Raw genomic sequence first — 57,671 nt, forward strand, 5'->3', positions numbered from 1 at the left:
CGCGCCATCACCCGGGACCTGGAGTGGGGCGTGCCCGTGCCGCTCGACGTCTGGTCGGACAACCCGCTCAAGAAGATCTACGTCTGGTTCGACGCCGTCATCGGCTACCTGTCCGCCTCGGTGGAGTGGGCCCGCCGCGGCCCGGACCCGGACGCGTGGAAGCAGTGGTGGACCGACCCGGCCGCCGAGGCCTTCTACTTCATGGGCAAGGACAACATCACCTTCCACTCGGTGATGTGGCCGGCGATCCTGCTCGGGCAGAACGGCGCGGGTGACCGCGGCGGCGAGCCCGGCCCGTACGGGACGCTGGACCTGCCCAGCGAGGTCGTGTCCTCGGAGTACCTGACGATGAGCGGGTCGAAGTTCTCGACCAGCCGCGGCACCGTCATCTACGTCGGGGACTTCCTGCGCGAGTTCGGACCGGACGCGCTGCGGTACCACATCGCCGTCGCCGGGCCGGAGAACCAGGACGTCGACTTCACCTGGGACGAGTTCGTCCGCCGGGTCAACTTCGAGCTGGCCAACGAGTGGGGCAACCTGGTCAACCGGTCCATCTCGATGGCCCACAAGAACGTGGGGGCGATCCCGACGCCGACGGCGCCGCAGCAGGCCGACGCCGACCTGCTCGCGTACTCGAAGGCGGGGTTCGACACCGTCGGCGGGCTGCTCGCCCGGAACCGGTTCAAGCAGGCCGCGGGCGAGGCGATGCGGGTGGTCACCGCCGCGAACCGGTACCTGTCGGACCAGGAGCCGTGGAAGCGCAAGGACGACCCGGAGCGCCGGGACACGATCCTGCACACCGCGCTGCAGGTCGTGCAGGACGCGAACACCCTGCTCACCCCGTTCCTGCCGCACGCCGCGCAGAAGGTGCACGAGGCGCTCGGCGGCACCGGGGTGTGGGCCGCGCAGCCGGAGAAGACGACCGTGGACGACCTCGGCGACGGTCCCGCCTACCCGGTCCTCACCGGCGACTACGCCGCCGAGCAGGCCCACTGGGGCTCCACACCCATCGAGGTGGGGCGCCCGCTGGCCAAGCCGTCGCCGATCATCGCCAAGCTCGCACCCGAGCTGGGGGAGACCGGGCCGGAGTGGGCTCCGGTCCAGAAGTGAGCTCCGCGACGGGCGGGGACGCGGACCGGCCACCGGCAGGCCGGCGTCCCCGCCCCGAGCCGCCCGAACCGCTCGCCGCACCCACGATCGACAGCCACACCCACCTCGACGCCTGCGGCTGCGAGACCGACGCCGACGTCGTCGCCGCGATGGACCGGGCAGCGGCGGTCGGCGTCGTCGGCGCGGTCACCGTCGCCGACGACCTCGACGGCGCCCGGTCCGCGGTCCGGGCCGCACACGCCGACGACCGGGTGTGGGCGGCCGTCGCGCTGCACCCCACCCGGACGGCGCGGGTCACCGCCGGAGATCTCGCCGAGATCGAGCGGCTGGCCGCCGACGAGCGTGTCGTGTCGATCGGCGAGACCGGCCTGGACTACTACTGGGACCACAGTCGGCCCGCCGCGCAGCAGGACGCGTTCCGCTGGCACATCGGGCTGGCCAAGCGCACCGGCAAGCCGCTGATGATCCACGACCGGGACGCCCACGAGGACGTCCTGCGGATCCTGCGCGAGGAGGGCGCCCCGGAGACGGTGGTCTTCCACTGCTTCTCCGGCGACGCCGCGATGGCACGGGAGTGCGCCGACGCCGGGTACGTCCTGTCCTTCGCCGGCCCGGTCACCTTCAAGCGCAACGACGAGCTGCGTGCCGCGGCGGCCCTCGTCCCCACCGGTCAGTACCTCGTGGAGACCGACGCGCCGTTCCTCACCCCGCACCCGCACCGCGGCCGGGCCAACGAGCCCTACGTGCTGCCGTGGACGGTGCGCGGGGTCGCCGCGACCCGCGGGGAGCCCGAGGCCCTGGTCGCCGAGACGGCCCGCCGCAACGCCGAACGGATCTTCCGGCTGCGCACGACCGATTGACGCCGTCCGCCGTGATGAGCGGCGGGGTTGTCGTCACTCACCGTCGATCCCCGGCCGCTCGTCGCCACGCGCGCGTCGGACACGCTGCTCCGGGTCACGGTCCGCTAACGTCCGTCGTCGTACCCGCCGGGACGGGGTCGCTCCCCCGACCCGCGGGACGACGACCGGTCCGCTCCCCAGCGACGGTTCCGCTCCCCGGCACCGCGCCGGTCGTCGTTCCCGCAGGTCATGACTCCTTCCCGGACAGCCGAGACCCCGGGAAGTCATGTCTTCGCGTCACGCCGCACCGCTCGCCGACGACGAGCTCACGCGACCGCTCCCCGCCGTCGCGCCCGCCGGTCTCGCCGGCGACGAGGCCGGGTTCGTCACCTACGAGGGCCGTCACCGCACGGCCGCCGCCCGCTCCCGGGCCGGGGTCCGGACCGCCGCCGCGGCCGCGCTGTTCTCGGTCCCGACCGGTGGGCTCGCCGCCGCGGTGCTCTCCGCCCCCGCCGAGCAGCCCGCCCAGGAGCTCCACGCGGGGCTCGCCGAGAACGCCACCGATCTCGGCACGGCGTCGATGAACCTCGACCGGGCGTCCTCCCCGGCGTCGTTCGCCCCGGTCGCCGCTCCGACCACCGGCTCGGACATCGTGAACGCCCAGATCGTCGAGTCCCAGAAGCTCCCGGTGCCGGAGCAGGAGGTGCAGGACCCGTCGCTCGACGAGGGCACCCGCACCGTCGTCGACCCGGGCCGCGAGGGCGCCCGCAGCATCATCTGGCGGGTCACCTACGACCAGGGCCGCGAGGTCGCCCGCGAGCGCATCGGCGCCGGTCAGGACACCCCGGCCCTGCCGCGCGTGGTGAAGGTCGGCACCAAGAAGAAGGTCGAGGAGATCGTCGAGAAGGCCGGCGCGAAGGCGACGTCCTCGGCGCCCGCCGTCTCCAACGGCGCGACCTGGGACAAGCTCGCCAAGTGCGAGTCCGGCGGGAACTGGAGCATCAACACCGGCAACGGCTACCAGGGCGGGCTGCAGTTCAACAAGCAGACCTGGCAGGCCTACGGCGGCGGGCAGTACGCCCCGACCGCGGACAAGGCCTCCCGCGAGGAGCAGATCGCGGTCGCCGAGAAGGTTAAGGACGACCGGGGCGGGTACAGCGCCTGGCCGTCCTGCTCGTCCAAGCTCGGCCTGAGCTGATCCCGCACGCACCCCGCCCGGGGTGCCCCGCGAGAATGGTTCCGTGAGCGACCACGGGACCGACGGCGGCCGGAGCCGCAGCATCGACGCCGACGGCGACCGGAGCACCACCACCGCACGCCTGCTGGGCCCGGCCGACGTCCGGGTGCTGGCCGAGCGGCTCGGTCTGCGTCCCACCAAGAAGCTCGGTCAGAACTTCGTCCACGACGCCAACACGGTCCGCCGGATCGTGAAGTCCGCCGGCGTCGACGGTGACGACGTGGTCCTCGAGGTCGGCCCCGGGCTGGGGTCGCTCACCCTGGCGCTGCTGCCGGTCGCGGCCCGGGTGCACGTCGTCGAGATCGACCCGGTGCTGGCGGGGCTGCTGCCCGAGACCGTCGCCGAGCGTGCCCCCGGGCTGGCCGATCGCCTCACCGTGACCGGGGCCGACGCCATGCGGGTCGGCGCGGACCGGCTGGCGGCCGCCGCCGGGCCCGGGGCGTCGCCGCCCACCGCGATCGTCGCGAACCTGCCCTACAACGTCGCGGTGCCGGTGATCCTGCACCTGCTCGCCGAGCTGCCGTCGCTGCGGACCGGGCTGGTCATGGTGCAGGCCGAGGTCGCCGACCGGCTCGCGGCGGGACCCGGCTCGCGCGAGTACGGCGCCCCCAGCGCCAAGCTCGCCTGGTACGCGGCGGCCCGCCGCGCCGGGCCGGTGCCGCGCGCGGTGTTCTGGCCGGTCCCCGGCGTCGACTCCGGACTGCTGGCCTTCACCCGGCACGACCCGCCCGCCGACGCCGACCGGGCGGCGACCTTCGCGGTCGTCGACGCGGCGTTCGCCCAGCGTCGCAAGGTGCTGCGCGGGGCGCTGTCGGGCTGGGCGGGTTCGGCCGCGGCGGCCGAGCAGGCCCTGCGCGCCGCCGGCGTCGACCCCACCGCGCGCGCCGAGACCCTCGCGGTCCGACTTCGCCCGGATCGCCCGGAACCGCCCCGCAGGGGACCCTCCCGCCTGAACCGACCGGCCCCGGGGCAGCGCATGATGGCGTGGTGACACGGTCGAGGGAACAGGTGGTCAGCGCCGACGGGACGAGCCCGTGGCCCGCGTTGTGGGCCCTGGTGATCGGGTTCTTCATGATCCTGGTCGACGCCACGATCGTCACCGTCGCGACGCCCGCGCTGCTGACGTCGCTGGACGCCGACGTCAACTCCGTGGTCTGGGTGACCAGCGCCTACCTGCTCGCCTATGTCGTCCCGCTGCTGGTCACCGGCCGGCTGGGGGACCGGTTCGGGCCCAAGCGCGTCTACCTGTGCGGGCTCGCGGTCTTCACCCTGGCCTCGCTGTGGTGCGGGCTCACGTCGACCGTCGGCGCCCTGATCGTCGCGCGGATCGCCCAGGGGCTCGGCGCCGCGATGATGACGCCGCAGACCATGGCCGTCATCACCCGGACCTTCCCGGCGGCCCAGCGCGGACGCGCGATGAGCCTGTGGGGCGCCGTCGCCGGCGTCGCGACCCTCACCGGGCCGATCGTCGGCGGGCTCCTCGTCGGCGGCCTCGGCTGGGAGTGGATCTTCTTCGTGAACGTGCCGGTCGGGGTGATCGCCTTCGTCGCCGCGTGGCGGCTGGTCCCCTCGCTCGAGACCTCGCGCCGCCGGTTCGACGTGGTCGGCGTGGTGTTGTCCGCCGTGGGCATGTTCCTGCTGGTCTTCGGCATCCAGGAGGGGCAGAAGTTCGGCTGGAGCGTCGGCATCTGGGCGCTGATCGGCAGCGGGGTCGTCGTGCTGGTCGCGTTCGTGTGGTGGCAGCGGGTCACCACCAGCGAGCCGCTGGTCACGCTGCGCCTGTTCCGGGACCGGAACTTCTCGCTGGCCAACATCGCGATCTGCACCGTCGGCTTCGCGATCACCGCGCAGGGCTTCCCGCTGATGATCTACGCGCAGAGCGTGCGCGGCTTCACCCCCACCGAGGCGGCGCTGCTGCTCGCACCGCTGGCGATCTTCTCCGGCGCACTCGCCCCGTACACCGGGCGGTTGACCGACCGCGTCCACCCGCGGCTGATCGGCGGATTCGGGATGTCGACGTTCGTCATCGCGCTGGTCTGGCTGGCGGGGGTGATGGGCCCGGACACCCCGGTCTGGCAGCTGCTGCTGCCGCTCACCCTGCTCGGGATCTCCAACTCCTGCGTCTGGGCGCCGATCTCCACCAGCGCCACCCGCAACCTGCCGATGGACCAGGCCGGATCCGGGTCGGGCGTCTACAACACGACCCGTCAGGTCGGCGCGGTGCTCGGCAGCGCGGGCATCGCCGTGCTCATGGAGTCGCGGATCGCCGCGCTCGTCCCGGGCACGTCGACGACCGGCGGTTCCCCGGAGGTCGCCGCGGCCGGCGGGCCGCTGCCCGAGGCGCTGCGCGATCCCTTCGCGACGGCGATGGCCCAGTCGATGCTGTTGCCCGCGGCCGTGCTGGTCATCGGTGTCGTGGCCGTCGCCTGCTTCGCGACGCCGCGCCACCTGTCCGAGCGCCGTGCCGCCGCCGCGGAGCGTGCTGTCTCGGAGGACTCCCTCACCCGGTAGGCGCAGGCAGCACCGTCGTGCCACTCGCCGGGAACGGGCGTCGGCGTGGGCCGGGCGTCGGTCCTACCGGGTGCCGGTCGTACGGATTCGCTTACCCGGTAAGCGAGTTCGCAGGAGAGACGGTGTCGGTGTCGGGGGCGTCAGGTGGGGCGGTGGCCGGCCTCCCGGTCGTCGCGGGTGCCGGTCCTCCGAGTTCGCTTACCGGGTAAGCGAGTTCGCGGGAAAGGGGGTGCTCGTGGCGGGCCGGCCCGCCCCTGCCGCCTGGTCGGGGGCGCGTCGCCCGGAACCGGTGAGCCCGGCCACCCCGAGCGCCGGGCGGCGGCGGTCCGTCCCGTGCTGCCCGTAGGGTTGAGCAGTGCTGTCCGCCGTGCCGCGACCGGTCACCGTCCGGGTTCCCGCGAAGATCAACCTGCACCTCGCCGTGGGCGGGGTGCGGCCGGACGGCTTCCACGACCTGGTGACGGTCTTCCACGCCGTCAGCCTGTTCGACGAGATCTCGGTCGAGCCGGCGCAGGAGCCCGCGTTGGAGGTGCACGGCGACGGGGTGGCCGAGGTGCCGCTGGACGCCACCAACCTGGCCTGGCGGGCGGTCGAGCTGCTCGCGGAGCGGGCCGGGCGGGCCCCGGACGTGCGGGTGACCCTGCGCAAGGGCATCCCGGTCGCGGGTGGGATGGCGGGCGGCTCCGCCGACGCTGCGGGCACGCTCGTCGCGCTGTCGTCGCTGTGGCGGTTGGAGCTGGGCCGCGACGATCTGTCCGAGCTGGCCGCCGAGCTCGGATCGGACGTCACGTTCGGTCTGCACGGCGGCACCGCGCTCGGCACCGGCCGTGGCGAGAAGATCATCCCGGTGCTCGCCCGGCACCGGCTGCACTGGGTGATCGCGCTGGCCCGCGGTGGGCTGTCCACCCCGCGGTGTTCGCCGAGCTGGACCGGCTGCGTGGCGACGGCCCGATCACCGAGCGGCCGGTCGAGCCCGTCCTGGAGGCACTGTCCTCGGGCGACCCGCGCCGGCTCGCGCTGAACCTGGGCAACGACCTGCAGGTCGCCGCCGTCTCGACGGCCCCGGATCTGCGCCGCACCCTGCGCGCCGGGGTCAACGCCGGAGCGCTCGCCGGTCTGGTGTCCGGCTCCGGGCCGACGTGCGCGTTCCTGTGCGCCGACGCCGACTCCGCCGTCGAGGTGGCGACCGAGCTCGCCGGCATGGGGGTGTGCCGCACGGTGCGGGTCGCCCACGGCCCGGCCGGCGGCGCCCGCATCGTCGACACCTCGGAGACGGGCGGCGACCACCCCCCCGACCGCGGCGGCCCTCGAGCTCCGGCTCATGGCCCCCGGTCCGTGCCTGACCTTCCCAACGGTGGAGACGTAGTTGCCCGAGAACCTGCTCAACCTGGAGAACGTCACCGCGCACGTGCCCGGTGACGCCTCCCGCGTCCTGCTCGACGGCGTCTCGCTCGGCGTCGAGCGCGGCGACCGGATCGGCGTCGTCGGCCTCAACGGCGGCGGGAAGTCGACCCTGCTCGACGTGATCACCGGCGACCGCCCGGTCGAGGGCGGCCGGGTCAGCCGCCTCGGTGGCCTGCGGATGGCGCACCTGGTGCAGCACGACCGCTTCCCGGCCGGGTCGACGGTGCGTGACATCGTCCTCGCCGAGTACGGCGCCGACCACGAGTGGGCCGCCGACGCCCGGGTCCGCGACGTCCTCGACGGGCTCGCCATCTCCGACATCGAGCGGCCCACCGACGGCCTGTCCGGTGGCGAGAAGCGCCGGGTCGCGCTCGCCGCGGCGCTGATCGGGGAGCTCGACCTCGTCGTCCTCGACGAGCCCACCACCACCTCGACGTCGAGGGCATCGGCTGGCTCGCGACGCACCTGACGTCGCGGCGGATCGCACTCGTCGTCGTCACCCACGACCGCTGGTTCCTCGACACCGTCTGCACCCGCACCTGGGAGGTCGCGAACGGCCGGGTCGAGTCCTACACCGGTGGCTACGCGGACTGGGTCTATGCCCGGGCCGATCGCGGCAGGCAGGCCGACGCCGCCGAGCAGCGCCGCCGCAACCTGGCCCGCAAGGAGCTGGCCTGGCTGCGCCGTGGCCCGCCCGCCCGGACGTCGAAGCCCCGGTACCGGATCGAGGCCGCCGAGGCCCTGATCGCCGACGTGCCCGCGCCGCGCGACACCGTCGAGTTGATGGCGTTCGCGACCAACCGGCTCGGCCGCACCGTGCTGGAGCTGGAGGACGCGACCGTCTCCGTCGCCGGGCGCACCCTGCTCGCCGGCGTGACCTGGCGGCTCGGCCCGGGCGACCGGGTCGGCATCGTCGGGATCAACGGCTCCGGCAAGACGACGCTGCTGCGCGCCCTGTCCGGGGAACGCGCGCTCGACTCGGGCAGGCGCATCCAGGGCAGCACCGTGAAGATGGCGCAGCTGTCCCAGGAGCTCGTCGATCTGCCCGCCGAGATGCGCGTGCTGGAGGCCACCGAGGCCGTCGCCAAGTACGTGCGGTTCGGCAAGCAGGAGATGACCGCGTCGCAGGTGCTGGAGCGGCTCGGCTTCCCCGCGGCCCGCCAGTGGACCCCGGTCGGACGCCTGTCCGTGTGGCGAGCGACGGCGGCTGCAGCTGACCCGGCTGCTGATGGACGAGCCCAACGTCCTGCTGCTCGACGAGCCCACCAACGACCTCGACGTCGACACCCTCGCCGGGCTGGAGGACCTCCTCGACGGCTGGCCGGGCACGCTGGTGGTCGTCAGCCACGACCGGTATCTCACCGAGCGTGTCTGCGACCAGGTCGTCGCCCTGTTCGCGACGGCCGGCTCACCCCTGCCCGGCGGGATCGGTGAGTACCTGACCCGCCGCGCCGCCATGGGGCGCGTGGGCCGGCGGGGCGCACCGACCGCGCCGGTGCCGGCGGGAGCGCCCGTCGCGCAGGCGGCAGGGCCGAAGGCGAGCGCCGCGGAGCAGCGGGCCGCCCGCAAGGACGCCCAGCGCCTGGAGCGGCGGATGGGGCAGCTCACCGCGCAGGAGGAGAAGCTGCACGCCAAGCTCGCCGAGGCCGCGACCGAGCCCGGCCGGCTGATGGAGCTGGACCGGGAGCTGAAGGCCGTCGTCGCCGAGCGCGAGAGCGTCGAGCTGGAGTGGCTCGAGGCCGCCGAGCGCGCCGAGGGGTGAGGGGTCTCTCCTACCCTGGTAGGAGAGACCCCGGGTAAGAGATCGGTAGTTCGACCGATCCGCGGCCCCTGGCGTGCCGATACCGTCGTACTCGCGTCACGGCGGGCTGGGGAGCCTCGCCGGAGGCGCGGGGGGATGGACGGGCCGGTTCCGTCGCCACGGTCGGGGGGTGGCGACGGGACCGGGCCCGTGCCGACACCACCCGCAGCCCAGGGTCCGCGGCCGTCGCCGCGATGCCACGGTTCTCTGCCGTCGCCTCTCTGCCGCCGCCGCGGTGCCAGCGCCGTGCCAGCGCCGTGCCAGGGCCGTGTCAGCGCCCGGGCGCACGCTCGGCGGCATGAACACCCCCGCAATCGAGGTCGACGGCCTGGTCCGGACCTTCGGTGAGGTCCGCGCCGTCGACGGGATCTCCTTCTCCGCCGGGCGCGGACAGGTCCTGGGCCTGCTCGGCCCCAACGGCTCCGGCAAGACGACGACCGTCCGCATGCTGGCCACGCTGCTCCCGCCGTCGGCCGGCCGGGCCGCGGTGCTCGGCCGCGACGTCGTCGGCGACGCCGCCGGGGTCCGCTCCCTGATCGGCCTCACCGGCCAGTACGCCGCCGTCGACGAGGCCCTGACCGGCCGCGACAACCTCTACCTGATCGGCAGGCTGCTCGACCTGCCGCGGTCGGCCGCCCGGGCCCGCGCCGCCGAGCTGATCGACCGCTTCGGGCTCACCGACGCCGCCGGGCGCCGCGCCGGCACCTACTCCGGCGGCATGCGCCGCCGGCTCGACCTGGCAGCGAGCCTCGTCGGACGCCCCGAGGTGCTGTTCCTCGACGAGCCCACCACCGGGCTGGACCCGCTGCACCGCAACGAGGTGTGGGACGCCGTGCGGCGACTCGCCGAGGACGGTGTCACCGTCCTGCTCACCACCCAGTACCTGGAGGAGGCCGACCAGCTCGCGCACGACCTCGTCGTCCTGGACCACGGGCGGGTCATCGCCTCCGGCACGGCCGCCCAGCTGAAGTCCCGGGCGGCGGCCGACGCCTGCACGTCCGTGCCGAGCTGCCGCGCGAGGTGCCGCTGGTCGCCGCCGTCGTCGCCCAGGAGACCGGCGCCGAGCCGACGGTCGAGCCGTCCGGGGAGGTCACCGCGGCCGTCGCCGACCACGGCGCGCTGCGCGCGCACCGAGGACCGGCTGGTCGCCGAGGGCGTCGCCGTCGCCGAGATCGGCCTGCGGCTCCCCAGCCTCGACGACGTCTTCCTCTCCCTCACCGGCCACGCGGCCGAGACCACCTCCGGAGGCCCCCGATGACCGCCACCCTCGACACCCCGCCCACCACCCCAGCTCTCCGGCCGGGCGTCCACCTCGGCCCCGCTGCTGCCCTCGACGCTGCGGCACGGGCTGTCGCTGGCCCGCCGGGATCGTGAAGACGATCCACTCGCCGGAGGCACTGATCGACGTCACCCTGCAGCCGGTGATCTTCCTGCTGCTGTTCGTCTACGTCTTCGGCGGCGCGATCGCCGGCAACAGCACGGAGTACCTGCACTACGCCCTGCCCGGTGTGCTGCTCCAGACGGTGGTGTTCGCCTCCGCGGGCACCGGCGTGGGATTGGCCGAGGACCTCAAGACCGGGATCTTCGACCGCTTCCGCAGCCTGCCGATCTCCCGCGCCGCCCCACTGGTCGGTGCGATCGGCGCGGACCTCGTCCGCTACCTGACCTCCGGGGTGATCATGCTGGCGTTCGGGTTCGCGCTCGGCTACCGCACCCCGGCGGGTCCGCTCGGGATCCTGGCCGCGTTCGGGCTGGTCGTCGCGTTCGCGTTCGGCCTCTGCTGGGTGTTCACCGCACTCGCGATGGTCGTGAAGCAGCCCCGCTCGGTGCAGGGCCTGTCCGCGCTGATCATGCTGCCGCTGACCTTCGCCAGCTCGGTGTTCGTCCCGACGCAGACGATGCCCGGCTGGCTGCAGGGCTTCGTCGCGGTCAACCCGGTCTCGCGGACCGCGGACGCCGTGCGCGCCCTGCTCGACGGCGCGCCGGCGGGAGGCGCGGCGACGGTGTCGCTGCTGACCTCCGCGGGCCTGGTCGTGGTCTTCGCGCCGCTGGCCGTGGCGCTCTACCGGCGCCGCACCTGAGCGCTCACGGCACCGGGGGTGCGTCCCGGCTCCAGGCCCGGCCACGGTCGAGCGCAGCGTCGGCCGCGGCCGGGCCCAGCCGCGCGCGGACGCCCTCCAGCGTCGCCACGACCTCGGGCAGCCCCAGGTGCAGCGCCCCACGGCGGGCCAGGGCGACGCCGAGCAGCTCACCGGCCCGCTCCGCGTCCCCCGCGTCCAGGGCCCACCGGGCGGAGGTCTCGGCGACCACACCGAGGACCGGCCCGTCGTCGGCGGCGACGGCGGCCTTCCCGGCCTGCTCCAGCCGCTCGCGGGCCTCGTCCGGGCGGCCGAGGGCCATCAGTGCCGACGCGATGAGCGTGTGGGTCGCGGCCTCCGCTGGAACCGTCCGGGGCCGGGCAGGACCGGCACGTCGCACTCACGGAGCAGCTCCAGGGCCTCGTCCGGGTTCCCGAGCCGCAGCTCGACCTCGGCCCGTCCCCACCGCAGGCCGAAGCTCGCGCGGATGTCGTCGGGGATGTCCTGGGCGAAGGCCAGGCGCAGGTGCTCGCGGGCCACGATCTCGTCGCCGCGGCGGGCGGCGAGCCGGGCCAGCTGCAGGTGGAACTGCGGGACGTCGTCGGCGTTGCCGAGCTCCGCGGACAGCGCCACCGCCTCGGACCAGGCCCGGCGGGCGGCATCGGTGTCCCCGGCGTAGTCCTCCAGCTCGCCGAGTGCGAACGTCGTCATCCCGAGCCCGAAGCGGTCCCCGGCCCGGGCGAACAGGTCGCGTGCGGCCCGCAGCCGGACTCGCTGCACCCCGAGGTCGCCGGCGTTCTCGGCGTGCGCGGCGATGATCTGTGACGCCGCCGCCCGCAGCCAGGTGTCGCCGTCGCCGTCGGCGATGGCCGCGAGCGCGGAGCGGTCCCCCTCGCCGAACAGCAGCCCGGTGGGCGGGCGAGCTCGACCACCGGGTGCCGTGGTTCGGGCAGCTCCGGCCACAGCGCGACGACGGCGTCCAGCTCCGCCTGGGCGGCACCCTGATCGTCGCCGAACCCGATGTGGACCATCGCCCGGATCGTGCGGGTGAGCGCGACCGCGGCGGCCGGCGCGGCCGCCGGGAGCGTCGCGATCCGGTCGGACCAGGGTTTCAGCGAGCCGAGGTCGCCGCGGACCATCCAGCTCCAGGCCAGGGCCGCGAACAACCGGTGCGCCCGGGGGCCGTCGCCGGCGTCGACGGCGCGGTCCAGCGCGCGGACGGCCTCGCCCTCCACCCGCCGCACGACGGCGAGCTGGTCGAGCTGGTCACCGCCGCGCAGCCGCGGCTCCCCGGGCTCCAGCACCGCGAGCAGGTGGTCGGCGTGCGCCGCGGTCACGGCGTCGTGGTCCGGCGCGTCGGCCAGCCGCGCGGCCGCGTACTCGCGGATCGTCTCCAGCATCCGGTAGCGGGTCGCACCGTCCTCCGCCCCGTCCACCGGGACGACCAGCGACTTCTCCACCAGCGCCGGGAGCAGGTCGAACGCGTCGTCGCCGCAGACGGCCTCGACGGTGCCGGCGTCGACCGGGCCGGCGAACACCCCGAACCGGGTCGCGAGCGCACGCTCGGCGGGGGAGAGCAGATCCCAGCTCCAGTCGACGACCGCCCGCAGCGTCTGGTGGCGGGGCAGCACGGTCCGGGCACCGGACACCAGCAACCGGAAGCGGTCGGCGAGCCGGTCGGCGATCTCGGCCGGGCTCATGCTGCGCACCCGGGCCGCCGCGAGCTCGATGGGCAGCGGCTGACCGTCGAGACGACGGCAGATCTCGGCGACGGCCGGGGCGTGGTCGGCCGGGTCGAAGTCCGGCCGGACGGCGACGGCGCGCTCGGCGAACAGCCGCGTCGCCTGCGCCGGATCCAGCGACCCGAGCGGGTGCAGGATCTCGCCCGGTACGCCGAGGGGCTCCCGGCTGGTCGTCAGCACCCGCAGCCCGGGAAGCCGGGCGAGCAGCTCGTGGACCAGGCCCGCGACGTCGTCGACCAGGTGCTCGCAGTTGTCCAGCAGCAGCACCAGCTCGCGACCGGTCAGCGAGGACACCAGCCGCGCCAGGGCGTCCGGCCCGTCCCGGTCCGCGACCGACAGCTCCGGCCCGCCGACGGCGTGCAGCGCGGCCGGAACGACCTGGTCCCCGCCGGTCAGCGCGGCCAGCTCGACCACGGCGACGGCCGGGCCGACGTCGCGGACGGCCTCCTGCGACAGGCGGGTCTTCCCGGCCCCGCCCGGCCCGACCACGGTGACCAGCCGCGCCGAGCCGAGCAGCGACCGTACCCGGGCCAGGTCCGTCTCGCGGCCGACGAACGAGGTGAGCGCCACCGGCCGGGGCCGGTCCGGCGGGGGAGCCGGTCGCCGTACGGGGATCGCGGTGGCGGGCGGGTCGTCGCGCAGCAGCTCGGTGCGGGTCCGCAGCAGCTCCGGGCCCGGGTCGACGCCGAGCTCCTCGGCCAGCGCGGCCCGGGTCCGGTCCAGCACGGTCAGCGCGTCGGCCCGCCGCCCGGACCCGTGCAGCCCGCGGGCGAGCGCGACGGCGGTGGTCTCCCGCAGCGGCTGCTCGGCGAGGACCGCGGTCAGCGCGTCCAGACCCGCGGTGGGGGTCCCTGCCGCGAGCCCGCGGGCGGCCAGCTCCTCGGCGGCGCCCGCGCGGGCGTCGGCGAGCCGGGTGGCGGCCGGCCGGTGAACGCGAGCCCGTTCAGCCCGCCCAGCGGCGGACCGTGCCACAGGCCCAGGGCCTCGGTGAGCAGGGCGCCGGCGCGGCCGTCGTCGGGCTCGGCCGCAGCGGCCCGGCGGAGCGCGGCGAACCGCAGCGCGTCGACCTCGTCCGGGTCGACGGCGAGCAGGTAGCCGCCGGTCGCGGTCCGCACCCGATCGGCGCCGATCGCGCGGCGCAGCCGGGTCGCCAGCGACTGGAGCGCGTTCGCCGTCGACGGTGGGTCGTCGCCCCACAGCGCGTCGACCAGCGTCGCGGTGTCGACGGGGTGCCCGGCGTCGAGCGCGAGCCGGGCGAGCAGGCCCCGTACCCGGGCACCGGCGGGCAGCAGGTCGCGCCCGTCGGTGTCGGTGACGGAGACGGGGCCGAGCAGCCGGATCGACATCACCGGCCATTCTGCCCCGCGACGGCTACCGGTTTCGGCCGACCGTGGTCAGCCCGACCGCCGGACCACCTGCGCCAGCTCGTCGAGCTTCGTGAGGGTCTCGGACTCCGGCAGGGTTGGGAGCAGGAAGGTGCCCCGCTCGACGCCTGCCTCGGCGTACCCGGCGACGACGTCGGGGTCGGGCTTCCCGCCGAACACCGTCGTCGGCACGTCCGGCTTGCCACGCTCGGCCAGGTCGGCGCGGACCCGGCGGATCTCGTCGACGGAGGTGTGGGAGCGCGGCAGCCAGGCGTCGCCGACCTCGGCGAGCCGGTTCAGCGCGGCCTCGCTCTCGCCGCCCAGGTAGATCGGCGGGGTCCGGACCGGCTTCGGCCAGCAGTACGAGCGCGCGATGTCGACGTGCTCGCCGTGGAACTCGGCCTCGTCCTCGGTCCACAGTGCTCGCAGCGCGTGGAGCTGCTCGGTCATGAGCGGCCCGCGGACCCGGGGGTCGACGCCGTGGTTGCGCATCTCCTCGCGGTTCCACCCGGCCCCGACGCCGAACAGCAGCCGTCCACCGGACACCAGGTCCAGGCTCGCGGTCTGCTTGGCGGTGTGTGGATGACGTCGCGCTGGGGCAGCAGCGCGATGCCGGTGCCGAGGAGCAGGTCGGTGGTCGTCCCGGCCATCGCGGTGAGCGCGGCGAACGGGTCGAGCGTGCGGTAGTAGACCCGCGGCAGGTCACCCCCGCCGGGGTAGGGGGACTCGCGGCTGGTGGGGATGTGCGAGTGCTCGGCGAGGAACACCGAGTCGAAGCCGCGCTCCTCCAGCGCACGGCCCAGCGGTCCGGGGCGGATGCCCTCGTCGGTCACGAACGTGGCGATGCCGAGCTTCATGACCGCGGGTACCCGCCCGGCGCGGCCCGCACGCGGGGCGCGCGCCTCAGCCCGACGACACGGCAGGCGGACCGCTCCCGCCGAGCCGGGCGGAGAGCTCGTCGGACGCCTCGCGGAGCATCGGGACGAACCCGACGAGCTCGTCGCGCCCGGCCCGCACGGCCGGCACCGACACCGACAGCGCGGCGACCGCACCGTGTGGTCGAAGACCGGCACGGCCACGGCCACGACCCGGGGACGCGCTCCTCCAGCGAGATCGCGTAGCCGTCGTGGCGCACCTGCTCGATCTGCCTGTCCAGCCGTTCCTGCGCGGACGGGTCCCCGGCGAGCCGGCCGCGGGCCGCGGCGAGCCGGCCGGGGTCGACGTGGGCGAGCAGCGCCTTGCCGGGCGCGCCTTCGTGTGGGGGCCGCGGAGCACCGAGGTCGGTGTAGATGCGGCGCAGCGGTTGCTGGGACTCCACCTGGGCGATGGTCCGGCGGCTGGGCTCGGCGTCGAGCACGTGCAGCCCGACGGTCTCGCCGGTCCGGTCGCGGAGCCTCGTCATGATCGGGACGGCCTGTGACTCCAGCGACAGCTGCTCGCGGGCGACCTCGCCGAGTCCGAGCAGCCTCGGGCCGAGGGAGTAGGCGGTCGACCCCGGCGCCTGGGCCATGAAGCCGTGGCTGGCGAGCGCGCTCACCAGGCGGTGGGTCGTGCCCCGGGTCAGTCCCGTGAGCCGGGCGATCTCGGTGATCCCGGCGATCGGCCGGGCACGGGAGAAGACGGACAGGATCGCGACGGCCCGGTCGATCGACTGGACCCCGCCCCCGGTGGCCTGCTCCCCGGCGTCGTCGCGTCGTGCCTCCACGGTGCCGGAGCTTAACGACGTCCCGCAGGGCCGACCGTTGCCCGGGCGCCCACCCGTCGTCTACGGTGCCCGTATTACGAGACATCGTTCCGGAAGGTGGGCACTATGGCAGTGCAGTCAGGGCCTCGCGCCGATGCGGCGGAGGCACCCGAGGCGGACCGGTCGACCGGGACCAGCCGTTTCGACACCGTGCGCGCCCGGATCGGGCTGCCCGTCGGGCCGCTCGGGTTCCTCGCGGTCCTCCTGCTCGCGGACGGGCTCGTCTGGCCCCAGCGGGCACTCGCGGCGGTGTTCGTGCTGGTCATGGTCTGGTGGGTCACCGAGGCGCTGCCGCTGGCGGTGACGGCCGTCTTCGCTGTCCTGCTGTGCGTCTTCCTCGGCGTCGCCGACGAGGAGACCGTGCTCGGGGCCTTCGGGACCGACACGATCTTCGTGTTCCTCGGCGGCTTCGTGATCGCCCGGGCGATGAGCGTGCACGGGCTCGACCGCCGGATCGCCCTCCGTGCGCTCTCGGTCCCGGGCATCGCCGGGTCCCCGGTGCGGACCATGATCGCGTTCGGCGTGCTGGCGGCGGCGATCTCGGCGTTCGTGTCCAACACCGCGACGGTGGCGATGCTGCTGCCGATCGGGATCGGCATCGTCCGCTCGGTGAGCACGGTCAGCACCCGCGAGGGCGGCCCGGACCTGTCGCGCTCGCGCTGGGCGACGTCGGTGATGCTGATGATCGCCTACGGGGCGTCGATCGGGGGTCTCATCACGCCGGTGGGTGCGCCGCACCAGCTGATCGGCCGCGACCTGATCGAGTCGCAGACCGGCCGCACCATCGGCTTCGTCGAGTGGGTGACGATGTTCCTGCCCATCGTGCTGGTCATGTTCGTGGTGCTGGCCGTGCTGTTGCTCCTGCTCAACCGGCCCGAGGTCACCCGGCTGGAGGGCGCCGCCGAGTTCGTCGCGAGCAGCGGGCGTCGCTGGGCGGTGTGACCCGCGGGGAGAAGAACACCGTCGTCGCGTTCCTCGTCGCCGTCGTGCTCTGGACCACCCCGGGTGTCCTCGGGGCCGTGATCGGCGAGGACACCGCGCCCGTGCTCTGGCTCACCGAGCACGTGACCGAGGGGGTCGCGGCCGTCTTCGCGGCCACCCTGCTGTTCCTCCTGCCGGCGCGGTCGCGCACGGTGGTGGCCTCGTCCCGACGCTCACCTGGGCCGAGGCGGTGAAGATCGACTGGGGCGTGATCCTGCTCTTCGGCGCCGGCACCGTGCTCGGGTCGATGTCCTCGGAGACCGGCCTCGCGCGGACCTTCGGCGACGGCATCGCCACCGGGCTCGGGGTGTCGTCGCTGGTGGCGGTGACGGTGCTGGCGGCCGTCATGGCCCTGCTGGTGTCCGAGACGACCAGCAACACCGCGAGCGCCGGGATCGTCGTGCCGATCGTGGTCCCGATCGCGGTCGCCATCGGCGTCGACCCGCTGATCCCGGGCTCGTCGCGACCGCGGCGGCCGGGTACGGGTTCATGCTCCCGGTCTCGACCCCGCCCAACGCCATCGTCTACGGCTCCGGCCTCGTCCCCCTCACGAAGATGATCCGCAGCGGCGTCGTCTTCGACATCGTCGGCGTGGCGGTGCTCGTCGTCGGAGTCCTGCTCATGGCCCCGCTGGTCGGACTGTGACCGGCCGCCCCACCCCGCACCCCACGACCCAGGAGAGAACCGTGTCCCACCCCCTGCAGACCCTCGTCCGGCGGATCCTCGACCGGACCGGTCCGCTGCCGGACGAGGTGCTCGCCGCCGCCCGGCGCACCGTCGCCAACGTCGTCGCCACCGCCGTCGGCGCGGCCGGCGCCCCGGCCGTGGACGCGGTCGTCGCGGCGTCCACCGCGATGGCGCCGGGCGGCGCCGCGGTCGTCCCCGGCCGTCCCGAGCGGCTCCACCCGCTCGACGCCGCCCTGGCCACCGGGCTCGCCGCGCACCTCGACGACTTCGACGACACCCACCTGCGCACCGTGATCCACCCCGGCGCCGTCGAGCTGGCGACGCTGGTCGCCCTGCAGGACGGGCCGGCAGCCGGCGACGCCGACGAGGTGCTCACCGCCGTCGCCTGGGGCGTCGAGGCGCAGCTGCGGCTGGGCAACGCGATCTCGCCCGAGCACTACGACGCCGGCTGGCACATCACCGGCACCTGCGGCCCGGTCGGCGCCGCGGTCACGGCGGGCCTGCTGCGGGGGCTCGACGCGGACCGCCTCGCCGTCGCGGTGGCGCTCGCGGCGGGCGGCCCCGTCGGCAACCGGGAGGGCTTCGGGTCGATGACCAAGCCGTTCCACCCGGGCAGGCGGCCGTCGTCGGGCTGCGTGCGGTGCAGGCCGCCCTCGACGACGCACCGTGGCCGGGTGACGTCCTCACCGGCCCGGCGGGACTCGCGACCCGGCTCGTCGCCGGGGTGTTCCGGCCCGGCGAGCTCCTCGACGACCTCGGCACCCGGTGGGAGCTGTGCGCGAACACCTTCAAGCCCTACCCCTGCGGCATCGTGACCCACCCGGCGATCGAGGCCGCCGAGGCCCTGCACGCCGGGCTCCCGGGCGGCGACACCCGAGCGATCGAGGAGATCGAGCTCGTCTGCCACCCGCTCGTCCCCGAGCTCACCGGCAACCCCGACCCCGCCGACGGGCTGCAGGCCCGCTTCTCCACCGCGCACGGCATCGCGGCCGGTCTCCTCCTCGGGCAGGTCGGCCTCCCCGCCTACGCCGACGACCTGGTGCGCAGCGACGAGGCCGTCCGGCTCCGCTCGCTGGTCCGCTTCGACGCCGTCGACGACTGCGCCCGCGACGCCGCCCGCCTGCGGATCCGGATCGGGGACGCATGGCGCCACCACGACGTCGAGCACGTCCGGGGGAGCCTGGCCCGCCCGATGACCGACGACGACCTGGCGGCGAAGGCCAGGGCGCTGGTCGAGCCGGTTCTGCCCGGGCGCGCCGCGGAGCTGGAGCGGGCGTGCGGGGCCACCGGCCCGGCTGGGTGCCCGCGCTGCTGGCCGCGACCACGCCCGACCGGGAGCTGCCCCGCCGGGCACCGGAGTCCGTGGTCCCGGTCGTCGGGGCCGACCCGGCGCTGGCGCAGCTCGTCGCGGAGCGCGCGGTCCGGCCCGGTCCGCGGGCCGCGGAGCTGCTGGGTCACCTGGCCGACCGGGGACGGTCCGCCCTGGACGACACCCGCACGAGGCCGACCCGCGCCGCCGGGCCCTGGTGGTAGCGCGTGCGCTGGGGAGCGAGCACGACCCGGCGGTCACCGCGGCGGTGGCCGCCGCCCTGGCCTGCGGGGACGGCACCGACGCGGTGGCGCCCGCCGTCGCCGGGGCCGGCGTCGCCCTCGACCTGGCGCGGGTGCTGGAGGTGCCCTCCCGCGCGGTCGTCCGGGTGGCCGCGGCGCTGGCCGCCGCCGTCGCGGCGGGCTCGTCGCCCCGGGTGGTGCTGCACGCCCTGGGGCTGTCCGCCACCCAGGTCACCGGGGTGGCGGGCGACGCCGGGGGCGACGCGCTGCACGCACGGTCCCAGGCCGACGCGGTGGTCGACGGCGTCGCCGCGGCCAGGCTGGCCGCGGCCGGGGTCACCGGCCCGGCGCAGCCGTTGCACGGCAGGCGCGGCGTGCTCGCCCTGCTGGGCGCCGGGGACGCGGGGCGGTGGGAGGCGACCGCGGCGACCGCGTCGGCGGCGCTGGAGGCGGCGGCGTCGCCGGTCGCGGCCCCGCTGTGACGGGTCCGGGCGCGGCTCTCAGCCGCGCCCGCCCAGCCGCGCCAGCAGCAGCGCCTCGGCCAGCACCCCGCGCCCGAACATGCCCAGGTGCAGGCTCTCGTCGATCCCGTGCCAGCGGCTGGCCGGGTCCCCGACGCCGGTGACCAGCACCGCCGCGCCCGGGAACGTCCTGGCGAACTCGGCGATGAACGGGATGGACCCGCCGATGCCGGTCTCGACCGCGTCGTTGCCGTAGGCGGCCGAGAACGCGGCTCGGGCGTGGTCGTAGACCTCACCGGTCGAGGACAGGCTGAACGGCTCCGCGACCCCGCCGCCGGGGTCACCGACACGTGCGCGCCCCACGGCACGTTGCGCTCCAGGTGCCCGGCGAGGGCCTGCTGTGCCTCGCGGGCGTCCTGGCCGGGGGCCAGCCGCATGCTGACCATCGCCCGGGCCCGGGGGAGCAGCACGTTGGAGGCCTCGGCGACCTTCGGCGCGTCGATCCCCAGCACCGCGACGGCGGGGGCGTGGTTCACCCGGTCCGGGATCGAGCCGGTGCCGAGCAGCTCGACACCGTCGAGCAGGCCGGCGTCGGAACGGTAGGTGGCCTCGTCCGGGTCGGGGGCGTCGGAGCTGCCGCGCACCAGGCCGGGGACGGCGACCTCGCCCTTGTCGTCGTGCAGGGTGGCCAGGGTGCGGCACAGCGCGGTGAGCGCGTCGCCGATCGGGCCGCCGTAGACACCGGAGTGCACCGGTCGTTCCAGCATCGACACCTCGACGACGACGTCGACCAGGCCGCGCAGGCTCGTGGTCAGTGCCGGGACGTCGACGGCCGGGTTCGCGGCGTCGGCGATCACGATGACGTCGGCGGCGAGCTTCGCGTGGTGCTCGGCGAGCAGCGCGGTCAGGGTGGGGGAGCCGGACTCCTCCTCGCCCTCGATGAACAGCACGACCCCGACCGGGGGCTTCCCGTCGTAGGCGCGCAGCACGGCGAGGTGGGTCATCACGCCGGCCTTGTCGTCGGCGTCGCCGCGACCGTAGAGCCGGCCGTCGCGCTCGGTCGGGGTGAACGGCGGGCTGGTCCACTCGTCGTCGCCGCCGGTGGGCTGCACGTCGTGGTGGGCGTAGAGCATGACCGTGGGCGCGCCCTCGGGTGCTGGCCAGTGCGCGACGACGGCCGGGGCCCCGCCGTCGGCGGACAGGATTCGACCGATGGCGGCACCGGCGTCACGGGCCAGCGCGGCGACCGCGTCCGCCGAGCGCCGGGTGTCCTCGGCGTGCGCCGGGTCGGCCCAGATGCTCGGGATGCGGACCAGCGCCTCGAGATCCGTGCGCGCGCCCGGCAGGACGGCGTCGACGGCAGCGGAGAGCGCTGCGGGAGCGGGGTCGGTCTGCGGCTCGGCCATGCGTTCGGATGCTACGCGGGCCCGGCGGGGCCGCACCGGTCGCCGATCGTGCCGCCACGCACGGGCGGTTCGTCGCTACATTCGGGCGCATGTCCCGATTCCTGGCGACGTTGCTGGAGTCCGCGACCGGTCCCGACGGGTCCGCCCGCGGGATGACGACGGGGGAGCCGCGCGAACCCGTGCGGCGTTCCTGGGCGGAGGTGCACGGGACGGCCCGCGGGATCGCGGACGCCCTGCGACGCCCCGGCGACGACGGTGGCCCGGCCCTCCCGTTCGGCGGCGCGGTCGGGGTGCTGGCCGGGGAGCCCGCGGCGATCGCCCCGGCCGCGCAGGCGGTGTGGCTGTGCGGCGGCAGCGTGACGATGCTGCACCAGCCGACCCCGCGCACCGATCTGGCCGAGTGGGCCGCCGACACCGTCGCCACGCTGACGATGATCGACGCCGCGATGGTGCTGCTCGGCCCGCCCTTCGACGCCCTCGCCCCGGTCCTGACCGAGCGCGGCATCCCGTTCGGGATGCTCGACTCGCTGACCGGCGACCCGGCGGCGTTCGTCGCGGACGCGCCGCCGTCGCCGACGAGGGCGACACCGCGTTGCTGCAGCTCACGAGCGGTTCCACCGCGGCCCCGAAGGCCGTGCGGATCACCCACGCGAACCTGCACGCCAACATCGGGGCGATGGTGACCGCGTCGGCGCTGGACGTCGCGACCGACCGGATGGTGTCGTGGCTGCCGCTGTTCCACGACATGGGCATGGTCGGGTTCCTGACCGTCCCGATGACGGTCGGGCTGGACTGGTCACCGTCACACCCGCGGACTTCCTGGGTCGCCCGCGACTGTGGGCCGAGCTGATCTCGTCCTACGGCGGCACCGTCACCGCGGCCCCGAACTTCGCCTACGCCGTGCTGGCCCGCCAGCTCGCCCGGGTCGACGACGGCGCGCTCGACCTGTCCACGTTGCGCATCGCCCTCAACGGCGCCGAGCCGGTCGACCCGGCCGCGGTCGCGGCGTTCACCGACGCCGGCGCCCGCTTCGGGCTCCGGCCGGAGTCGGTGCTCTGCGCCTACGGGATGGCCGAGACCGCGCTCGGGGTGTCCTTCGCGCCCGTCCACACCGGACTGACAGGTCGACCGGGTCGACGCCGAGTCGCTGGAGGCGCACCGGCGTGCCGAGCCCGCGGGCGCCGGTCCGGTGCGGGAGTTCCCCGAGCTCGGACCGCCGCTGCCCGGGATCGAGGTGAAGGTCGTCGGCAGCGGTGGTCGCGTGCTGGGACCCCGGGAGGTCGGGGTCCTGCACCTGCGCGGCGACGCCGTGACACCCGGCTACCTCACCGTCGACGGCCCGGTGCCCACCCAGGACCGGGACGGCTGGTTCGACACCGGCGACGAGGGCTACCTGACACCCGAGGGCGCCGTCGTCGTGTGCGGCCGCACCAAGGACGTGATCATCATGGGGGGCGCAACATCTACCCGACCGACATCGAACGGGCCGCCGGTGCGGCCGAGGGCGTGCGCGCGGGCAACGTCGTCGCGGTCCGGATGGCCGCGGGGCAGGGGCGGCACCGGGAGTCGTTCGCCGTCGCCGTCGAGGCCCGTGGGGACACCGATGCCGACACCGTGCGCGGGATCCGCGACGACGTGATCCGCCGTGTCGTCTCCGCGGTGGGGGTGCGACCCGCCGAGGTCGCGGTCCTGGCCCGGGGAGCCTGCCCAAGACCCCGTCCGGGAAGCTCCGCCGCGCCGCGACGGCGGACCTGCTCACCGCCCGTCCGCTGACCCGGACGCACGAGAGCCCCGATCCCATCGGGACCGGGGCTCTCGTGGAGGACGGCTCAGCCCGACAGCGGGTGGAACCGGTTCTGCGCCGGCTCCAGGCCCTCGGACAGCAGGGCCTCGGCGGCGTCCGCGGCGAGGTCCAGCCGAGGTCGAGCTCCTTGTTCTCCACACCGGAGAACCGCTTGAGCACGTAGTCCGCCGGGTCCTGACGACCCGGTGGCCGACCGATGCCGAACCGCACGCGCAGGTAGTCCTTCGTGCCGAGCGCCTTGCTGATCGAGCGCAGGCCGTTGTGCCCGCCCTCGCCGCCGCCGCGCTTGAGGCGGATCACGCCGAAGTCGAGGTCCAGCTCGTCGTGGACGACGATCACCTCGGTCGGCGGGATCGAGAAGTACTGCACCAGCCCGGCGACCGGGCCCCCGGAGAGGTTCATGTACGTCCGGGGGACGGCCACGGTCACCGGGCGACCGGCCAGCCGGCCCTGCGCGATGTCGGCGTTCGACCGCTTGTGCGCGGAGAACCGGCCGGCGCCGGCCCGCGTCGCCAGCAGCGCGGCGACGCGGGTACCGACGTTGTGCCGGGTGCCCTCGTACTCCGGACCGGGGTTCCCGAGTCCGACGACGAGGGCCGGCCCCGGCACGGGGCTCACTTGTCGGAGGACTCGGAGTCGCCCTCGGAGTCCGCGGAGCCCTCGGCGGAGTCGCTCTCGCCCTCGGCGGCCTGCTCCTCGTCCGACGGCTCCTCGACCACGCCGGCACCCTCGGTGTCGACCTCGGCCTCGAGGTCCTCCTCGGTCGGGGCCGCGACGACCTGCACGACGAGGTACTCCTCGTCGGTGCGCAGCTCGACGCCGCCGGGGAGCTTCAGGTCCTTGGCGAAGTACTGGGTGCCGATCTCGGCGTCCTCGACGGAGATCTCGATGTTCTCCGGGATGTTCAGCACGTCGGCCTCGACCAGGACGGTGTTGAGGTCCTGGGTGACCAGCGAGCCGGGGGCGGCCTCACCGGTGACGACGACGTCGAGCTCGAGCTCGACCTTCTCGCCACGCTTGATGACGAGCAGGTCGACGTGCTCGATGTAGGGGCGCAGCGGTGTGCACGACCACGGTCTTGGTCAGCGCGAGCTGCGGCTGCGCACCGTCGACGTCGAGCTCCAGCACGGCGTTGCGGCCCTGCTCGCGGACGACCGCGGCGAACTGCAGCGACGGCAGCGACAGGTGGACGGGGTCGGTCCCGTGGCCGTAGAGGACGGCGGGGGATCTTGCCGGCACGACGGGTGCGACGGGCGGCGCCCTTGCCGAACTCGGTCCGGGTCTCGGCGGGAATACGGGTCTGGGCCACGGCTGCTTGCTCCTCGAAAGACGTTCTGCGACAGGTGCGCGCGGCGAGGAGCCGACCGGGATCGGCCCACGTCGATCACGGCGGGTCTAGGTGCACCCGCCCTCGCGCGGAGATGCCGAGAAGAGTACGCCAGGCCCGTGTGGCGTCCCGGGGTCAGCCCCCGCGACGACCACGGGCCCCGCTGGTCAGGCCACCGAGTGGGGGACTCCCGGACCCGGGTCGATGCGGTGTGGGCCGTTCTTGCCGGGCTTGACGTCGAAGTCGAAGATCCCGGTCGGGAGGTAGACCGTGGAGCAGGAGTTCGGGATGTCGACGACGCCGGAGAGCCTGCCCTCGATCGGTGCGGCCCCGAGGATCATGTAGGCCTGGATCGGGGAGTAGCCGAAGTTCGTCAGGTAGTCGATCGCGTGCAGGCAGGCCCGCTGGTAGGACAGGTGCGAGTCGAGGTAGCGCTGCTCGCCGTCGAGGGTGACCGAGGTGCCGGAGAACGCGATCCACTCGCTGTACTGCGGGTCGGTGTTGCCGGGCACGAAGATCGCGTTCTCGCTCACGCCGTAGGTCGCCATCCCGCCCTTGATGACGTCGACGTGCAGGTCGATGAAGCCGCCCATCTCGATGGCGCCGCAGAAAGTGATCTCACCGTCGCCCTGGGAGAAGTGCAGGTCGCCCATCGACAGGTTCGCGCCGTCGACGAACACCGGGTAGAAGACCCGGCTGCCCTTGGTGAGGTTCTTGATGTCCTGGTTGCCGCCGTTCTCCCGGGGCGGTGCGGTGCGCGCGGCCTCCGCGGCGGCCGGTCGAAGTCGGCTCCGGTCAACGAGCCGAGGATCGCCGAGCCGGGGTTGGGCGGCAGGGCCAGCGGCGGCACCCGGTCCGGGTCGGTGTCGATCAGCGCCTGCTCGCGGGCGTTCCAGCGGCCGAGCAGCTCGGGCGAGGGCGCGGTCCCCATCAGTCCGGGGTGGACGATCCCGGTGAACGACACCCCCGGGACGTGCCGGGAGGTGGCCGTCCCGCCCCGGAAGTCCCAGATGACCTTGTAGGCGTCGGGGAACTGCTCGGTGAGGAAGCCGCCGCCGTTGCGGGTGGCGAACACGCCGGTGTAGCCCCAGCCCTGCCCGGCCAGCGGTCCGGAGTCCTCCTGGGGGATCGGGCCGACGTCGAGGATGTCGACGATCAGCAGGTCACCCGGCTGAGCCCCCTCGACGGCGATCGGCCCGGACAGCACGTGCACCCGTCGAGCGGGGCGTCGAGGATGTCGTCGGCGGAGTCGTCGTTGTGGATGGCGCCGTCGAACCACTCGCGGCAGTCGACGCGGAAGGTGTCCCCGGGCTTGACGTGGACCTGCGCCGGGATGTCGGGGTGCCATCGGTTGTGGCCGGTCAGCTGCTGGTCGGTGAAGGACCTGGTGCTGTCGAGGGGGAAGACGTTCCTGGGCATCGGGCACTCCGGGGTCGGTGCGGACGCGGGCGGGGCGGTCAGGGTCGCGGCAGGCCGCGGGTGGCGGGGTGCAGCGGTGGCCCGCCGGGGCGCAGCGGGCGCGGCGGCGGGCGGAGACGACCTGGGGCTCGTGGGCCGTCGCCGTCGTGCGGTCGATCAGGGCGCCGCGGCCGCGGTCGGCGAGGCCGAGCATCGGCGCGGTGATGACGCGCGGGGACGCCTCCCCGCAGGTGGGGCAGCGCGCCGTCGCGGGGGCGCTGCCGATCGGGTGCCGTTCCTCGACGGGGCCGTCGGCCCCGCACCGGTAGACGTAGAGCGCCACGGTCGTACCTCCCGGCACGTCGGGCGACCCGACATGCATCCGAGGAAATAGTTTCCTGGGAAAGTACGACCGACGGGCCGGGGTGTCAACGCGGGCGTCAGAGTTGCTCGACGACGTCCCACGCCACCCCGTCGGCGACGGCGAGGAACACCTGCTGGCGCAGGTGCCGGCCGTGCACCTCGACGGTCCCGCGCGGGCTCTCGTAGGCCAGCCCCTCGGCGACCGCGGTCATCGCCGGCACCTCCGGCGACCCGGCCCGGCGCATGAGCTCGGTCAGCAGCCGGACCCCCTCGTAGCAGGACTCGCCGAGGCTGTTGAGCACCGGTGCGTCCGGGCCGAAGCGGTGGGCGTGCGCGGCCGCGAAGTCCAACCCCGACGCCGTCGCCAGGTCCTCGAAGTAGCCGGCCGAGGTGAGCAGGCCGCGGGTGTTCTCCGGGCCCGAGGCGAGCAGCACGTTCTCCTCGATCAGCGAGCTGAAGCGCAGGATCTCCCGGTCCAACCCGACGGCGCCGAAGGCCCGGTTGAACTCGACGGCGTCGTTGCCGATCAGGAGCATCAGGACCGCGTCGCAGCCGCTCGCCTCGACCCGGTGCAGCACACGGGAGAAGTCCTCGGTGCCGAGCGGGACGTACATCTCGTCGCAGACCGTCCCGCCGATCCGGCGCAGGTGCTCGGTCGCGACCCGCGCGGACCGGCGGGGCCACACGTAGTCGTCGCCGACGATCGTCCAGCGGCGCACCCCGCGGCCTCGGCGAACCAGCTCAGCGACGGGCCCAGCTGCAGGTCCGGGGTCTCCCCGGTCAGGAACAGCCCCGGCCGCTGCTCGCCGCCCTCGTACAGCGCGGTGTAGGCGTAGGGCACGCGCCCGCGGATCCGGGGTGCGACGGCCTCGCGGACCGCCGAGATGTGCCAGCCGGTGACCGCGTCCACGGCCCCCGCGCTGACCAGTGCGTCGAGCTCCGCGGCGACGACGGCGGGTGGCGCACCGCCGTCGACCGGCACCAGGTTCAGCTCCCGGCCGAGCACCCCGCCCGCGGCGTTGACCTCCTCGGCCGCGAGTGTCGCGCAGGACTCGCACGACGGGCCGAAGATGCCGGCCGGACCCTGGAGCGGGACGACCAGCGCCACGTTGAGCACCTCGCTCCCGCGCGCCGGCACCGCCGTCGCGCGCCCGGGGGCCGGGGTCGGAGTCATGCAGGTGACGCTATCCATCGTGGCCTGGCCCACCCACCCCCTCGGGCGAAAACGTCCGGTTACGATGCGCTCATGGCGGAGCCCGCGGAGCACGTGCGGCCGTCCGGGGACGAGTCGCTGCGGCTGCTCTGCGCGGTGGGCCGGGCCTGGACCAGGAGCTCGACGACGCGCTGCAGGCCTGTGGCTCCGAGGTCGAGCAGTGGCGGGTCCTGGGCTTCGTGGCGCGGGGCGGCGCGACGATGAGCGCGCTCGCCGAGCACGCACTGCTGCTGGCGCCGCGGGCGACCAAGCTCGTGGACCGGATGACCGCGGCGAACCTCGTGCACCGCAGGCCGGACGCCGTCGACCGGCGCCGGGTGCTGGTCGTCGCCACCGAGCGGGGCCGCGCGGCGCTCGCGGAGTGGGACGCGGCGGCGGCCGGTGTGCTGGAGCGCTACCGGGACCTGCTGGGCCCCGACGCCGCCCTGTTCGACGACGTCCTGGGCCGCCTGCAGGGCGCGACCGGTCGGCCCGGTGCGCCGGGGCAGGCCGGGCTCGTCGCGACCGAGCGCTGACCCGGACGACCGACGGCGCCCCACCCGGAGGCGGAGCGCCGTCGGCGGACGTGCGGGGTGCTCAGGCGTTGCCGTCGAACAGGCTCGTGACCGAGCCGTCCTCGAACACCTGGTGGATCGCCTCGGCCAGCGCGGCGCGATCGGGAGCACGGTCATGCTGTCGAAGCGCTTCTCGTCCGGGATCGGCAGCGAGTCGGTGAAGATGACCTCCGACGCGCCGCAGTTGGCCAGGCGCTCGGTGGCCGGGCCGGACAGCACACCGTGGGTGGCGGCCACGATCACGTCCGAGGCGCCCTCCTTGAGCAGCACCTCGACCGCCTTCGCGACGGTGCCACCGGTGTCGATCATGTCGTCGATGACCACGCAGCAGCGGCCCTCGATCTCACCGACCACCCGGTTCGCGACGGCCTCGTTCGGCTTGCGCGGGTCCCGGGTCTTGTGGATGAACGCCAGCGGGGTCCCGCCGAGGGTCTCGGCCCAGCGCTCGGCCAGGCGCACCCGGCCGGAGTCGGGGGAGACGACGGCGAAGTTCCCGTTCGGCCGGGTGCTCTTGATGCGCTGGGCGAGCACCGGCAGCGCGAACAGGTGGTCGACGGGGCCGTCGAAGAAGCCCTGGATCTGCGACGTGTGCAGGTCCACGGTCAGGATCCGGTCGGCACCGGCGGTCTTGAACATGTCCGCGACGAGGCGGGCCGAGATGGGCTCGCGACCGCGGTGCTTCTTGTCCTGACGGGCGTAGCCCCAGAACGGCATGACCGCGGTGATCCGCTTGGCCGACCCGCGCTTGAGCGCGTCGACCATGATCAGCTGCTCCATGATCGCGTCGTTGATCGGGGCGGAGTGCGCCTGGATCACGAACGCGTCGCTCCCGCGGACCGACTCCTCGAAGCGGCAGAAGATCTCACCGTTCGCGAAGGAGTAGGCGGACTGCGGGGTGACCGTGACGTCGAGCTCCTTCGCCACGTGCTCGGCGAGCTCCGGGTGCGCCCTCCCCGAGAACAGCATCATGTTCTTCTTGGGAGTGCCTGCGATCGCGCTCACCGTGCGGTGCCTCCTCGGCTGAGGTCTCTCGGGTCTGTCGTACCGGCGGAGGTGGTGTGACCTGCGCCGTCGCTGCTGGTCGTGCCGTTCGTGGACGGGTCGCTGCCCGCCCGCTGTGCCGCCTCGGCGGCGGGGGTGCCGGGCCGCTTGCGCGGCACCCACCCCTCGATGGTGCGCTGTGGCCCACCGGACACCGCGAGCGCCCCCGGTGGGACGTCGGCGCGGAGCACGGTCCCGGCGCCGGTGTAGGCGCCGTCCCCGACCGTGACGGGGGCGATGAACATGGTGTCCGACCCCGTCCGCACGTGGGATCCGATGACGGTCCGCTGCTTGCGGACGCCGTCGTAGTTGACGAACACCGACGAGGCGCCGATGTTGCTCATCTCGCCGATCGTGGCGTCGCCGACGTAGGTCAGGTGCGGGACCTTGGTGCCCGCGCCGATGTCGGAGTTCTTGACCTCGACGAACGTGCCGATCTTGCCGCGCTCGCCGAGGACGGCGCCCGGGCGGAGGTAGGCGAACGGCCCGACCGAGGCGCCGGGGCCGATCCGGGCCTCCGACCCGTGGGTGCGGACGACGCTCGCGCCGGCCCCGACGACGGTGTCGGTGAGCGTCGTGTCGGGACCGATGACCGCGGCCTCGCCGACCTCGCACGCACCGTGCAGCTGGGTGCACGGGTGCAGCACGACGTCGGGCGCCAGCCGCACGTCGACGTCGACCCGGGTGGTGGCGGGGTCGACCACGGTGACCCCGGCCAGCATCCACTCGCGCAGCACGCGGCGGTTCAGCTCGGCGCCGAGCTCGGCGAGCTGGACGCGGTCGTTCACGCCGCGCACGCGCCACTCGTCGTCGCAGCGGAGGGCGTGCACCGTCCGGCCCGCGGCGACGGCGGCGGCGACCAGGTCGGTGAGGTAGAGCTCCTGCTGGGCGTTGTGCGCGGCCAGGCCCGTGATGCCCGCGCGCAGGAACTCTGCGTCGAAGGCGTAGACCCCGGAGTTGATCTCGCTGATCGCGCGCTGTTCCGGGGTCGCGTCGGCGTGCTCGACGATGCCGGTGACGGAGTCCCCGCTCCCGCGCACGATCCGGCCGTAGCCGGTGGGGTCGGGGACCTCACAGGTCAGCAGGGTGACCGCGGCGCCGTGGTCGGTGTGCTCGGTGACCAGCGCGGACAGGGTCGCGGTGTCGAGCAGCGGGACGTCGCCGTAGGTGACCAGGACGGTGCCGGCCAGGTCCGCGGGGAGCGGGGTGAGGCCGCTGCGGACAGCGTCGCCGGTGCCGAGGCGCTGCTCCTGGACGGCGGTGGTGGCGGTGCGTCCGAGGGTGGCGGAGATGTCGCCGACGGCCCGCTCCACCCGTTCGCGCTCGTGTCCGACGACCACGACGAGGTGCTCGGGGGCGGTACCGGCCAGTGCGTGCACCGCGTGGCCGAGCATGCTGCGCCCGCCCAGCTCGTGGAGCACCTTCGGCGTCGACGACCGCATCCGCGAACCCGCACCCGCCGCGAGGACGATGCCGGCCGCGACCGCCGCCGTTCCGGGGGCCGGTCGGTCACCGGTGCCGGCCCGGTCGGGTTCGGGCATGTTCGGTTCCTCCTGCCGGACTCGCCGCCCGTGCCGGGCGGAGGACGCGGGACGCGCCGTGCCGGTACGGCATCGTACGGGGACGGCCCCGGGGAACCCGGCGGGCCCGTCGCGCCGGTGGTGACGGCGTCCAAACCCAAGATCAACCCTTCGGGTGGTAACCGGTCGGTCGCCGGTCTCGTTCCACCGTTCAGACGACGGCGACCGACCGGTCACCGTCCGCGATGCGGATGAGCGGAGTGCGATGACGCGCGAGGTCGAGGGACGCCGTCGGCGGCCCCGGGTGATGACGGTCCTGGCCACGGTGGTGGCCCTGGTGCTGGCCGGGCTGACCGCCGGAATGATCGGGACCGCGTCCGCGGCGCCGACGGAGTCCGACGCCGGGCCGGGCCGCACCGAGGGCACGCCGTGCTCGGCGGCCGCGCGTGCCTGCGTCGACCTCGCGAACAGCACGGCATGGCTGATCCGCGACGGGAAGATCGAGGCGGGACCGGTGCCCGCGTCGTTCGGCAAGAAGGGGCAGCGCACCCCGGCGGGGGTCTTCCAGGTCCAGTGAGCCTTTTTCAACCTGACGTTTGTGCTGGTCAGGGGCGTGAAGGCCGGCCGGGGTGGGGCTCCTGGTAGACGGATGGGTGTCGAACCGTCGTCTGCCAGGAGCCCCGTGTGCTGTCCTACCCATCCGGGATGAACGTGTCCAGCCGTAGCGTCCGTGATCTTGCTGATCTTCTCCGGGGGCATCGGCGTCAGCGTGGAACACGCTGGCGCCGGCTCTCAGCCGGTCGGCAGGCCTTGCTGGTGCTCGCCTACCTGCGTAAGGGCGAGACCTACGCTGCCCTGGCCTGCGGGTTCGCGGTGAGCACCGCGACGGTGTACCGGTACCTGACCGAGGCGATCGGTCTGCTCGCCGCGCTCGCCCCGACCCTGGAACAGGCCATCACCGTCGCCGCTGGGAAGGCGTTCGTGATCCTGGACGGCACGCTGCTGCGTATCGACCGGGTCGGCATGACATCCGGCTACGACCGGGCGTTCTACTCCGGCAAACACAAGTGCCACGGCCTGAACGTGCAGGTCATCGCCGACCCCGTCGGCAGGCTGGTGTGGATCTCCCCACCGCTACCCGGAGCCCGGCACGACATGGGTGCCGCCCGCGCCCACGGGATCATCGACGCGGTCAACACCGCCGGGGTGCGGGCGATCGCTGACACCGCCTACCAAGGCGGCGGGCCCGCGATCACCGTCCCCCACCGACGCCGCCGCCGCGACCTCGACACCGGCCGGTACCGGCCCCTGTCAGCGAATCAGAAAGCGGTCAACGCCGCCCACGCCCGACGACGGGCACCCGGTGAACGGGTCAACGCCGAGCTGAAGAACTGGAAGATCCTCCGCAAGATCCGCTCCAGCCCCAACCAGGCCACCCAGCTCGTCGCCGCGGTCCAGACCCTCATGATCACAGCTACCTGACCAGCACAAACGTCAGGTTGAAAAAGGCTCAGTGGAAGAACAAGGACCACCGCAGCAGGGAGTTCAACAACGCGCCGATGCCGTTCGCGGTCTTCTTCGCCCCCGGCGGCATCGCCTTCCACGAGGGCAACACCGAGACCGAGTCCGCGGGCTGCGTCCGGCTGTCGCGGGAGAACGCCGAGCGCTGGTTCAACTCGCTGCAGGTCGGCGACCGCGTCGAGGTCACCAACATTCCGCAGTGACGTGTGGTGTTGTTTCCGCCCCAGGGGTGGCGGGAACGGCTCGGGCGGAGAACACTTCCGACTGATCGGTTGTGCAAAACCGATTCTGACGACACGGAGGACTCATGCCCACGCGCAGCGCCCGCACCGCCTGGAACGGCACCCTGGAGCAGGGATCCGGCCAGGTGGAGCTGTCCAGCTCCAAGGTCGGCACCTACGAGGTCAGCTTCCCGAAGCGTGCCGCCGACGAGGCCGGCGGCACGACCAGCCCGGAGGAGCTCATCGCGGCGGCCCACTCGGCCTGCTTCGCGATGCAGCTCTCGGCGAACATCGCCGAGGCCGGCGGGACCCCGGAGTCGCTGGAGGTGTCGGCCGACGTCTCGCTCGGCCCGGACAAGGACAACGGCGGCTTCAAGCTGACCGGCATCACCCTGAAGGTGCGCGGTGAGGTCTCCGGCCTCGACGCCGACGGCTTCGCCAAGGCCGCCGACGCCGCGAAGGCCGGCTGCCCGGTCTCCAAGGCACTGACCGGCGTCGACATCACGCTGGACGCCGCTCTCGAGAGCTGAGAACACCCCCGCGACGTCCCCGCCCGGACCTCGGACGGGGGCGTCGTCGTGCCCCGGGCGGTCGCCGTCGAACATCCGCCGCAGCACGGCGACCGCGCCGGCGGGCTCCCCGGGGCGGGCTCAGCGACTACGCAGCAGTCGGCCCAGAGTGCGCAGGCCCAACCTGCTCAGCGCCGGGGCGGAGGTCCGGTAGTACCAGCCCAGGCCCATCGCCTGCGCGAACGCCCAGGCCCGTCCCCGCGCCCACTCGACGGGGCCGCAGCCCAGCTCCGCGCGCAGCAGCTCCCGCGGCCCGTCGTCGAGCAGGTGCCACGCCGCGACGAGGTCGAGTGCCGGGTCGGCCGGGCCGAATCCGCCGCCGTCGAGGAGGCCGGTGAGCCGGCCGTCGGCGACGACCACGTTGCCGGGGATCAGGTCGCCGTGGGACATCACGTCCGGCCCGGCGCGGGGCAGCACCCGGAACTTCGCCCACATCCGACGGAGCGGGCCGACGTCGAGCAGGTCGGCGGACTCGGCGAGACACGTCGCCATCCAGGCGTCCTGGTCCGGAAGGTGCCCGCCGCGGCCGTCACCCGCGAACCGGCGCCCGCGGGTGTCGGTGGCGCGCAGGCGGCGCAGCAGACCGGCCAGGTCGACGGCGAATGCGGCCGACCGGCCGGGGTCGTCGGCGTCGGCGGTGCGGCCCGGCACCCAGGTCTGGACCGACCACGGCAGCGGGTAGCCGTGTCCGGGGTTGCCGATCCCGACCGGCTCGGGCGTCGGGACCGGGCTGCAGGCGGCGAGCTCCCGTGCTGCGGTCGCCTCGGCCACCAGACGCTCGCGCACCGCCGCGGTGTCGTGGCCTTGCAGCGGGAACCGGGCCGCGAGGCCGTCCCCGACCCGGTGTATGGCGTGCACGGTGCCGCGGCCGGGGGCCGGGCGCACGGGCAGGTGGCGCAGCGTGGGGAAGGAGTCGTCGACCAGGCGGCGGGCGGTGGCGGCGTCCACCCGCATCTCGTCGATGTGCATCATCGCGGGGGAGTGCACCACCGGGACGGTGCTTCGGGCGAGCGGATTGCGTCCGCGAGCGGAGGCGTGGGGGTGCGGCTGCTCCGCCGCCAGGATTCGAACCTGGACCATCGGAACCAAAATCCTGGCTGTGCTCGACGCTGATGCACGTCGGGGCAGGTCAGGGCGTGGGGTTCGTCCGGGGCAGTCCGCGGCGGACCGGCTCAGGACTCGGCGACTGATGTCGGTCGGTGATGTCAGCCTGCGCCTGCCCCGCTTGCCAGTGCCATCCCGTCGACCTGCTGCAAGCCGACCGCGCGGGCGGCCGTGGGCGGCCCTCGACGCAACCGCTGGCCGACGTCGTCAGGCTCCGCCCACGGTCGTCCGTGTGGTAGCCCGGAGGGAGGTCGGCGGGATGGCATGTCCACCATCCCGGAGACCTGCCCGCCCGGCGAGGGCCCAGTCGTAGACGCTCTTTCGCCAGGAACTGGCATGGGTCTAGCTGGACCGAGGCCAGGGCCCCGGCAAAGTCGCTAGATGATCTTGTAGGTGGTCAGTGGTCGATGGGGGTCGCGGGCGTGGTGGCGGAGTGCTGCGGCGATGTTGCTGACGCCGTGCAGGCGTAGCGCGGTGATCGCGAGGTTCCGCAACGCCGACATGACCTGCGGGGCGTGACCGGTGTGGGCGGTGGCGCGGTCTTCGTCGAAGCAGACATCACGGACCCAGTGCAGGCGATTCTCGATCGACCAGTGCCCACGGATCCAGCGGGCGAGCAGTCCTGGATCGGCGTCGGTGCTGGTCAGGCTGGTGATCGCGTAGGCGGTCTCGGTTCTCCACTTCCCGCCAGGCCGCAGTGGGCGACGCCGGCGCACCAGCTTGATCGCCTGGGATGCGTGGGGGAAGAACTCTGCGCCCAGGTCGGGACAGGGGTGCAGGCTGACCACGCTGATCGTGCGGGTCTCGACGCGGCCGTGCCCACGCCCGCGTTGACGATCAGCGACGCCGATCTGGGTCCAGGGCAGCGCCCGTACCCGTGCCAGCAGCGTGGGCTGGTTCGCTTTGATCGTCATCAGGTAGTGCCCGCCGCGGCGGTGTAGGTAGTCGGCGTGGGCTCGCTGGGTGTGCAGAGCGTCCGCGGTGACCAGTACATCGTCGAGGTCGAGGGGGTCGAGCAGCGCGGTGAACGCGGTGATCTCGCTGCCTTTCTCTGCGACCTGAACCTGGCCGAGCACGCCACCGCTGGTCTGGTCGAGCACCGACACCAGATGCGGGAGCCAGACCCTGCCGTCGGCGGCACGGACGCGGGCGCCGCGCAGGGTCTTGCCGTCCAAGGCCAGCACGCGGCGCTGTTCTCGCCGGGGTGTGCCCTCCGGGGCCGGCTGGGCGCTGAGCTGGGGCAACACCCAGGACTGCAACGCCGCCTCCAGCGCCGAGGCGTCGACCCGTTGCAGGACCCGGCGGATGGTCGACTCGTGCGGAGCGACCGCGCCCACCCCGAGCACGTCCAGCACGGCGCGGCCGACGTCATGGGCGTACTCGGCGATCGCGGTGAACGACCGGGCCCCCGCCAACACCGCGCACGCCCCCAGTAGCAACACCGCGAGGACACCGTGGCGGACACCGCGTGGTTTCCGCGGGTCCGGCACTCGCGACAGGGCCTCCACCAGCGACAACCCCGCCGCCTCACCGACCGGCGCGGCTCTCCCCGCGTCAGGACCGACCTCCAGGCCTTCCAGAGCAGCAACGATCGGAGACACTGACACTGCGGACACAGGCTTCCTGACGTGAGCAAGGATTCGACACCCTCATGATCACGCCAAGCCTGTGTCCGCACCCACCCCCACCCCCCACATCACCGCAGCTCAGGACCCACCCATCACGACTTTGCCGGGGCCCTGGGCGCTACCCCACCAGACGGGCCACCGTCGCCGCCCCGGCGATGACGGCCGGTAGCCCGAACATGGCCGCCAGACCCCCGGGGCTCAGAGCGTGTTTGGAAATTCTAGTGGGTTGAGGGTGTCGTGTGTTTCTGCTGGCGGGTGGCGGGGTATCCACGGGCGATGCGGCGGGTGATGGTGTTGATCGCGGCCCAGCGGATCATGGCTTCGGATGTGGTGGGGTGGCGTTCGTAGTCTCGGGCCAGGCGTCGGTGTGCGGTGAGCCAGGCCAGGGTCCGTTCGACCACCCACCTTCGTGGGAGGACGGTGAATCCGCGCTGCTCGGGTGGCTTGCGGATGATCTCGATCGTTGTCTGCAGGATCGTGGCGGCCCAGTCGAGCAGTCGCCCGGCGAAGCCGGCGTCGGCGTAGACGAACCGCACCCTGGTGCGCAGGTAGAGGTTGAGCAGGATCGGCTTGGCGCCGTCGCGGTCCTGTACCGAGGCCGAGCACACCATCGTGGTCAGCAGCAGACCGAGGGTGTCGGTCACGATGAACCGTTTCCGTCCGCCTGTCTTCTTCCCGGCGTCGTAGCCGCGGGAGTCCTGGCCGACGGTGTCGGCGCCCTTGACCGACTGGGAATCGATGATCCCCGCACTCGGCTCCGGATCACGGCCCTCGGCGATACGTAACTGCCCCCGCACGACCGGGAGGATCTTCTCGGTGACCTTCTGCTGTTCCCACTGGTTGAAGTACCAGTAGACGGTCTGCCAGGGCGGGAAGTCCACCGGCAACGCCCGCCAGGCACACCCGGTCCGCACGACATACAAGATCGCGTCCAGCACGTCCCGACGAGCATGAGCAACAGGCCGCCCCCGCCGCGCGAGCGGCGGTAACAACGGCTCGATCACCACCCACTGGGCATCACTGGTGTCCGAGGGGTACCGGCGCGGTCGTTCCTGCATGCCGACCACGATGGAGCACCCCAGCCGTGTCGACCATCCCGACACACCCACCATTTCCAAACACGCTCTAAGGAAAGTCCGTGCGGTCGTCCTCGACGATCGGAGGTGTTCGGCCTGTCCAACCGAGAGGGACGACGCGTGAACACCAACCCTGTCCTCGTCATGCCCGGAACGGTGCCCGCGCCGCGCGGCGGGATCCTGCACGATCTGCACGCCCGGCACGACGGCGTACGCGAGGTACTCGCCCGGATCGACGAGGCCGCCCGCGGCCTGGACCTCCCCGCGGTGTCGCCACGGCTCGTCGAGGGCGGCGAGGTGGCTCCCGGGCGGGGCCCCGACCTGCAGTACGTGGAGATCTTCGCGGTCAGCATCGCCACCCACCGCGCGCTGGTCGGGACGGGTGTCGAGCCGGCGGCCCTCGTCGGCCAGAGCGTGGGGGAGCTGTGGGCGCTCGCCGCGGCCGGGTACATCTCGGTCGAGGACACGGTCCGGCTCGCGGTGGCCCGGTCCCGCGCCCTCACCCGGCAGGACTGGCAGGGCACGATGATCGCCGTCGGGGTGGACGGCCGCCGGGCCGAGCACCTCGCCGGCCTCTTCGGACACCCCGATCTGGTGCTGGCCTGTGAGAACGCGCCGCACCAGAGTGTGCTGAGCGGGCCGACCGCGCTCACCGCCGACATCGAACGGGTGGCCGCGGCGGCGGGCTGGCCCACGAACCGGCTCGACGTGCCCCACCCCACGCACTCGCCCGCACTGGCCCGGTCGGCCAGGGAGCTCCGCGCCGATGCGCCCCGTGTGCCCTACGGCGGTGGCCGGGTGCGGGTGTGCTCGCCGTGGCTGGGCCGTGACGTCGCCGACGACGATCCCGTGGAGCTCATGGCCGGTGCCCTCACCGCCCGCGTGCGCATCCTGGACACGATCCGCGAGCTGCACGCCTCCGGCGCGGACGTGTTCGTCGAGTGCGGCGAGCGTGCGGTCGTCGCGAAGATGATCCAGGCGAGCGTTCCGGGCGTGCGGTGCACCGTGCCGTTGGCCGAGCGCGACGCCCCCGCCGTCCTGGCCGGGCTCACGACCGGCACCCCGTCACGGAACGGCGCGCACCCGGGTGTCCCGGTCGTCGTGCGCCCCGAGTCGACCGTCGCCGTACCCACCCCCGCGACGGACCCGCCGGCCGCGGTCCGGCCACCGTCGCCGGCCGCGGTGGCCACACCGGCGGCGCGCCCCGAGCCGGTCGAACCCGCCCCGGCCCCCTCCGCCCCGGCCCCCTCCGGTCCGGCCCTCTCCGGCGGAGCCCCCTCCGCCGGGGCCCGCGACTACGACGCCGTCCTGGCGCAGTTGCGTGACCTCTACGGCGGCTACCTCGGCTACCCGCCGGACCTCCTCGGCGAGGACGACAGCCTGGAGGCCGACCTCGGCGTCGAGTCCCTCAAGCAGGTCGCACTGCTGGGTCAGGTCGCGGACCTGTTCAACCTGCCCGACCTGCGCTCGAACGCCTCGTTGCTGGGCTTCGGCTCACTGCGGCGCATCGCGGACGCCGTCGTGGCCGGCGGAGCGGTCGGCGAGGCTGCGTGAACGGGCACGAGGGCTCCCCGGACGACCTGACGGGGCGGATCGCGCTGGTCACCGGCGCGGCACGCAGTCTGGGTGCCGACATCGTGCGGAGCCTGGCCCGCCGGGGCGCGCACGTGATCGTCAACTACTTCCACTCGGTCGAGGCGGCCCGGGAGCTGGAGGCGGAGCTGTGTGCCGCAGGCCGTTCCTGCGAGTTCATCCGCGCCTCGGTGGCCAAGACCGCCGAGGTGGACCGGATGTTCGACCTCGTCCGGGAGCGGCACGGTGGCCTCGACATCCTGGTGAACAACGCCGCGGCCGGCGCCTTCCTCCCGCTGCTCGACGTCGACGACGTCTACTGGGAACGGGCCTGGCGCACCAACGTCATGGGGCCCTACCACTGCGCGCGGCGGGCGGCCGAGCTGATGGACGGCCGTCCGGGCGCGGCGGTGCTGTGCCTGTCCGCCGTGGGGTCCCACCTGCCGGTGCCCGGCTACGGGCCCGGGGGCGTGACGAAGGCGGCCGCCGAGTCGCTGGTCCGCTACCTGGCGCTGGAGCTGGCCCCGCGGGGGATTCGGGTGAACACGGTCCTGCTGGGCTCGGTGGCGAGCGACATCGTGAGATCACTCGCCGACCCGGACACGATCGGTGACCGCTCCGACGACGAGCGGCTGCTCCGGCGCACGATCTCGACGCCGGACGCGGCCGACCTGATCTGCCACTTCCTGCACCCGCACGCCGGGTTCGTCACCGGGCAGACCCTCGTCGCCGACGGCGGCATCGGCCTCACCGGGATGCAGACGCTCCAGCTGCACAGCAACCTCGCCGCGCACGCCGCTCCCGTCCGGGGGACGTCGCCCGCACCCGCCGGACCGCCGAGCGGGGACCCCGAGCCGGCGGAGACCGTGGCCGGGTCCCCCTCCGAGGAGCCCCGCACCGACACCGACACCGTCGCTGCCGACGACGACGCCGTCGCCGTCGTCGGGATCGGGGTGGCGCTGCCCGGCGCGAACGACCGGCGCGAGCTGTGGGACCGGCTGCGCGAGGCCACGCTGCAGGCGAGCGAACCGACCGGCTTCGCGCTCGAGCACTTCCACGCCTCCGACACCACGGTGCCCGGCCGCTTCCACGCCCGCCGGGCCGGCTATCTCAGCGGCTTCGTCCCGGATCCGCGCTCGCTCAGCGAGCCACACGGACTGCGCGACCACCCCGGGGTGGCACCGACCGCGCGCTGGTTGCGGCACTGCGCCGTCCAGGCACTCGACGGGGTGCGCCGCGGAGCGGGTGACCGGTGGCTCGCCGTCACCACGGGAGCGCACGACCACATCGGGCTCGGCGACCGGGCCCCGGTGCTGGGGGCGCAGTACGCGAGCATGCTCCGCGGGGCCACGGCAGCCGACCCGGACGGTGACTGGCTCGGTGAGATGGCCGAGCACGCGGTGCTCGCCCACTACTCCGGCAGCGGTGCCGACCCGCTCATGCACCAGCCCGCGTCCGTCTCACGGATGGCACTCGGCGGGCTCGTGCCCGACGACGCCCGCCACCTCACGCTCGATGCAGCCTGCGCCAGCGGCCTCTACGTGCTCGACGCCGCCGTGAAGGCACTGCGGGAGGGCTCCTGCGACGTGGCGCTCGCCGGCGGCACCTCGGTGGCCGAGCCGACCCTGCTGACCCTGTTCTGCAAGGCCCAGGGCATCACCCCCAGCGGCCGGGTGCGCCCATTCGACCGGGACGCGGACGGGACGCTGCTCGCCGAGGGTGCGGTGGCGCTCGTGCTGAAGACCCACGCGAGGGCCGTCGCGGACGGCGACGAGATCCTGGGGCTGGTGCTCGGCACCGGCCTGGCCGCCGACGGCCGGGGCAAGGGCATCCACGCCCCGGCCGAACGCGGTCAGGAACTGGCGATCTCCCGCGCCTGGTCCGACGCCGGTGTCGGAGCGGACGACCTCGACTGGGTCGTGGCCCACGGCACCGGCACACCGACCGGTGACGAGGTCGAGGTCCGAGCCCTGCTGGCGCGGCTCGGGCAGGGCCCGCGCACCTGCCTGCTCAGCTCCAACAAGCAGGTCTTCGGCCACACCGGTGTGCTCGCGGGGCTCGTCTCGGTGGCGCACGCGCTCACCGCGATCGAGCACGGGGCGATCCCGGCCCAGACGGACCGGATCGTCCCGCACGCGCTGCTGGACGGGGAGGAACGGCTCGGGGTGCCCGTCACCGAGGTCGACTGGCGGCCCTCGGACCGGCCACGTGTCGTCGGCGTCTCGTCGTTCGGGCTCGGTGGCGCCGACGCGCACGCCGTGCTGGCCGACCGCGTCCCGACCCCGCGGCCCGCCAGGGCGATCCCGGAGGACCTCGTCGTCGTCGGCTGGAACACACACCTGCCCGGCTCCGACCGCGACGCGACCGCTGCCTGGCTGGCGGGTACCGGGCCCGGTCCCTCGGCGGGGTTCGGCGACCCGTACCCCGCCCCGTCGCCGCGCGAGGTGCGGATCCCGCCGCGCACCACCGCGCACATGGACCCGAGCCACCTGATGATGCTGCAGGCGGTGGACCCGCTGCTGGCGCAGCTGGGCGACGCGGCCGCGGACCTGCGTCCCGACACCGCGCTGCTGATCGGGTCGGCGCTGCCCAGCAGGCACGCCACCCGGATGGCCGTGCGGGTGCACGCCGCCGAGTGCGCCGACGCGCTCGGGCTGCTGCCCGACCCCGACATGGTCGCGACGCTGCGTGAGCGGCTCGCCGCCGCCGTCGACGCGTCCGCTCCCGACATCAGCGAGGACGACTTCACCGGTGCCGTCTCCTGCATCGCGGCCGGCCGGGTGACCAACTACGACGACCTGCAGGGATTCGGCGTCGCCGTCTACGACCACCGGGATTCCGGCACCGCCGCACTCGACCTCGCGATGCGTCAGCTCCGCCACGGGGCCTGCGAGCTGGCGCTGGTGGGGGCCGTGAGTGTGGCACCGGTCCGGGGCTGGGACGGACATCTCGGTCCGCTCGTACCGGACGGGGCGACGATCGCGGAGGGCGCCGCCGTCGTGGCACTGGCCCGGCGCTCGACCGCCGAGCACCACGGTCTGCCGATCCTGGGAACGGTCGCGACGGCCGGTCCGGCGGCGGTGCCGCCCGCGCCCCCGGCGCCCGGTCGCACCTACCTCGCCGTCGACGCGCTGTTCGCGCTGCTGCACGGTGTCGTCACCGGCCGCGGGACGATCGTCGGCGCGAGCGACCCGGCCACACCGGGCCTGCGCTTCACCGGTGTACGGCCCGCCGACGCACCGGAACCCGACATCGGTGCCCGGGGCACGGTGGACCTCGTCGACATACCCGTCCCGACCGGGGCGACCCCGCCGCACCCGGTCCCGCCGGGCACCGTCGTCGTCACCGACTCCACGGACGTCGTGGCCGCGCTGGAGGGCTGCGTCGACGTCGCCGTGTGGACGACCGACGCCGTCGCCGCGGAGGACGCGGCCGGCGCGCTCGCGGAGCTCCCGTTCGTCCCGGCCCACGTGCGGGTACTGACGCGGTTCACCGACCGCGGTGACGCCCCCACCGACGCCCTGCGCGCCGAGACGCTGCAGGACCTGCTCCTGACCACGACCCAGGCCCTGCTCCCGGCCCTGCGCAACGGCGGAACCGTCGGCGCCGCGCTGCTCGACGCCCTGCCCGGCGACCGTCCGCACCCGCTCGCCGGTCTGTTCACCGGGTTCGTCCGCTCGGTCCGCGCCGAGATCACCCAGTGCGGGGGAGCCGCGCTGCTCACCGCGGCGCCCGACGCGCTGACCGCGCTGCACCAGCTGGCCCGCGCGAGCGGCGACGCCGGTCCGCTGCACACGGTCGCGGCCCGCGGGGACGGGAGCTGGGCCCGGATGGACGTCTGCCCGGACGGCGTGCCCGCCGGCCCGGGCGGGACCCCGCTGGCCCCGGGCTCGGTCGTCGTCGCGTTCGGCGGCGCGCGCGGGATCACGCCGGAGCTGCTGCACGCGCTCGCCGTCCGCGTCGAGCGGCCGCACGTCTACCTGATCGGCCGCACCCCGGTCCCGGACGGCCCGCCCACCGAGCCGGCACCTCAGGCGGAGTTCATCGCCGAGCAGCGACGCCTGCATCCCGAGCTGAGCCTGCGCGAACTCAAGGCGCGGTACGACCGTCTCGACGCCGCCCGGGAGGTACGGGCGACACTGCGGCGGCTCGCCGAGGTCTGCGGTCCCGACCGCGTGCACCACCGCGTCTGCGACGTGCTCGACGGCGAGGCCACCACCGCCGTCCTCGACGAGATCCACGACCGGCACGGCCGCGTCGACCTCGTGGTGAACGCCGTGCTCGACCTGCGTCCCCGCGCGCTGCACGCCAAGGCGCTCGCCGACTTCCGGGCCGTGCGGGCCACGAAGGCCACCGGCTACCGCAACCTGAAGCACGCCCTCGCCGGACGACCACCGACGATCCTCGCCACCTTCAGCACCCTCGCCACGGTCGCGCCGGCGCCCGGCGACGTCGACTACTGCGCGGTGAACTCCTACCTCGAGTACGCCACGGCCGCCGCCAACCGGGGCCTGCCCACGGGGCACCGGGAGATCGCGATCCTCTGGAGCGGCTGGAAGGACGTCGGCGTGGCCAGCGGCGTCGCCATGGAGGAGACGCTGCGGCGCAACAACATGGACGCCTACATCACGCCGGCCCAGGGGTGCGCGCAGTTCCTCTCGTCGCTGGCCCACCCGCCGGCGAACGGACTGACGTTCTTCCTGCGCGGGCCGGAACGGGCCATGCTCGCCCGCCGGGGCATCGGACCGGACGCCCCGCCGATGCCGCCCCCCGACGTCCCGCCCCCCGACGTACCGGGTCCGGAACCGGCCTCGCCGCTCCTCGACGGCATCACGATGGAGGGCCGGTCCTGGGTGGTCGCGACGAAGACGTGGGACCCCCGCACGCTCGACGAGCGGGACGGGCGGTGGATGCGCCACCACCGGGTCAACGGCGCCGTCGTGCTCCCCGGCACGTTCGCGCTCGAGGCCGCCGCGGCCGCCGCGACCCGGCTTCGACCGGACATGGTCGTCACCGGTTTCCGTGACCTCGCCTGCCACGCCTCGGTGACGGTGCGGCCCGACGGTCCTCCCCGCACCGTCACGGTCTCCGCGCGGGTGACGACCGAGGATCCCGCGGGCGCCCGGGTGTCGGTCCGGGTCACGACGAACCGGGTCAGCGCGACCGGCAAGGTGCTCCGGTTCGGCGACCTCTGCTACGAGGCGGACGTCCTGCTCGCCCCGGTCCGCCCCCACCTCGGCCCGGCGCCGGACCTGCGGGCGCACACCCCCGTCCCGGGGTTCCGGATGCCGATCTACGACGGACATCCCGTACTGGCGCTGAGCGGGCCGTTCGCCGGGACCTCGGCCCACGCCCACGGGCCGGGCGGGACGAGTGCACTGTTCTCGTTCGACCACGCGGGGTTCTCGGCCGAGCTCGGCGGGACGACGGTGCCCTCGATCCTGATCGACGCGCTCGCCCACCTGCTGCTCGTGCCGCGGGACGGGGCCGAGGGCGAACCACCGGTGCCGGGCCCCCTCGCCGGTATCGCCGAGGTCGATCTGGGGTGTGCCGGCAACGACTGCGACCTCGCCGCTCGCCACCCGGTCGTCCGGCTCGGCAACGACACCGCGTCCGGAGTGCTCACCGCGGCCGCCGACGACCGGGTGCTGGTCCGGGTCCGCGGCGTCACCGCCTTCTCGAGCAGCGAACCGGGGCGCCTGGTCCGTCCGGGAGCCGACGACCACCGGCCCGTCCCCGCCTGAGGAGGCACTCGTGCTCTGGTCCGACGTGAACATCGCGGGCAGCGGGTCGTGGATCCCGCCCATCCGGCCGCGGGCAGGTGCCCGGCCGGACACCCCCTCGGCGGCCGACGCCAACGGGTTCGGCTCCGCCGCCGTGGCCACGGGCGACACGGCCGTCGGGATGGCGGCACGCGCAGCGCTGAAGGCGCTGCGGCACGCCGGTGCCGTCGGCTCCGACCTGAGCCTGCTCGTGCACGCGAGCTTCCAGGACGTCGACCACTACACCCCCTCGCCCTACCTGCTGCGCGCCCTGGGCACCACGGTGGCGACGGGGATGGAGATCGGCGCCGCGAGTGACGGCGGTGCGGCCGCGCTGGTCACGGCGGCCGAGCACCTCACCGCACGGCCGGACGCACGGGCGGCGATGGTCACCGCGGGGTCCCGCTTCCCCGCCGAACGCTGGGACTTCGTCCACGAGATCGGCTACCTCGCCGGTGACGCGGGCGGGGCCGCGGTGCTCACCCGCGCGCCGGGCCGGGCCCGGCTGGTGGCGACCGCCCACGCCGCGGTGCCCCGTCTGGAGGAGATGAGCAGGGCCGCGGCCGGCGTGGCGGGCGGGGCGACGGGCCGGCGCATGGCGGTCGAGGAGACGGGGCTCGCCCCGCACGTCACCTCCCTGCAGGAGGCCACGCGCTCCTGCGTCGAGCAGGTGCTGGACGAGGCCGGTCTCGCACCGGCGGACGTCGCGCACATCGCCGTCGTCGCGATCGGGTCGGCGGTGCTGGACGTCCTGCTGTCGGGGCCACCGTTGCACGCCCGTGCGGCCGACACGAGCTGGACGTTCGGACGCCACGTCGCCCATGCCGGACCGTGCGACCTGCTGCTGGCCGTCGACCGGCTGCTCCGCGGCGGGACGGTCGTGCCCGGCGACCGCGTGCTCGTGGTGAGCTTCGGCCTCGGGTTCCGCTGGACCGCCGCGGTCCTGGAGATCACCGCGCCCGTCCCCGGACGGACCGCGGCATGACCGCCCCGATCCCCGAGTTCCCCCTGCCGCGTGCGGCCGGCTGCCCGTTCGACCCGCCGCCGGAGCTGCTCGGACTGCACGCGCGCGGGCCGGTCGGCCGGGTCCGCATCTGGGACGGCAGCACGCCGTGGTTCGTCACCGGACACGCGCTGCAGCGCGAGCTGCTCAGCGACCCGCGGGTCAGCGCCGACCCCACCCACGACGGCTATCCGCACGTCACGGCAGGGATCAAGGCACGCCACGCCGACGCGCGCTCCTTCATCACCATGGACGATCCGGAGCACCGGCGGCTGCGCCGGATGCTGACCAGCCCGTTCGCCGTACGGCGGGTCGAGGCCCTCCGGCCCACGATCCGGCGGATCGTCGACGAGCGGATCGACGCGATCCTCGACGGACCGCGTCCCGTCGACCTCGTCACGGCCTTCGCACTGTCCGTGCCGACGATGGTGATCTGCGAGTTGCTCGGGGTGCCCTACGCCGACCACGAGTTCTTCCAGCGGTCGAGCCACGTGCTCATCCACCGGTACTCGACGGTGGAGCAGGTGCTCGCGGCGCAGCGCGGGCTGGTCGGGTACCTGGAGGACCTGATCGCGCGGCGGCTCACCGACCCGGCCGAGGACATCCTGTCGCGGATGGCGGCCCGGCACGTCGCCACTGGGGAGCTGACCTCGTCCGAGCTGGCGTCGATGCTCCTGCTGATCCTCGTCGCCGGTCACGAGACCACGGCCAACATGATCGCGCTGGGTACGCTCGCGCTGCTCGGCCACCCCGAGCAGCTCGCGGCGTTGCGCACCACCGAGGACCCCGCGCTGGTGGTGGGCGCGACCGAGGAGCTCCTGCGGTACCTGCCCATCGTGCACTCCGCGCGGCGCCGGGTGGCGCTGGCCGACATCGAGCTCCCCGACGGGACCACGGTCCGCGCCGGCGACGGCATCGTGCTGCCCAACGACGTCGGCAACCGCGACCCCGAGGCCTTCCCCGACGCCGAGCGGCTCGACATCCGCCGCGACGCCCGGCACCACGTCGCGTTCGGCTTCGGCCCGCACCGGTGCCTGGGGCAGCCGCTCGTGCGGGTCGAGCTGCAGGTCGTCTACGGCACGCTCTACCGCCGCATCCCCACCCTGCGCCTCGCCGTCGAGCCGTCCGAGGTGCGGTTCAAGCACGACGGCCTGATCTACGGCGTCCACGACCTGCCCGTCACGTGGTGACCGGACCCTCCGAGACAACGAGGTGACCATGCCCCGCCCCCCGTCGATCCCGCTCGCACCCGGCGCGCTGCCGGTGCTGGGCCACGCGGTGCCGCTGCTGCGGGACGCGCTCGCGTTCACCTCGTCGCTGCCCGCGCTCGGGCCGCTGGCGCGGATCCGTCTGGGCCCCTTCTCGGTCGTGATGGCCTGCGACCCGGACGTGACCCGCCAGGTCCTGCTCGACGACCGCACCTACGACAAGGAGGGCCCGGTGATCGAGCGGATCCGCGAGGTCGCCGGCAACGGCCTGTCGACCTGTCCGCACAGCAGCCACCGCCGGCAGCGGCGGTTGTGCCAGCCCTCGTTCCAGAACGACCGGTTCCCCGGCTACGCCGAGGTGTTCGCCGCGACGGCCGAGGCGAGCAGCAGCGCGTGGCACACCGGGCAGCACCTCGACGTCACCCGCGAGATGATGACTCTCACCGCCCGCGCGACCATGGAGACGATCTTCAGTGGTGAGCTGCCCGCGGATGTGGTCGACCGGAGCATCGACGACACGACGACGCTCGTGCGGGGTGTGTTCCGGCGGATGCTCACGCCGCCGCTGCTGAGCCGGCTGCCCATCCCGTTCAACCGCCGGTTCGACGAGGCCCGCGCGCGGCTCCTCGACGTCGTCGCGACGATCGTGGCGAACCGCCGCGCCGACCCCACCGATCACGGCGACCTCATGTCCTCGCTGCTGGGGGCGGTGGACGACGGCGCGACCCTCACCGATGCCGAGCTGGCCGACCAGGTGCTCACGTTCTTCATCGGCGGCACCGAGACCGCCGCGAACACGCTCGCGTGGGCGCTGCACCTGCTGGCCACCCACCCCGACGTGCAGGAGCAGGTCACGGCGGAGGCGCGGGCAGCGGACGGAGTCCGGCCGCCGCCGCTCGACGGTGTCACCGGCCGGGTCCTCACCGAGACCCTGCGGCTGTTCCCGCCCGCGTGGCTGTTCACCCGCACCCTGACCGCGGACACCGAGCTGGGCGGGGTCGAGCTGCCGCGCGGGACCGTGGTGGCCGTCAGCCCGTACCTGATCCAGCACCGCGGCGACCTCTACCGCGATCCCGATCGGTTCGATCCCGGCCGGTGGGTCGGCCGGGCTCCCGACCGCAGTGCCTACCTCCCCTTCGGCGCCGGGGCCCGCAAGTGCATCGGCGACCGCTTCGCACTGACCGAGATGGTCACCGCGTTGCACGCGGTCCTCCGGCGCTGGCGCGTCGAGCCGCTCTCACCGGAGCCGTTCCGGCCCGCGGTGGAGGCCACCATCACCGCACGCGGCCTGACCCTGCGGGTCGTGGCACGGGACGCCGCACCGGCGGTCGGCGAGCCCTCGGCAGGGGCCGGGTGCCCGGCATGACGGCGGGCTACGGAGCGGGTCACCTCGACCACGACGAGCCGCTGGAGCTGCGCAGACTCCGGGCCCACGAGGAGTTCGCCGACGCAGGTTCCCGACGGGCCCTCGACGGACTGGACCCGATGCCCGGCTGGCGGTGCCTGGAGCTCGGCGGGGGGACCGGGTCGGTGGGGCGCTGGCTGGCCCGGCGCTGTGCGCCGGGCGAGGTGGTGGTCACCGATCTCGACACCACCCTGCTCCCGACCGACATCGCGAACCTGACGCCGTTGCGGCACGACGTCCTGCACGACGACTTCCCGGCCGCCTCGTTCGACCTCGTGCACGCCCGCGCCCTGCTGGAGCACCTGCCCGACCGGGCCGCCGCGCTGGCCAGGATGGTGGGGTGGACCGCGCCGGGCGGGTGGGTCTGCGTCGACGCCACGCTCCGCATCACGCCGCCCGGCGGCAGCCGCACCGCCTTCCACCGCTGCCTGGAGGGGCTCTCCCGGCTCGCGTCCGGCCGGATGGGCGCCGACATCGGGTGGGCCACCGGCCTGCCGCTGATGCTCGCCGAAGCCGGGCTGGTGGAGGTCGGCGTGCTCTGCACCCCCGGCGTCGTGGGGTCGACCGGCAACGCCACCAGCCTCGTGCGTGTCTCGCTGGCGCAGTTCGGCCCGCTGCTGCGCGAGCACGATCTCGTCTCCGACGACGACATCTCCGACTGCCTCGCCCTGCTCGACGACCCGGGGCATGCCGACCTGCCGTTCCTGCTGATCTCCGCCTGGGGCCGGCGGCCCCGCCCGTGAGCACCCCCACCACCACGGAGGACCTGCGATGTCCGGTCTCACCCGCTACGTCCACGACGACTCCGGTCCCGCCCGCGCCGATGCGCTGACCGCAACCGCCACCGCGACCGCGCTGCCCTATCCCGACGGCTGGTTCTGCCTCGCCTTCTCCGACGAGCTCCCGCCCGGTGGCGTCCTCACCCGCACGCTGATGGGGGAGGAGGTGGTGCTCTACCGCACCCGCGGGGGAGTGCTGCGGGCCGTGCGGCCCTACTGCCCGCACCTGGGAGCACATCTGGGGGCGGGCGGCGCGGTCGAGGGCGAGACCATCGTCTGCCCGTTCCACCGGTTCGCCTTCGACACGAGCGGGACCTGCGTGGCGACCGGCTACGGGCTGCAGCCGCCGAAGGCCGCGCTGACGCGGTACGACGTGTGCGAGGTGAACAGCTCCGTCTACGTGTGGCGGCATGCGCTGGGAGAGCCGCCGACCTGGGAGGTGCCCGCCCTGCACGGCCCGCGGCCCAGCGTCTTCCGGCACACCACGGTCGACCTCGCGGGCCATCCGCAGATGATCGTCGAGAACGCGTTCGACTTCGGGCACCTCACCCAGCTGCACGGCCTGAGCGGGCTCACCATCGACGCCGATCCGGTGATCGGGGAGCCCACCTGCACGATCCCGGTGACCGCGGGCGGGCGGGCGTTGGTCCCCAGCGCGTCCTACGAGCTGACCGTCGTCGGCCTCTCGACGTTGGCGGCCGTGGCGCGGCTCGGCCCGCTCGGTGACATGTACGTCCTGCTGCACGCGACCCCCACGGCGCCGGGCAGGCTCCACCTGCGCCTGGGCGCCACCGTGGCGCTGGAGAAGGTCCCGTTCGTACCCGACGTCCTGGGCCGACTGATCACCGACCCGCTCTCGCAGCTGTTCAGCCGCCTGGCGCACCACATCACCCTCCGGGACGCCGCTCCCGACTTCCCGGTGTGGAATCACCAGATCTACGTCGAGCACCCGAAGCTCGCCCCCGGTGACGGGCCCGTCGGCCGCTACCGGCGGTGGGCCCGGCAATTCTACTCCGCTCCGACCGGCGGGGACGTTCCGGTGGCCCCGCCCCGGACCTGACCCGGCCGACCGGCCCGGCGCCCGCCTGCGGTCGGGGCGGCTCGGCCTCGACGGGCCGGTCGGTGTCCCCTCCTGCGACGGGCGGGGTCGGCCGTCACGGGCGGAACAGCGGGCCCGCCGGGGCCGGGGGACGACGTCGAGCGGGGAGCCGCCTCAGCCCCGTGCCCGGTCCGTGGCGGCCAGCGAGCCGAGCAGCCGCAGGGCGTCGCCGGAGGGACCCGGCTCACCGTGGTAGACGACGAGCTGCTGGCCTGGGGCCGAGCGGACGTCGAAGGTCTGCACGGTCAGGGTCAGCGGCCCCACCCGGGGCTGCCGGAGGCGCTTGCGCTCCAGCGACTTGCCCCGCGCGTCGTGCGCCGCCCACAGCGTCGCGAACTCCGGGCCGCTCGAGAGCAGCCGGTGCAGGACCGCCCTGATCCGCGGGTCCTCCGGGTCGCGACCGTGGTGGAGCCGGAACCCCGCGACGGTGTTCGCCGCGACGGCGTCCCGGTCGACGTAGAAGCTGCGGGCGGCCGGGTCGCAGAACACGATCTCCATCAGGTTCCGCGAGAACGGCCAGCCGCCGAAGAGCGCATCGGCGATCTCGTTGGTCGCCAGGACGTCGTAGGCCCGGTTGTGGACCAGCGCCGGGTTGTCCGGCCACGCGTCCATCAGCTGCCGCAGCGCGGGGTCCACCCGGTCCGTCGCGACGGCCGTGGCCTTCCTGGGTGTGGACCCACCGAGGGCGAACAGGTGCGAGCGCTCGTCGGCGTCGAGCTGCAGGACCGTCGACAGCGACTCGAGGACCTCCGCCGACGGGCGGCGCTCGCGCCCCTGCTCCAGACGGACGTAGTAGTCCACGCTCATCCCGGCGAGCATCGCGACCTCCTCCCGGCGCAGCCCCGGGACCCGGCGCAGCCCCGCCGAGGGCAGACCGACCGCGTCCGGGGTGATCCGGGCGCGCCGGGTGGCGAGGTACGCGCCGAGCTCCGAAGCCATGGCGCACACGGTAGGAGGTCCGCCGCGGCCGTGGGTGGGTGTGGCACACCCCCGGACGACCGGGGCCTGCCGGTGCGGGCGTGCACCGGCGACGGTGGGCCCATGACTACACAGAAGATCATCTTGGTGACGGGGGCAGCGGGATCGGGGAGGCGGTGGTGCGCCGGCTCGCGGGCGAGGGGCACGTCGTCGTGGCCGGGGCGCGCCGTACGGACCGGCTCGTCGCGCTGGCCGACAGCGCGGAGGGCGCTGTGGAGGCCGTGCGCGTCGACGTGACCGCCCGCGACGACGTCCGGGCGTTCGTCGACTCCGCCCGGGAACGACACGGCCGGGTGGACGTCCTGGTGAACAACGCGGGCGTGATGCCGCTGTCCCGGCTCGACGCCCTGCTCGTCGACGAGTGGGACCGGATGGTCGACGTGAACCTGCGCGGTCTGCTGCACGGCATCGCCGCGGCCCTGCCGGTGTTCACCGAGCAGGGTGGCGGGCACTTCGTCACGACCGCGAGCATCGGCGCGCACCAGGTCGTCCCGACGGCGGCGGTGTACTCGGGCACGAAGTACGCGGCGTGGGCGATCACCGAGGGCCTCCGCCTGGAGAGCGACCCCTCGATCCGCGTGACCACCCTGACCCCCGGCGTGGTCACGTCCGAGCTCGCGGACTCGATCTCCGATCCGGACGCAGCGGGCGGGATGCGCACCTACCGCGCCCACGCGATCGACCCCGATGCCATCGCCCGCGCGGTGTCCTTCGCCCTCGCCCAGCCCGAGGACGTCGACGTCAACGAGATCGTGGTGCGGCCCGCCCGTCAGCGCTGACCGCTCGCCCCGGCGCGGGCCCGCGCCGGCCCGGTGCCGCCCGCGCCGGGACCGGGTCCGGGTTCCCCCGCCGAGCACATCGGAGGGGCTGCGAGCTTCTTCCCGGCGCTACGCTGCCGCCCACGTCAGCCGTGCCTCGCCGGGGTACCGGTCCGGCCTGTGACGTAGTCGTGACTGCACGCGCCCGCTTCCGGCATTACCTTCCGAAAGACCCACGACCGGTGCGAGCGACGAAGCACGCGCAAGATCGAGGAGAGTGCATGAGCGACAGCCCTGAGCCGTCGGGACCGGTGATGCGGATCGGTGTGGCCGCGGAGTCCGAGCCCGAGACGCGCGTGGCGATGAGCCCCGAGACCGTCGCGAAGGTGGTCGGTCTCGGCTACGCCGTCACCGTCGAGTCCGGGGCCGGTGCCCGGGCCGGGTTCACCGACGAGGCCTACGCCGAGGCGGGCGCCGACGTCGCCGACGGTCCCGTCTGGGACGCCGACGTCGTGGTGCGCATCAACGCCCCGCAGCCCGACGAGATCGGCAAGCTGCGCGAGGGCTCCGTGCTGATCGCGATGCTCGCGCCGCGCTTCGAGGAGGAACGCACGGCCGCGCTCGCCGCCCAGGGCGTCACCGCCCTGTCGATGGACGCGGTGCCCCGGATCTCGCGGGCCCAGTCGATGGACGTGCTGTCGTCGATGGCGAACATCGCGGGCTACCGGGCGGTGATCGAGGCGGCCCACGTGTTCGGCCGGTTCTTCACCGGTCAGGTCACCGCCGCGGGCAAGGTCCCGCCGGCGAAGGTGCTCGTGGCCGGGGCGGGCGTCGCCGGGCTCGCCGCCATCGCCGCCGCCAACAGCCTGGGCGCGGTGGTCCGGGCGACCGACCCGCGCTCCGAGGTCGCCGACCAGGTGCGGTCGCTCGGCGGGGAGTACCTGGCCGTCGAGGTGGAGCAGGAGGCGTCCACCGACGGCTACGCCAAGGCGACCTCGGCGGACTACGACAAGCGCGCGGCCGAGATCTACTCCGAGCAGGCCGCGGACTGCGACATCATCATCACCACCGCTCTCATCCCGGGGCGGCCCGCGCCGAAGCTGATCACCGCCGCGGACGTGGCGTCGATGCGCCCGGGCAGCGTGGTCGTCGACATGGCGGCCTCGCAGGGCGGCAACGTGGAGGGGTCGGTGGCCGGCGAGGCCGTCGTCACCGACCACGGCGTGACGATCATCGGCTACACCGACCTCGCCGCCCGGTTGCCTGCGCAGGCGTCGCAGCTCTACGGCACGAACGTGCTGAACCTGCTCAAGCTGATGACCCCGGAGAAGGACGGGCGGCTCGCGCTCGACCTGGACGACACGGTGGTCCGTGGCATCACGATCGCGCACGCGGGTGAGACGCTCTGGCCCCCGCCCGAGGTGAAGGTGAGTGCGGCGCCCGCGGCCCAGCCGGCCGCCGAGCCCGTGGCGACGGAGCCGGAGAAGCCACGGTCCCCCTACGCCGGGCTCGCCGCCGGCGTCGTCGGCGCGGTGGCGCTGTTCGCGGTCACGGCACTGGCCCCGGCCGAGGTCGCAGGGCACCTCACGGTGTTCGTGCTGGCGATCGTCATCGGCTTCTACGTCATCGGCAACGTGCACCACGCGCTGCACACACCGCTGATGTCGGTCACGAACGCGATCTCCGGGATCATCGTCGTCGGCGCGATCCTGCAGATCGGCACCGGCGGCGACGCCCTGGTCATCGGGCTCGCCGCGGTCGCGGTGCTGCTCGCCGCCATCAACATCGTCGGTGGCTTCGCGGTGACGCGCCGCATGCTGCAGATGTTCACGAGGAGCTGAGCCGTGCAGACGTGGACCACTGCGGCGTACCTGATCGCCGCCATCCTTTTCGTGATCAGCCTCGCCGGGCTGTCGAGGCACGACACCGCCAAGTCCGGTGTGCTGTTCGGCATCACCGGCATGACCATCGCCCTGGTCGCCACCGCCGTCGTCGCGCTGGGGCAGGCGTCCGGGCTCGGCGTCGCGCTGCTGCTCGCGGCCGTCGTCGTCGGTGCGGCGATCGGGCTCTGGCGGGCACGCGTCGTCGAGATGACGGGCATGCCCGAGCTCATCGCGCTCATGCACAGCTTCGTCGGCCTCGCCGCGGTGCTGGTCGGCTGGAACGGCTTCCTGGAGGTCGAGGCCGGGCACCTGGTGCTGGAGGGGCCGCTGCTGGGCATCCACCACGCCGAGGTCGCGGTCGGGGTGTTCATCGGTGCGGTGACCTTCACCGGCTCGGTGATCGCCTACCTGAAGCTGTCGGCGAAGATCAAGTCGGCGCCGCTGATGCTGCCCGGCAAGAACGTCCTCAACCTCGGCGCGCTCGTCGCGTTCGCGGTGCTGACGGTGTTCTTCGTCATCACGCCGCAGATGTGGATCCTGGCCGTGCTCACGGTGTTGGCGCTGCTGCTCGGTCTGCACCTGGTCGCCTCGATCGGCGGCGGTGACATGCCGGTCGTGGTGTCGATGCTGAACTCCTACTCCGGATGGGCCGCCGCGGCGGCGGGCTTCCTGCTCGGCAACGACCTGCTGATCATCACCGGCGCGCTCGTCGGGTCCTCCGGTGCCTACCTGTCCTACATCATGTGCAAGGCGATGAACCGGTCGTTCATCTCGGTCATCGCCGGCGGCTTCGGGGCCACCTCCTCGGCGGCCGCGGCGGTGGAGGGCGAGCACCGCGAGATCGACGCCGACGGCGTCGCCGAGCTGCTCGCGAACGCCGAGAGCGTCGTGATCACGCCCGGCTACGGCATGGCGGTCGCCCAGGCCCAGTACCCGGTGGCGGAGCTGACCCGGTCACTGCGCGACGCCGGCGTGAACGTGCGCTTCGGTGTCCACCCGGTCGCGGGACGGCTCCCCGGCCACATGAACGTGCTGCTCGCCGAGGCCCAGGTGCCCTACGACATCGTCCTGGAGATGGACGAGATCAACGACGACCTCGCCGAGACCGACGTCGTGCTGGTGATCGGCGCCAACGACACGGTGAACCCGGCCGCGTCGGAGGACCCGGGCTCGCCGATCGCCGGGATGCCGGTGCTGCGGGTGTGGGACGCCAAGGACGTGATCGTCTTCAAGCGGTCGATGGCCACCGGCTACGCGGGCGTCCAGAACCCGCTCTTCTTCCGGGACAACACCCAGATGCTGTTCGGCGACGCCAAGGAGCGCGTGCAGGACATCCTGGCCTCGATCAAGAGCCTCGCGAGGACGGGCTGACCGTCGGGCGTCTTCACCCGGGCGGGGCGCAGGTGTTACCGAGCCGACTCCTGCGCTCCGCTTGCCCGGAACGTCCGGTGGGCACCCTGTGACCATGAGTGAGAGCAGCACGCAGCACGCGAACGAGACCTGGCCCCACCCCGAGAGCGAGCAGGCCCGACACGACGGGCGCTACACCCCGGTCGCCCGCGGGGGCCACCGCGGCCACCGGTCCGACGACCCGTCGACCGCCATGTGGGACTGATCTGACCCCACCGCCCGGTCCGCGACGGATCGGGCTCGATGAGAACCGGTCGCCGTCACCCGCCCTCGGGCGTGGGGTGCGGCGACCCTGTCGTTGCGGGGCCCGTCGTTGCGGGGCCCGTCGTGGGCCCGGGCGTCTCAGAGCGTGTTTGGAAATGGTGGGTGTGTCGGGATGGTCGACACGGCTGGGGTGCTCCATCGTGGTCGGCATGCAGGAACGACCGCGCCGGTACCCCTCGGACACCAGTGATGCCCAGTGGGTGGTGATCGAGCCGTTGTTACCGCCGCTCGCGCGGCGGGGGCGGCCTGTTGCTCATGCTCGTCGGGACGTGCTGGACGCGATCTTGTATGTCGTGCGGACCGGGTGTGCCTGGCGGGCGTTGCCGGTGGACTTCCCGCCCTGGCAGACCGTCTACTGGTACTTCAACCAGTGGGAACAGCAGAAGGTCACCGAGAAGATCCTCCCGGTCGTGCGGGGGCAGTTACGTATCGCCGAGGGCCGTGATCCGGAGCCGAGTGCGGGGATCATCGATTCCCAGTCGGTCAAGGGCGCCGACACCGTCGGCCAGGACTCCCGCGGCTACGACGCCGGGAAGAAGACAGGCGGACGGAAACGGTTCATCGTGACCGACACCCTCGGTCTGCTGCTGACCACGATGGTGTGCTCGGCCTCGGTACAGGACCGCGACGGCGCCAAGCCGATCCTGCTCAACCTCTACCTGCGCACCAGGGTGCGGTTCGTCTACGCCGACGCCGGCTTCGCCGGGCGACTGCTCGACTGGGCCGCCACGATCCTGCAGACAACGATCGAGATCATCCGCAAGCCACCCGAGCAGCGCGGATTCACCGTCCTCCCACGAAGGTGGGTGGTCGAACGGACCCTGGCCTGGCTCACCGCACACCGACGCCTGGCCCGAGACTACGAACGCCACCCCACCACATCCGAAGCCATGATCCGCTGGGCCGCGATCAACACCATCACCCGCCGCATCGCCCGTGGATACCCCGCCACCCGCCAGCAGAAACACACGACACCCTCAACCCACTAGAATTTCCAAACACGCTCTCAGGACGCGGGGGTGCACAGCCCCGGGCAGCGGCCGATCCGGCCCCGGAACGTGACGGTGGTCCCGTCAGGACCCGGCTCCACCCGCACGTCCTCCGCGACCGCCTCGATCATCCCGATGCCCCGTCCACGGTGGCCGGGGTCGGTGGGCGGGTCGCGCCAGCACCCGCGGTCGCTGACCTCCATCCGCACCCGGTACCCCTCGGCCTCGCCGTGCAGCAGGACCGTCGCGGCGCCCTCCGAGCCTGCGTCCTCCGAGCCGGCGGCCCCGTAGGCGTGCTCGATGCAGTTGGACACGGCCTCGTTCACCGCGAGGACGAGGTCCTGCACGGTCGGGCACTGCTCGTCGGTCCCGCACAGCGACGCGAGCCACCTGCCGGTCTCCCGGCGGGAGCGACCTGCCGACGCGGGTTCGACGGGCAGCTCGACACGCAGAGTCGGGGGCATGGGGCAGCAGTACCCACCAGGTCGCCGTGCAACTCATCGGAGTGACCGCCGATCGAAAATGTCGACCAGGTCACGCGAAGTTCGACGTGCGGGCCCGCGGCCCGCGGCCTACCGTCGATCGGTGATGGCAGTCGATCGTTGCCGGCCGCGGAGACGGCATGGCTGAGCCGAGTACGGATGCGGACACCCGCCCCGACGAGTACACCCACCTCGTCGAGCCTCTCCGTGCCTTCGCGGCCGCCGGCCCCGGGGACCCGGAACGGGAGCGGCTGCGCTCCGAGCTGGCACAGGGCTTCCACCCGGTGGTCCGGCACATCGCCGGGCGCTACCGGCACCGCGGCGAGCCCGTCGAGGACCTGGAGCAGGTCGGCGCGATCGGTCTGCTCAACGCGCTGGACCGGTTCGACCCGGACCAGGGCACCCCGTTCCTGGCCTACGCCGTCCCCACGATCACCGGGGAGATCCGCCGGTACTTCCGCGACCGCACCTGGTCGATGCGGGTGCCGCGGCGGCTCAAGGACATCCAGAGCCGCATGACCCGCGCCCAGGAGGAGCTGGCCTCGCGGCACGGCCGCGCCCCGAAGGTCTCCGAGCTCGCCGAGCACCTCGACATCAGCCGGGAGGAGGTCATCGAGGGGCTGCAGGCCCAGGACTCCTACCGGTCGGACTCGCTCGACAAGCTCGTCGGCGACACCGACAACCCGCTCGGCGAGATCGTCGGGGGCATCGACGCCGGGATGGACGCGGTCGAGGCCCGCGAGTCGCTGCGCCCGGCCCTGCGCAAGCTCCCCGAGCGGGAGCGGACCATCCTCATGCTGCGGTTCTTCGGCAACCAGACCCAGACCCAGATCGCCGCCCAGGTGGGGCTGTCGCAGATGCACGTGTCGCGGCTGCTCGCCCGGGCCCTGGTGACCCTGCGCGGTCATCTCGCCGACGACCAGGACCAGCACGACGGGGTCCCCGAGGCGGGCTGACCGCCCTCCCGCTACGACGGTCGGGTGCCCGTGATGGTCCGACCGGGGCAGCCGGACCGGTCGTCGTTGCCTCGCCGTCACCTGGGCGTTTCCCCACCGGTCTCCGGGGGCACCCTGTCGTGTTCCGCGCACGCCGCCGCCCGTTCACCGGGTCGCGGTGTCGCGCATCCGACGATGTCGGCGAGACCGTCGTCCCGCGACCCTCACCCGCACCTCGGCGCCCGGCCGGTGTCCCCGTCGGCCGGTCCCGCGTCGTGCCGTCGGTCGCGAGGACAGGAGAGGACCCGGGTATGGCCGTGCAGGAGAAGAAGTCCGTGACCGAGAAGGGCACGAAGAGCAAGAAGGGCAAGAAGAGCGGCCGGGAGGCCGTCGAGGCCGCGAAGGCCGAGACGAAGAAGGCCCGCCGCGCGGAGGAGAAGGCCGCCGAGAAGGCCGTCCGCGCCGCCCGCAAGGCCGAGAAGAAGGCCCGCGAGCAGGCGAAGGCCGCGCGTGCTGCGCAGAAGAAGGCGGCGGCTGCCGAGAAGAAGGCTGCCGCGAAGGCGAAGGCCGCGCGGCTGGAGAAGGTCGCCCAGCGCGACGCCGCCGCGAAGGCGGAGAAGAAGGCCCGGAAGCTGGCGAAGGAGCGGGTCGTCGCCGGGCAGCCGGGCAGCGGTGTCGGTACGCCCGAGACCACGCCCGCCGAGCGGGAGCAGCGCCGTCGTGAGGCCGAGCAGGCGGCCGGCCGGCTCGCCGCCGCGGCCGAGCACAAGGCCACTGCCGAGCGCCCCGCCGAGGTGCACCACACCAACGGCGCGCGCGTCTGACCACCGCACTCCGCAGCACCGTCGACGCCCGGACCCGGCCGGGTCCGGGCGTCGACGTATGTCAG

General features: G+C 74.0%; 42 protein-coding genes and 15 pseudogenes. 38 read left to right on the top strand and 19 right to left on the bottom strand.

The window, feature by feature from the left end:
* From KPL57_RS05150 to KPL57_RS05195, 9 genes and pseudogenes are all read left to right on the top strand, one after another.
* A partial coding sequence (locus KPL57_RS05150) for a methionine--tRNA ligase (protein ID WP_226350724.1) occupies nt 1–1,110 on the top strand: 1,110 nt, incomplete at its 5' end.
* A complete protein-coding gene (locus tag KPL57_RS05155) occupies nt 1,107–1,970 on the top strand; it encodes a TatD family hydrolase (RefSeq protein ID WP_374203666.1) in 864 nt (287 codons plus the stop codon). The genes KPL57_RS05150 and KPL57_RS05155, both read left to right, overlap by 4 nt.
* A 265-nt stretch (nt 1,971–2,235) precedes the next feature.
* Nucleotides 2,236–3,147 (top strand): resuscitation-promoting factor, encoded by a 912-nt coding sequence (locus KPL57_RS69310; protein WP_308252776.1) that lies wholly within the window; start codon nt 2,236–2,238, stop codon nt 3,145–3,147.
* 121 nt (nt 3,148–3,268) lie between these two features.
* Nucleotides 3,269–4,139 (top strand): annotated as a pseudogene (gene rsmA, locus KPL57_RS05170) (16S rRNA (adenine(1518)-N(6)/adenine(1519)-N(6))-dimethyltransferase RsmA).
* A gap of 34 nt (nt 4,140–4,173) precedes the next feature.
* Entirely contained in the window at nt 4,174–5,697 is a 1,524-nt protein-coding gene (locus KPL57_RS05175) for a DHA2 family efflux MFS transporter permease subunit (protein WP_226350725.1), read from the top strand.
* 355 nt (nt 5,698–6,052) lie between these two features.
* Nucleotides 6,053–6,990, top strand: a pseudogene (locus KPL57_RS05180) (4-(cytidine 5'-diphospho)-2-C-methyl-D-erythritol kinase); the annotation flags it as partial.
* Between the two features lie 73 nt (nt 6,991–7,063).
* Nucleotides 7,064–8,863 (top strand): annotated as a pseudogene (locus KPL57_RS05185) (ATP-binding cassette domain-containing protein).
* 337 nt (nt 8,864–9,200) lie between these two features.
* Complete coding sequence (locus tag KPL57_RS05190) at nt 9,201–10,160, top strand: ATP-binding cassette domain-containing protein (protein ID WP_226350726.1); 960 nt, start codon at nt 9,201–9,203, stop codon at nt 10,158–10,160.
* A 112-nt stretch (nt 10,161–10,272) separates the two neighbouring features.
* Nucleotides 10,273–10,983 carry an ABC transporter permease gene (locus tag KPL57_RS05195; RefSeq protein WP_226350727.1) on the top strand — a complete coding sequence of 237 codons (711 nt, stop codon included), beginning with the start codon at nt 10,273–10,275 and terminating at the stop codon, nt 10,981–10,983.
* Nucleotides 10,984–10,987: 4 nt separating this feature from the next.
* Here KPL57_RS05195 and KPL57_RS05200 read toward each other — a convergent pair whose 3' ends face one another.
* The 6 genes and pseudogenes from KPL57_RS05200 to KPL57_RS69315 all read right to left on the bottom strand — a co-directional run bounded on the left by KPL57_RS05200 (nt 10,988) and on the right by KPL57_RS69315 (nt 15,791).
* Complete coding sequence (locus tag KPL57_RS05200; RefSeq protein ID WP_226350728.1) at nt 10,988–11,302, bottom strand: hypothetical protein; 315 nt, start codon at nt 11,300–11,302, stop codon at nt 10,988–10,990.
* Nucleotides 11,302–11,760 carry a lipopolysaccharide assembly protein LapB gene (locus KPL57_RS05205; RefSeq protein WP_226350729.1) on the bottom strand — a complete coding sequence of 153 codons (459 nt, stop codon included), beginning with the start codon at nt 11,758–11,760 and terminating at the stop codon, nt 11,302–11,304. Before KPL57_RS05205 ends, KPL57_RS05200 begins: the two co-directional genes overlap by 1 nt.
* Nucleotides 11,688–13,448, bottom strand: a complete 1,761-nt coding sequence (locus KPL57_RS05210; RefSeq protein ID WP_374203669.1) for an AAA family ATPase — start codon at nt 13,446–13,448, stop codon at nt 11,688–11,690. The genes KPL57_RS05205 and KPL57_RS05210 overlap by 73 nt, the downstream gene beginning before the upstream one ends.
* Nucleotides 13,422–14,068 (bottom strand): annotated as a pseudogene (locus KPL57_RS71745) (BTAD domain-containing putative transcriptional regulator); the annotation flags it as partial. The gene KPL57_RS05210 and the pseudogene KPL57_RS71745, both read right to left, overlap by 27 nt.
* Nucleotides 14,069–14,116: 48 nt before the next feature.
* A pseudogene (locus KPL57_RS05215) lies at nt 14,117–14,943 on the bottom strand (LLM class F420-dependent oxidoreductase).
* Entirely contained in the window at nt 14,940–15,791 is an 852-nt protein-coding gene (locus KPL57_RS69315; RefSeq protein WP_226350730.1) for an IclR family transcriptional regulator, read from the bottom strand. Before KPL57_RS69315 ends, KPL57_RS05215 begins: the two are co-directional and overlap by 4 nt.
* A gap of 105 nt (nt 15,792–15,896) precedes the next feature.
* Between KPL57_RS69315 and KPL57_RS05225 the strand changes: the two genes are divergently transcribed.
* The 8 genes and pseudogenes from KPL57_RS05225 to KPL57_RS05255 all read left to right on the top strand — a co-directional run bounded on the left by KPL57_RS05225 (nt 15,897) and on the right by KPL57_RS05255 (nt 19,531).
* A complete protein-coding gene (locus tag KPL57_RS05225) occupies nt 15,897–16,772 on the top strand; it encodes an SLC13 family permease (RefSeq protein ID WP_226350731.1) in 876 nt (291 codons plus the stop codon).
* Nucleotides 16,769–17,005, top strand: a complete 237-nt coding sequence (locus KPL57_RS05230) for a hypothetical protein (RefSeq protein WP_226350732.1) — start codon at nt 16,769–16,771, stop codon at nt 17,003–17,005. The genes KPL57_RS05225 and KPL57_RS05230 overlap by 4 nt, the downstream gene beginning before the upstream one ends.
* 14 nt (nt 17,006–17,019) lie before the next feature.
* Nucleotides 17,020–17,370 carry an anion permease gene (locus KPL57_RS05235; RefSeq protein WP_308252779.1) on the top strand — a complete coding sequence of 117 codons (351 nt, stop codon included), beginning with the start codon at nt 17,020–17,022 and terminating at the stop codon, nt 17,368–17,370.
* A complete protein-coding gene (locus KPL57_RS71750) occupies nt 17,301–17,456 on the top strand; it encodes an anion permease (RefSeq protein ID WP_374203667.1) in 156 nt (51 codons plus the stop codon). Before KPL57_RS05235 ends, KPL57_RS71750 begins: the two co-directional genes overlap by 70 nt.
* 41 nt (nt 17,457–17,497) lie before the next feature.
* The gene (locus tag KPL57_RS05240; RefSeq protein WP_226350733.1) at nt 17,498–18,313 is read left to right on the top strand and encodes an MmgE/PrpD family protein; all 816 of its coding nucleotides are present in this window, start codon (nt 17,498–17,500) and stop codon (nt 18,311–18,313) included.
* Nucleotides 18,310–18,702 (top strand): annotated as a pseudogene (locus KPL57_RS71755) (hypothetical protein); the annotation flags it as partial. The gene KPL57_RS05240 and the pseudogene KPL57_RS71755, both read left to right, overlap by 4 nt.
* A gap of 71 nt (nt 18,703–18,773) precedes the next feature.
* Nucleotides 18,774–19,031, top strand: a complete 258-nt coding sequence (locus KPL57_RS05250; RefSeq protein ID WP_226350798.1) for a hypothetical protein — start codon at nt 18,774–18,776, stop codon at nt 19,029–19,031.
* Nucleotides 19,025–19,531: an MmgE/PrpD family protein gene (locus KPL57_RS05255; protein ID WP_226350799.1), complete on the top strand. Its 507-nt coding sequence runs from the start codon at nt 19,025–19,027 to the stop codon at nt 19,529–19,531. Before KPL57_RS05250 ends, KPL57_RS05255 begins: the two co-directional genes overlap by 7 nt.
* Nucleotides 19,532–19,549: 18 nt before the next feature.
* Here KPL57_RS05255 and KPL57_RS05260 read toward each other — a convergent pair whose 3' ends face one another.
* Together KPL57_RS05260 and KPL57_RS05265 are read right to left on the bottom strand one after the other, a co-directional pair.
* Nucleotides 19,550–19,873: a hypothetical protein gene (locus tag KPL57_RS05260; protein WP_226350800.1), complete on the bottom strand. Its 324-nt coding sequence runs from the start codon at nt 19,871–19,873 to the stop codon at nt 19,550–19,552.
* A gap of 26 nt (nt 19,874–19,899) precedes the next feature.
* Nucleotides 19,900–20,916, bottom strand: a pseudogene (locus tag KPL57_RS05265) (M20/M25/M40 family metallo-hydrolase); the annotation flags it as partial.
* Nucleotides 20,917–21,005: 89 nt separating this feature from the next.
* On the opposite strand from KPL57_RS05265, the pseudogene KPL57_RS71760 reads away from it, so the two are divergent.
* A pseudogene (locus KPL57_RS71760) lies at nt 21,006–22,664 on the top strand (fatty acyl-AMP ligase); the annotation flags it as partial.
* Nucleotides 22,665–22,745: 81 nt separating this feature from the next.
* Here KPL57_RS71760 and pth read toward each other — a convergent pair.
* The 3 pseudogenes from pth to fmdA form a co-directional block, all read right to left on the bottom strand.
* Nucleotides 22,746–23,338, bottom strand: a pseudogene (gene pth, locus KPL57_RS05275) (aminoacyl-tRNA hydrolase).
* A pseudogene (locus KPL57_RS05280) lies at nt 23,335–24,029 on the bottom strand (50S ribosomal protein L25/general stress protein Ctc). Before KPL57_RS05280 ends, pth begins: the two co-directional pseudogenes overlap by 4 nt.
* A 185-nt stretch (nt 24,030–24,214) precedes the next feature.
* A pseudogene (gene fmdA, locus KPL57_RS05285) lies at nt 24,215–25,466 on the bottom strand (formamidase).
* Between the two features lie 68 nt (nt 25,467–25,534).
* Here fmdA and KPL57_RS05290 point away from each other — a divergent pair.
* Entirely contained in the window at nt 25,535–25,774 is a 240-nt protein-coding gene (locus KPL57_RS05290) for a hypothetical protein (RefSeq protein ID WP_226350734.1), read from the top strand.
* 111 nt (nt 25,775–25,885) lie between these two features.
* Here KPL57_RS05290 and KPL57_RS05295 read toward each other — a convergent pair.
* A pseudogene (locus tag KPL57_RS05295) lies at nt 25,886–26,916 on the bottom strand (substrate-binding domain-containing protein).
* Nucleotides 26,917–27,221: 305 nt separating this feature from the next.
* Between KPL57_RS05295 and KPL57_RS05300 the strand changes: the two are divergent.
* Entirely contained in the window at nt 27,222–27,536 is a 315-nt protein-coding gene (locus KPL57_RS05300) for a MarR family winged helix-turn-helix transcriptional regulator (protein WP_264197779.1), read from the top strand.
* Between the two features lie 61 nt (nt 27,537–27,597).
* Here the strand turns inward: KPL57_RS05300 and KPL57_RS05305 are convergent.
* Nucleotides 27,598–28,577, bottom strand: a pseudogene (locus KPL57_RS05305) (ribose-phosphate diphosphokinase).
* Nucleotides 28,574–30,058: a bifunctional UDP-N-acetylglucosamine diphosphorylase/glucosamine-1-phosphate N-acetyltransferase GlmU gene (gene glmU / locus KPL57_RS05310; RefSeq protein ID WP_374203670.1), complete on the bottom strand. Its 1,485-nt coding sequence runs from the start codon at nt 30,056–30,058 to the stop codon at nt 28,574–28,576. Before glmU ends, KPL57_RS05305 begins: the two are co-directional and overlap by 4 nt.
* 343 nt (nt 30,059–30,401) lie before the next feature.
* On the opposite strand from glmU, the gene KPL57_RS05315 reads away from it, so the two are divergent.
* The 4 genes from KPL57_RS05315 to KPL57_RS05330 all read left to right on the top strand — a co-directional run bounded on the left by KPL57_RS05315 (nt 30,402) and on the right by KPL57_RS05330 (nt 32,408).
* A complete protein-coding gene (locus KPL57_RS05315) occupies nt 30,402–30,713 on the top strand; it encodes a L,D-transpeptidase (RefSeq protein ID WP_226350736.1) in 312 nt (103 codons plus the stop codon).
* Between the two features lie 107 nt (nt 30,714–30,820).
* Nucleotides 30,821–31,618, top strand: a complete 798-nt coding sequence (locus KPL57_RS05320; RefSeq protein WP_226350737.1) for a transposase family protein — start codon at nt 30,821–30,823, stop codon at nt 31,616–31,618.
* Nucleotides 31,528–31,860, top strand: coding sequence for a L,D-transpeptidase (locus KPL57_RS05325; RefSeq protein ID WP_374203671.1), 333 nt, complete (start codon nt 31,528–31,530; stop codon nt 31,858–31,860). Before KPL57_RS05320 ends, KPL57_RS05325 begins: the two co-directional genes overlap by 91 nt.
* A gap of 104 nt (nt 31,861–31,964) precedes the next feature.
* Entirely contained in the window at nt 31,965–32,408 is a 444-nt protein-coding gene (locus KPL57_RS05330; RefSeq protein WP_075308353.1) for an OsmC family peroxiredoxin, read from the top strand.
* Between the two features lie 120 nt (nt 32,409–32,528).
* Here the strand turns inward: KPL57_RS05330 and KPL57_RS05335 are convergent, their stop codons facing one another.
* The 3 genes and pseudogenes from KPL57_RS05335 to KPL57_RS05345 all read right to left on the bottom strand — a co-directional run.
* Nucleotides 32,529–33,434 (bottom strand): aminoglycoside phosphotransferase family protein, encoded by a 906-nt coding sequence (locus KPL57_RS05335; protein WP_226350738.1) that lies wholly within the window; start codon nt 33,432–33,434, stop codon nt 32,529–32,531.
* Between the two features lie 494 nt (nt 33,435–33,928).
* Complete coding sequence (locus tag KPL57_RS05340) at nt 33,929–35,152, bottom strand: ISAs1 family transposase (RefSeq protein ID WP_226350739.1); 1,224 nt, start codon at nt 35,150–35,152, stop codon at nt 33,929–33,931.
* A gap of 229 nt (nt 35,153–35,381) precedes the next feature.
* A pseudogene (locus KPL57_RS05345) lies at nt 35,382–36,291 on the bottom strand (IS5 family transposase); the annotation flags it as partial.
* Between the two features lie 84 nt (nt 36,292–36,375).
* Here KPL57_RS05345 and KPL57_RS05350 point away from each other — a divergent pair.
* From KPL57_RS05350 to KPL57_RS05380, 7 genes are read left to right on the top strand one after another with little or no spacing between them, the layout of a single operon-like run.
* The gene (locus tag KPL57_RS05350; protein ID WP_226350741.1) at nt 36,376–37,809 is read left to right on the top strand and encodes an acyltransferase domain-containing protein; all 1,434 of its coding nucleotides are present in this window, start codon (nt 36,376–36,378) and stop codon (nt 37,807–37,809) included.
* On the top strand, nt 37,806–43,571 hold the full coding sequence (locus KPL57_RS05355; protein WP_226350742.1) for an SDR family oxidoreductase: 5,766 nt from the start codon (nt 37,806–37,808) through the stop codon (nt 43,569–43,571). The genes KPL57_RS05350 and KPL57_RS05355 overlap by 4 nt, the downstream gene beginning before the upstream one ends.
* A gap of 10 nt (nt 43,572–43,581) precedes the next feature.
* Nucleotides 43,582–44,574 (top strand): 3-oxoacyl-[acyl-carrier-protein] synthase III C-terminal domain-containing protein, encoded by a 993-nt coding sequence (locus KPL57_RS69345; protein WP_226350743.1) that lies wholly within the window; start codon nt 43,582–43,584, stop codon nt 44,572–44,574.
* The gene (locus tag KPL57_RS05365) at nt 44,571–45,782 is read left to right on the top strand and encodes a cytochrome P450 (protein WP_226350744.1); all 1,212 of its coding nucleotides are present in this window, start codon (nt 44,571–44,573) and stop codon (nt 45,780–45,782) included. The genes KPL57_RS69345 and KPL57_RS05365 overlap by 4 nt, the downstream gene beginning before the upstream one ends.
* Nucleotides 45,783–45,810: 28 nt before the next feature.
* Nucleotides 45,811–47,166, top strand: coding sequence for a cytochrome P450 (locus KPL57_RS05370; RefSeq protein WP_075333043.1), 1,356 nt, complete (start codon nt 45,811–45,813; stop codon nt 47,164–47,166).
* A complete protein-coding gene (locus tag KPL57_RS05375) occupies nt 47,163–47,948 on the top strand; it encodes a class I SAM-dependent methyltransferase (RefSeq protein ID WP_226350745.1) in 786 nt (261 codons plus the stop codon). The genes KPL57_RS05370 and KPL57_RS05375 overlap by 4 nt, the downstream gene beginning before the upstream one ends.
* Before the next feature lie 28 nt (nt 47,949–47,976).
* Entirely contained in the window at nt 47,977–49,044 is a 1,068-nt protein-coding gene (locus tag KPL57_RS05380; RefSeq protein ID WP_226350746.1) for an aromatic ring-hydroxylating dioxygenase subunit alpha, read from the top strand.
* Between the two features lie 153 nt (nt 49,045–49,197).
* On the opposite strand, the gene KPL57_RS05385 is transcribed toward KPL57_RS05380, so the two are convergent.
* Nucleotides 49,198–50,022 (bottom strand): helix-turn-helix domain-containing protein, encoded by an 825-nt coding sequence (locus KPL57_RS05385; RefSeq protein ID WP_226350747.1) that lies wholly within the window; start codon nt 50,020–50,022, stop codon nt 49,198–49,200.
* A gap of 80 nt (nt 50,023–50,102) precedes the next feature.
* On the opposite strand from KPL57_RS05385, the gene KPL57_RS05390 reads away from it, so the two are divergent.
* From KPL57_RS05390 to KPL57_RS05410, 5 genes and pseudogenes are all read left to right on the top strand, one after another.
* On the top strand, nt 50,103–50,840 hold the full coding sequence (locus KPL57_RS05390) for an SDR family oxidoreductase (RefSeq protein WP_374203668.1): 738 nt from the start codon (nt 50,103–50,105) through the stop codon (nt 50,838–50,840).
* Between the two features lie 293 nt (nt 50,841–51,133).
* Nucleotides 51,134–52,660 (top strand): Re/Si-specific NAD(P)(+) transhydrogenase subunit alpha, encoded by a 1,527-nt coding sequence (locus KPL57_RS05395; RefSeq protein ID WP_226350791.1) that lies wholly within the window; start codon nt 51,134–51,136, stop codon nt 52,658–52,660.
* A 3-nt stretch (nt 52,661–52,663) separates the two neighbouring features.
* On the top strand, nt 52,664–54,073 hold the full coding sequence (pntB, locus tag KPL57_RS05400; RefSeq protein ID WP_226350748.1) for a Re/Si-specific NAD(P)(+) transhydrogenase subunit beta: 1,410 nt from the start codon (nt 52,664–52,666) through the stop codon (nt 54,071–54,073).
* A 94-nt stretch (nt 54,074–54,167) separates the two neighbouring features.
* Nucleotides 54,168–54,317, top strand: coding sequence for a hypothetical protein (locus KPL57_RS05405; RefSeq protein WP_158071455.1), 150 nt, complete (start codon nt 54,168–54,170; stop codon nt 54,315–54,317).
* 154 nt (nt 54,318–54,471) lie between these two features.
* Nucleotides 54,472–55,438, top strand: a pseudogene (locus KPL57_RS05410) (IS5 family transposase).
* Here KPL57_RS05410 and KPL57_RS05415 read toward each other — a convergent pair.
* Nucleotides 55,383–55,829, bottom strand: coding sequence for an ATP-binding protein (locus tag KPL57_RS05415; RefSeq protein ID WP_226350749.1), 447 nt, complete (start codon nt 55,827–55,829; stop codon nt 55,383–55,385). The pseudogene KPL57_RS05410 and the gene KPL57_RS05415 sit on opposite strands and share 56 nt — an antisense overlap.
* A 158-nt stretch (nt 55,830–55,987) precedes the next feature.
* On the opposite strand from KPL57_RS05415, the gene KPL57_RS05420 reads away from it, so the two are divergent.
* Both KPL57_RS05420 and KPL57_RS05425 read left to right on the top strand, forming a co-directional pair.
* Entirely contained in the window at nt 55,988–56,803 is an 816-nt protein-coding gene (locus KPL57_RS05420; protein WP_020626265.1) for a SigB/SigF/SigG family RNA polymerase sigma factor, read from the top strand.
* Nucleotides 56,804–57,093: 290 nt separating this feature from the next.
* A complete protein-coding gene (locus KPL57_RS05425; protein ID WP_226350750.1) occupies nt 57,094–57,606 on the top strand; it encodes a hypothetical protein in 513 nt (170 codons plus the stop codon).
* Nucleotides 57,607–57,671: the final 65 nt, after the last annotated feature.

The organism is Pseudonocardia sp. ICBG601, assembly GCF_020496245.1.

Coding starts and splice junctions, on each gene's coding strand:
- KPL57_RS05425 (WP_226350750.1), top strand. CDS start 57,094: ATGGCCGTGCAGGAGAAGAAGTCCGTGACCGAGAAGGGCACGAAGAGC.
- KPL57_RS05395 (WP_226350791.1), top strand. CDS start 51,134: ATGCGGATCGGTGTGGCCGCGGAGTCCGAGCCCGAGACGCGCGTGGCG.
- KPL57_RS05190 (WP_226350726.1), top strand. CDS start 9,201: ATGAACACCCCCGCAATCGAGGTCGACGGCCTGGTCCGGACCTTCGGT.
- KPL57_RS05315 (WP_226350736.1), top strand. CDS start 30,402: ATGACGCGCGAGGTCGAGGGACGCCGTCGGCGGCCCCGGGTGATGACG.
- KPL57_RS69310 (WP_308252776.1), top strand. CDS start 2,236: ATGTCTTCGCGTCACGCCGCACCGCTCGCCGACGACGAGCTCACGCGA.
- KPL57_RS05225 (WP_226350731.1), top strand. CDS start 15,897: ATGGCAGTGCAGTCAGGGCCTCGCGCCGATGCGGCGGAGGCACCCGAG.
- KPL57_RS05200 (WP_226350728.1), bottom strand. CDS start 11,302: ATGGCCCTCGGCCGCCCGGACGAGGCCCGCGAGCGGCTGGAGCAGGCC.
- glmU (WP_374203670.1), bottom strand. CDS start 30,058: ATGCGGTCGTCGACGCCGAAGGTGCTCCACGAGCTGGGCGGGCGCAGC.
- KPL57_RS71750 (WP_374203667.1), top strand. CDS start 17,301: ATGCTCCCGGTCTCGACCCCGCCCAACGCCATCGTCTACGGCTCCGGC.
- KPL57_RS05375 (WP_226350745.1), top strand. CDS start 47,163: ATGACGGCGGGCTACGGAGCGGGTCACCTCGACCACGACGAGCCGCTG.
- KPL57_RS05365 (WP_226350744.1), top strand. CDS start 44,571: ATGACCGCCCCGATCCCCGAGTTCCCCCTGCCGCGTGCGGCCGGCTGC.
- KPL57_RS05420 (WP_020626265.1), top strand. CDS start 55,988: ATGGCTGAGCCGAGTACGGATGCGGACACCCGCCCCGACGAGTACACC.
- KPL57_RS05385 (WP_226350747.1), bottom strand. CDS start 50,022: ATGGCTTCGGAGCTCGGCGCGTACCTCGCCACCCGGCGCGCCCGGATC.
- KPL57_RS05380 (WP_226350746.1), top strand. CDS start 47,977: ATGTCCGGTCTCACCCGCTACGTCCACGACGACTCCGGTCCCGCCCGC.
- KPL57_RS05300 (WP_264197779.1), top strand. CDS start 27,222: ATGAGCGCGCTCGCCGAGCACGCACTGCTGCTGGCGCCGCGGGCGACC.
- KPL57_RS05415 (WP_226350749.1), bottom strand. CDS start 55,829: ATGCCCCCGACTCTGCGTGTCGAGCTGCCCGTCGAACCCGCGTCGGCA.
- KPL57_RS05370 (WP_075333043.1), top strand. CDS start 45,811: ATGCCCCGCCCCCCGTCGATCCCGCTCGCACCCGGCGCGCTGCCGGTG.
- KPL57_RS05330 (WP_075308353.1), top strand. CDS start 31,965: ATGCCCACGCGCAGCGCCCGCACCGCCTGGAACGGCACCCTGGAGCAG.
- KPL57_RS05405 (WP_158071455.1), top strand. CDS start 54,168: ATGAGTGAGAGCAGCACGCAGCACGCGAACGAGACCTGGCCCCACCCC.